The organism is Streptomyces sp. NPDC002773, assembly GCF_040295605.1.
GTDB lineage: Bacteria > Actinomycetota > Actinomycetes > Streptomycetales > Streptomycetaceae > Streptomyces.
Window position 1 is genome coordinate 288358 of sequence record NZ_JBEOVO010000004.1, and the last position, 57169, is coordinate 345526.

A 57169-nucleotide genomic window follows, 5' to 3' on the forward strand; every position below is an offset into this window, starting at 1 on the left:
CGACGGGCCGCTCCACGCCACCGCGGCGCAAGACGCCTTGAGGAGAGCCGCGGAGGTCGCGTGTCGACGTACGAGGATGTACTCGCCGGACTGGTGGCCCGCTCCCATCTGTTGTCCGGGCGGGAACTCGCGGGCCTCGTCCAGGACGCGGGCCGACGCATGGGGCTGCGGGGGACCGCCATGTACGTGGCCGACCTCCAGCAGATCCGGCTGGTCGCACTGCCCCAGCCCGATGCCGTGGGGCAGCCGACCCTCGACGTCGACACCTCTCTGGCGGGCCTGGCCTACCGTACGCAGCGGGTGCAGCGGTCGCGGGACGGCAGCACCGCCTGGCTGCCGATGATCGACGGGGTCGAACGCCTCGGCGTCCTGATGGTGACCGCGCCGGCCCTGGACGGCGTCGTGCTCGGGCGCGCCGGGGCGCTCGCCGGTGTGGCCGCCCTCCTCGTCGTGTCGAAGTCCTCCCACAGCGACCTGCTCGTCGAGGCGGAGCGCTCGCGGGCGATGACGGTGCAGGCGGAGCTGCTGTGGGCGTTCCTGCCGCCGCGGACCATCGGCACGGCGGACGTCACCTCGTCGGCGGTGCTGGAACCCGCGTACGACATCGGCGGCGACACCTTCGACCACACCCTGGACGACAGCGGCCTGCACCTCACCGTCATCGACTCCATGGGCCACGACCTCGCCTCGGGCGGAGCCAGCGCCGCCGGGCTCGCCGCCTGCCGCGCGACCCGCCGCTCCGGCGGTTCGCTGACCGACATCGTCACCTCGATCGACCGGATCCTGGACGAGTGGTTCACCGACCGCCTGATGACCGCCGTCGTCGCCCATCTGGACACCTCCGACGGACGCCTGACCTGGATCAACTGCGGGCATCCGCCGCCCCTGCTGATCCGCCGGGGCAGGGTGCTCCCGCAGACGCTGGCCCGGGAACCCGACCTGCCGCTCGGGTGGGGGTTCCTGGCCGGGACACCGCCGACCGAGCACAGCGAGCGGCTCCAGCCCGGGGACCGGATCCTCCTCTACAGCGACGGCGTCACCGAGGCCCGCTCGCCGGAGGGGGACCTGTACGGCGAGGAACGGCTCGCCGACACCGTCATCCGCGCCACCGCGGCGGGCGATCCCGCCCCCGAAGCCCTGCGGCGCCTGGTCCAGGGCCTGCGCCGGCACCAGGACCACAAGCTGCGCGACGACGCCACCATCCTGCTCACCGAGTGGCACCCGAGCGGCCTCGGCGCGGAGCCGGGCGGCCGGACCGCGGACGCGCGTGCCCGCGACGTATGCGGGTAGGCGTCGGTTCGACAGCGAGACCACGGCGAACGACCCGTCAGGAGGCTCCATGAGTACGCCCCCGAACGATCCCGTCCCTCCGAGCCCGACACCCGCGCCCGGCCCGGGGCCCGGCCCCACGCCGGGCCCGCTTCCCGGGCCGGTCCCCGGGCCCGGCGGTCCTGACCCCGTACCGCCTGCGCCGCCCCGGCCGGAGCCGGACCCGCCGACCCCGGGCCCGCCGCCGGAACCGTTCCCGCAGCCGGGCCCGCTGCCCCCGCCGGGACCCGGGCCGGAACCGGTGACCTGAGCGGCTTTTGAAGGGGCCCGGCTGAGGCACGACGGCTGAGGCACGACGGCTGAGGCGGGCGACGGCTCAGGCGAGCGACGGCACCCGTTCGGACGGCGGAGGCGGTCCGGGCGGTGTGCCGTCGCCGAACGGCCGGCCACCGAGCGCTTCCCGCCCGTGCGCGGTGAGCCAGTTCGCGGGGTCGGGGCCCCGGGGGACGATGCCGGTCGGGTTGAGGTCGCGGTGGACGACGTAGTAATGCGTCTTGATCTGCTCGAAGTCGATCGTGTCACCGAAGCCGGGCGTCTGGAACAGATCCCGCGCGTACCCCCACAGGGCGGGGAGTTCGGTGAGTTTCTGCCGGTTGCACTTGAAGTGGCCGTGGTAGACGGCGTCGAAACGCACGAGGGTCGTGAAGAGCCGGACGTCGGCCTCCGTGAGGGTGTCGCCGACCAGGTAGCGCCGGCCGGCGAGCCGCTCCTCCAGCAGGTCGAGCCGCTCCCAGAGCCTCCGGTACGCCTTGTCGTACGCCTTCTGGCCGCCGGCGAAACCGCACTGGTAGACGCCGTTGTTGACGTCCCGGTACACGGCTTCGGCCACGTCGTCGATCTCGTCGCGCCAACGCTCCGGGTAGAGGTCCGGTGCGCCGTCCCGCTGATGGGCCGCCCACTGGCTGCCCAGGTCGAGGGTGATCCGGGCGAAGTCGTTGGTCACCACCTCGCCGGTGGGGACGTCGACGATCGCCGGCACGGTGATCCCGCGCGCGTACCCGGGCTCGCGGCGGAAGAACGCCTCCTGGAGCCGCTCGATGCCGAGGACAGGGTCCCGGCCGCCCGGGTCCAGGTGGAACGACCAGCTGCGCTCGTCGTGCACCGGTCCGGCGATGCCCAGGGACAGTACGTCCTCCAGGCCCATGAGCCGCCGCACGATCGCGGCCCGGTTCGCCCAGGGACAGGCGCGGGCGATGACCAGCCGGTAGCGCCCGGGCTCCACCGGGTAGCCGTCCCGGCCGTCGGCCGTGATCCGCGTCGTGAGGTAGTTCCGGTCGCGTTCGTACTCACCGTCGCCGGCCATCGTCCCCCTCCCGGTCCTGCTCGTCCGTCTCCGGCCGGACACCCAGGGCGCGTACGTCCTCCTCGCTCCAGGAGCGGGTGTCGCGCGGCTCGACGTACGGCTCCTGGTCCGGCGGCATGCCCCCGGCGACCGCCCGCTGGCGCAGCGCCTCAGCGTCGAACTCCAGACCGAGGAGCACGGCCAGGTTGCTGATCCACAGCCAGATCAGGAACACGATGACACCGGCCATGGTGCCGTAGGTCTTGTTGTACGACGCGAACTCGGCCACGTACAGGGCGAATCCGGCGGAGGCGACCATCCAGATCAGCAGGGCGAGGGCGCTGCCCGGCGTGATCCACCGCCAGCCCCTGCCCTTGGCGTTCGGCGCCGCCCAGTACAGCAGCGCGATCATCATCGTCACGAGCACGAGGAGCACCGGCCACTTGGCGATCGACCACACGGTCAGCGCGGTGTCGCCGAGGCCGAGCACGTCCCCCGCCCGGCGCGCCACATCGCCGGTGAAGACGACGATCAGGGCGCTCGCCGCGGCCATGACCATGAGCGCCGCGGTCATTCCCAGCCGGATCGGCAGGACCTTCCACACCGGTCGGCCCTCGGGCATCTCGTAGATCCGGTTGGCGGCGCGCATGAACGCCCCGACGTAGCCGGAGGCCGACCACAGGGCGAGCACCAGGCCGACCACGACCATGACGGCGCCCGTGCCCGTGCCGCCCTGTACGTTCTCCACGGCCTTGCCGAGGACGTCGCGGGCCGGTCCGGGAGCCAGCTCGCGCAGGCTGTCCATCACCTTGTCCGTCGTGGACGGCCCGCTGACGCCGAGCAGCGAGACGAGCACGAGCAGCCCGGGGAAGAGGGCGAGCACGCCGTAGTACGTGAGGGCGGCGGCCCGGTCCGTCAGCTCGTCCGACACGAACTCCCGTATCGAGCCCTTGAGGACCGCGACCCAGGAGCGTCCCGGCAGCTCGGTCGGCGAGTCGGGCGCGCGCTCCTCGACCCCGGGACCGGGACCGACGTCCTCCGGCTCCGGAGCGGCGGCCTCCGCGGGGCGTTCATGGGGGGTGTTCCGATCAGCCATGTCCCGGCGGGTACCCCCGCCGGCCGGTCCTACGCACGACCGCCCGGCCCCCCCGCCCCGTCAGTCGGGGAGCGCGTCGGCGATCGCGGCGGCCATGGCGAGTGCTCCCGCGTCGTTGGGGTGGATGTGGTCGCCGCTGTCATGGGCGGGTGCGAGCGCGGTCGGAGCCGCCGGGTCGCGCAGGGCCCGGTCGAGGTCGGCGACCGCATCGAACTCGCCGCTGGTGCGGATCCACCGGATGACGCGCCGACGGAGTTCCTCGTTCTCGGGATTGTCGAACCCGGGGCTGATCGCTTCGGCGCCGCCGAACGGGGTGATGGTCGCGACGACCGTTGTCAGGCCGTGCTGCCGGGCGCGTTCGGCGAGGGCGGTGTATCCGTCGACGAGTTCGTCCACGGACGGCGGCCGGGCTCCCTGGGTCGAGGGGAGGCAGATGTCGTTGAGTCCGAGTTGGACGATCAGATGGGTCACCCCCGGCGCGGCGAGTACGTCACGGTCGAACCGGGCGGTTCCGCTTTCCCCGAAGACGTCGGTGAGCAGCCGGTTGCCGGCGATGCCCAGGTTGATCAGGGACAGGCCCGCCGAGGCGACGCGCCGCGCAAGCTGGTCGGTGTAGCGCAGGTGGGCTCCGGGCGTCGTGCCCACGCCGTCGGTCAGCGAGTCGCCGAAGGCGGCCACGACGCGGCGGCCGGGAGGGGTGCGGACGTCGACCCCGGTGAGGTGGAAGCGGGGTTCGACCTGTTCCGGGCGGGCTGTCCCGAGGTGGGAGGTGACGTCGCCGGCGGCGAGGTATCCGGTCTGCAGGGCGAAGGGGTGGTACGTGGCCGGTTCGCACGGCGTCGCGTAATAGGTGCTGATCACCAGGTCGGTCTCGGCGGTCGTGGGGAGGTCGACCGCGTCGCTGACGGCCTCCTGCCCGGCGTCGATGCGTATCTCGGGGGACCCGCCGAAGGTGACCGGGGTGTCGGTCCCGGGGACGATCGCGGATCCGGTGGCGTGGAGTGCGCACCGGATGCGGGCGAGGGCGAGCGGTTCCTTGCCGTACAGGTTGCTCAGCCGCACCCGCAGGCGGTCGCCGCCGCCGCGGACGCGGACGACCTGACGGAGGGTCTGGTCGCCGAAGCCGCGGGAGGGGTGGACGAGCGGTGTGGGCTCGTACGGGCTGACGGGGGCGGATCGGTAGGCGGCGGTCCATGTCTCGGTCATGGGTTCACAGCTCCCGGGAGCGCAGCAGGCGGCGGGTGAGGTCATCGAGGCGGGCGGCGTCGATGACGCGCCGGTTCTCGGCGACCAGGCTCAGGTCGGCGGGGATGAAACGGGCTTCGGGGAGGGCGGCCGCTTCGGCGGGGTCGCGGCCGACGATGACGACGGTGTCGCCGCGGTCGAGGTAGGTGCGGGCCAGGGCCCGGCCCCTCCCGTCGGTGCCACCGGTGATCACGGTCGTGGTCATGAGGATGCCTTTCCGAGCAGGGCGGGTTCTTCCCGGGCGGCCGGGGCCGCGGGGTGGTCGGGCAGCAGCCGGGTGGCGGCGAGCACGATCGCGAGCATCGCGGCGACCAGCCAGAACACGCCGTGGAGGCCGGAGACCGGGCCGCTGGACGTCTGCAGGACGAGGGTGACCAGGGCGATGCCCAGGGCCGCGCCGAGCTGGTTGAGGACGTAGAGCACCGAGCTGCCCTGCGCGACCAGGGGGCCGGGCAGGGTGCGGTACAGCGAGCCCATGGTGGGCGCGCTGAAACAGCCCATGCCCAGGCCGAGAGCCAGGGCCGCGAGGACCGGCACGGCCTCGGAGGTGCGGGCGTCGACGAAGGTGAAGGCAAGCGCGCTGAGCAGGGCCAGCAACGCACCGCCGGAGGCCAGAGCACGTGTGCCGAGCCGGTCCGACAGCCGTCCGGCCAGCGGCATGGCGACGGCGCCGCCGAGCCCGGCCGGAGCGATCAGGAGCCCGGCGGCCAGCACACCGTGCCCACGGGCCTGCTCGTAGTACAGCGGGAGCACGAACAGGGCGGCGAAGTTCGCCAGGCCGCCCAGGCCCATGACGGCCACGCCGGCGGTGAAGCCGCGGCCGGCGAACAGCCTCGTGTCGATCAGGGGCGGGACGCGGCGGGCGCGGCGGGCGTGGAGCCAGTACGCGGTGAGGAGTACGGCTCCCACGGCCAGCGGGGACAGCGCCTGCCAGGCGGTGAACGCGGTGTGTTCGGCCGTCTGCGACAGGGCCAGGACCAGGGCGGCGAAACCCGGGGCGAGCAGGGACAGGCCGAGGACATCGAGGCGCTGTCGGCGCGCCTGCGGATCGGCGGGGGGATCGGCCGGGATCACGCGCAGCGCGAGGAGGTAGGCGAGGGCGCCCAGCGGCACGCTGAGGAGGAACATCCAGCGCCAGGACAGGCCGTTCAGGACGGCGCCGCCGGCGATCGGGCCGAGGACGGGGCCCAGGGAGAGCACGACCCCCATCAGGCCCATGACGCGTCCGGCGCGCCGGGGACCGGCGGCGCGGGCCAGCAGGATCAGCACGAGCGGGTCGAGGATCCCGGCGCCGACGCCCTGGAGGGCGCGGAAGGCGATGAGACTGCCGACGTTCCACGCGGCCCCTGCCGCGAGCGCGCCTCCCGCGAACACCGCCAGGCCGATCAGCCACAGCCGCCTGCCGCCGAACCGGTCCACGGCCCAGGTGGTGAACGGGATGGTGGCGGTGACGGCGAGGAGGAACCCGGTGGAGGCCCACCCGACGGTGCTCAGCGAGGTGCGGAAGGCGGCGGCCAGTGTGCCGGTGGCGACCGCGGCCATCGAGCTGTTGAGGATGCCGAGCAACCCGCCGAGCAGCACCACGCCGATCGTCGCCCGTAACCGGTGGTCGAGGTGGTCATCGATTTTTGAACTCATGGGTTCAATCTATTGGTCCCGTTAGACCATGCGCAACCACCGGGTTCATGAACCTGAACCGGTGAGTACAATCGAGTCCATGACCATCACGCGCGGACAGGCCGACCGGCGGCAGGCGATCCTGGAGGGCGCGTTCACCGTGTTCGCCCGCCGCGGTTACGCCCAGGCATGCGTCAAGGAGGTCGCCGCCGAGGCGGGGGTGGCCAAGCCCACCGTCTACAACCACCTCAACGACAAGGCGACGCTGTTCCGGCAGGCCGTACGAGCCGCGGCCCAGGTCGAGCTGGACGAGCGGCTTGCCGCCCTCGAACCGCTCAAGGAACCCGGCGACCTGCGTGCCGCCCTGGAGGACGTCGGGCACAAGCTGCTGCGGCTGCACACCGACGACCGCTCATGCGCGCTGCGGCGGCTGCTCTACGCGGAGATCACCCAGTTCCCCGACCTCGTCGACATCGTCGCCGAGCACGGACCGCACCGCCTCGGCCAGGCCCTCGCCGACCGGCTGGCACGCCTCGCCCTCGCCGGCCGCCTGCGCGCCGACGACCCCGACCAGGCGGCCGAACAGTTCATCGCCCTGCTCACCGGCCCGCTGGAGGCACGCTCCCGGATGGGCACCCGTCAGCTCGACGACGCCGAACTGCGTCAGCTCGCCCGCGCCGCCGTCCGCACCTTCCTGGCGGCCTTCGGCACCGCAGGCGACTCCACGCGATAGGGAGTACGCGGTGCGGGACGGTCGGCGGTGCGCCCCCTAGCCCTTCCCGAAGGCGCGGCGGTAGGCGGCGGGCGAGATGCCGAACGCCGTCCTCATGTGGGCGCGCAGTGAGTTCCCCGAGCCGAGCCCGGCCCGGTGCGCCACCAGGTCGATCGTGAGATCGGTGCTCTCGAGCAGCTGCTTGGCGAGTTCGAGACGCTGCGCGGTGAGCCACTGCACCGGTGTCATGCCGACCTCGTCACGGAACCGGCGGGTGAAGGACCGCAGGCTCATCCGGGCGTGGTCGGCGAGCCGGGCGAGGGTGAGGGGCTCCCCGAGGTGCTCCAGGGCCCAGGCGCGGGTGGCGGTCGTACTGGCCAGAGTGGGCTCGGGGACCGGGCGGTCGATGAACTGGGCCTGACCGCCGTCCCGCCAGGGCGGTACGACGCAGATGCGGGCGGCGCGGTTCGCGACCGCGGCGCCGTGGTCGCGGCGGATCATGTGCAGGCACAGGTCGACACCCGCGGCCACGCCGGCCGAGGTCAGCACGTCGCCGTCGTCGACGAAGAGCACCTCCTCGTCGACCTTGACCCGGGGATAGGCCCGGCGGAACTCCGGCGCCAGATTCCAGTGGGTGGTGGCCGGCCGGCCGTCGAGCAGGCCGGCGGCGGCGAGCACGTACGACCCGGAGCAGATCGACACGAGCCGCGTGCCCGGCCGGATGCCGGCGACGGCGGCGCTGACCTCGGGCGGCAGCGGGCCGCCCCTGCCCAGCTCGGGCATGGCGTGCGTGGGCGGGAGGACCACCGTGTCGGCCTCGGCGAGCGCCTCGGGACCGGCGGCCGGCTGCACGGTGAAACCGGCGTCGCTGAGTACGGGGCCGCCGTCGGCGGTGCAGACGGTGACCTCGTACAGGGCGCGGCCCTCGGCGTCCATGGCGCTGCCGAACACCCGGGAGGGGATGCCGAGTTCGAAGGGCGGCACGCCGGGGAGGGCGAGCACGGCGATGCGGTGGAGCCGCGCCGGCTGCCCCGGGCGCTCGTTCCGTACGGCCGGCCCGCTGGGAGTACTCATGGCCAGATCCTGTCACATAGTGGCCTGACGGCCAATGCCGTCGCGGGGCGGGATGCCCGATCGTGAAGTGGTCGCCGCCGGTATGGGTCCGGCGGCGTGCGGCTGACGAGAGACGAAAGAGGCAGACGGTATGCGTGCGATGGTCGTGGAGCAGTGGGGCGGACCCGAGAACCTGGTCGAGCGCGAGGTGGAGCGCCCCGCGCCGGGTCTGAACGAGGTCCTCGTACGGGTCCACGCGGCCGGCGTGAACCCCGTGGACTGGAAGACCCGCGCGAGCGGCGCCCTCATCGACTGGGACGCCGTCCCGGTCGTCGGCTGGGACGTGTCCGGCACGGTCGAGGCCGTAGGACCCGGCGTGGGAAGCCTCCGCCCCGGTGACGAGGTCTTCGGGATGCCGCTGTTCCCGCGCCAGGCGGGCGCGTACGCCGAGTACGTGGTGGCACCGGCCCGCCACCTCGCACCGAAGCCGGCTTCCCTGACGCACGTGGAGGCGGCGGCGCTGCCGCTCGCCGCGCTGACCGCCTGGCAGGCCCTCGTCGACACGGCCGACGTCCGCCCCGGGGAGCGGGTCCTCGTGCACGCGGCGGCCGGAGGCGTGGGGCACCTCGCCGTGCAGATCGCCAAGGCCCGGGGGGCGTACGTCATCGGCACGGCGAGCGAGCCCAAGCACGAGCTGGTGCGCGGGCTCGGCGCGGACGAGGTGGTCGACTACCGTGCGGCCCGCTTCGAGGACGTCGTCTCCGGAGTGGACGTCGTCCTCGACGGCCTCGGAGGGGAGACGGCCGAGCGCTCCCTGAAGGTGCTCCGCGCCGGGGGCAGGCTGATCACCCTGCCGGGACCGGACGACGTCCCGGCGGCCGCCCAGGACGGTGTGCGGGCGGTCTGGGTGCTGGTCGAACCCGACCACCTCGGCCTGCGCGAGATCGCGGCGCTCGTGGAGCGCGGGGAGCTGAGGCCGGTGGTCGACACCGTGCTGCCGCTGGCCGAGGCGGGGAAGGCCCACGAGATCGGCGAGCGGGGCCGCACCACGGGCAAGATCGTCCTGACGGTCGGCTGAGGGGTCGGCAGGCGGGGCTGCAGGCAGGTCGACCGGTGGGTCTACAGACGGGTCGACCGGTGGGTCTACAGACGGGTCGACCGGTGGGTCTTCTGGCGGGTCGACCGGTGGGTTGAGCGGCCGGTCGACCGGCGGCCTCTCGGTGGTTGGCCGAAAGTCGCTCGGCGGGGGCCGTCGGGTCGTCCCGCTCCCGGGCCCGCCGGGACGCGGCGGCTCGCGGTTCAGTGGCCGTAGCGGCCGGTGTCTACCTCCCAGCGGTGGTAGCCGGCGATCCAGGCGGCGAGGCCGTCGACGTACCGGTGGGCGGCCTCGCGTGCGGCCGGGGTGAGGCCGAGCAGGTCGCAGATCTCGGGGACCTCGGAGGACAGCTCCACGAAGCGGTCGACCATCGCCTGCGCCTCGCGCATCACCTGGGCGGCCGCCTCCTCGGGCGTGCCGCCGCGCTCCTCGCGGACGATCATCACCAGGTTGGCGACATCGCCCCGCGCGATCTCCTGGGCGTAGGAGTGCACGTCGTTGGTGAACGACGGTATGTCGGCGGCCAGTTGACGCATCCGGCGGAACGCCGGGTGGTGCAGCACCTCTTGCGGCAGCTCGAACCGGTTGAGCCGCTCGACCATGTCGAAGAGGGTCTCCATGGCGGCCGTGCCCCGGCGCAGCGCCAGATAGCCCTCCCGGTCCGGAAGCCGGCCGGAGAGCCGGCCGGCCGCCTCGGCGGGGTGGCAGGCGAAGTACCACTCCCAGTTGTAGGCGGACCGGGCCCGCCACCGCGCGGACATGCCGCGCAGGCTGCGCTCCCAGAGGTCGGCGAAGGCCTCCTCGACAGGGGTACGGGCGCCGGGCGCGGGACCGCCCCCGTGCATGAGGGCCGTCAGGCGGGCGCAGACCTCCGCCACGCGCGCGGGGGCCCGGCCGAGGTCGGAGTCGAACCGGTCGTCGAAGAAGAAGTAGAAGCTGAGCAGGTCCGCGGCGAGGACGAGGTCGTCGGTGGCGCAGTCGGGGCTGGTGAAGGCGGCGAGACGCGGCACGTCCCAACGGGCGTACGCCGTACGGTCGATGACCCCGGCGAGCCCGTCGTGTCGGAGCAGCCAGTCGTGGTGGGAGGGTGCCACGGACCCCTGGCGGGGATTGCTGCGCGGCGGAAACGGCAGATCGAGCAACGCGGCGTTGAACACGGGAACCCCCAGGCGTCGACCGGGGTGATTCCCAAAGACACCCTGGCGCGATTGCAGCGTACTTGACTTGATCATCCACGGCCAGGGACGGCGGGGGAGTCCCCCCGCGCACTTCAGGGGCGTCGCCCGGAGCGGCCGCGAGCCGTCCGGGCGGACCTCCGTTGTCAGTGGGTCGCACTAGCTTGGGGAGTGTTCGAGAGCGGGCGCGAGAGCGTGCCGGAGGGGTGGATTCGTGGGTGGCGCAGGTGCGTTGAGGGTCGTTCTGGTGGACGTGAACGACGAGGTGGTGGCGGCCTGGCGGTCCGCGTTCGCGGACACGCCCGAGGTCGAGATCCGGCGGGGTTCCCTCCTCGATGTCGATGTGGACGCGTGGGTGTCCCCGACGAACGCGCGGGGGCGGATGGACGGTGGTGTCGACGCGGTCGTCAAGCGGTTCCTCGGCGCCGGGATCCAGGTGCGGGTCCAGCGGGCGATCCGTGACCGGTTCGCGGGGAGCCTGCCGGTGGGCAGCGCGGTGTGCGTCCCCTCCGGGGCGGCCGTGCCGCGGTTCCTGATCTCGACGCCGACCATGCGGGGGTCCTCGCAGAACGTCAGCGACACCATGAACGTGGCGCTGGCGTGCGCGGCCGCGTTCCAGGCGGTGCAGCTGCAGAACCGTGCGGAGCCCGGCAGCATCCGGTCGGTGGCGCTCGTGGGGATGGGCGCGCGGACGGGGCGGGTGCCCGCGCGGGTGTGCGCCAACCTGATGTGGACGGGCTACACGCTGTTCCGCGACCACGGGTTCGCGGACTACGACGAGTTGAGGGCCGCCGTACTGGGCCAGCTCGACGACATCGAGGGAGCCGCGCCCGAGCAGAGGGTCCGGATCAACGTGCCGCCGGCCCTCGCGAAGGACGCCTGCGTTCCCGCCGCGGCGGAGCAAGGCGCCCCGGCAGAGGACCCGTTGGGCCTGGCAGAGCTGTTCACCGGGGGCGGTGAGCCGTGGCTGCCGCTGCTGGCGCCGGTCATCGAGGCGCAGCCGGGGGCAGCCGCTGTCATCGGGACGAAGCGCAGCCCGGAGGTGGTTCCGGTGCGGGAGCTGACCTTCCAGGCGTTGAAGCCGCATCCGCCGCAGAAGTGGAAGGTGGTCGTCTTCGGACAGAACCCTTATCCGCGGGCGGAGAGCGCGACCGGCATCGCGATGTTCGACAACACCTTCAACGACTGGCAGGACAGCCAGTTCGGCCGGGTGGTCAGCATCCGCTGCCTCATCAAGGCCGCCGCGATGTGGAAGTACGGCATAGCGAAGAAGACGCCGATCGCCGACATCCGGGGCCTGTTGAAGAAGGAGGACACGGTGCCGCCGCCGGAGTGGTTCCAGGCGATGCTGACCCAGGGTGTCCTGCTGCTCAACGCGTCCCTCACGGCGAGCGCGGACGGGGCGATGGCGACGGAACGGCACACGTCGTTCTGGCGGCCGGTGGCCGAGCAGATCGTCGAGGAGATCCTGCGGGCGAAGCAGGACGCCGACGAGGAGGACCGCGGGGTGGTGTTCGCCTGGTGGGGCGCCCACGCCCGGAGCCTGAAGCGAGTCGTCCAACGACTGGAGAAGAAGTACCCGGGGGTGGAGGTCCGGCACCTCGACCACGCGAACCCGGCGGCGCAGGGCGACATCTTCTGCGAGGGGGACCACTTCTCCCATGTGAACGACGCCCTGGCGGCGGTGGGGGCCGAGCCCGTCGACTGGCTGCCGCGGAAGGGCTGGGACCGGGACGCGGCGGGGGCCGGCGGCCCCGGGAGCGGCGGTGGTGTCGCGGAGCGGATGGGGGCGTTCATCGCGTCGACGATGGAGCTGCACCAGCTGTATCTGGAGCGGCTCACCAGCGTCAAGGACGAGGGGCTCGTCCTGCCGCCGATCACCGGCGTGTTCGACACGCCGCTGATGGACTTCCAGAAGGCCGTCGAGCCGGTGTCGCGGGTCCTCGTGAACCTGGACCGGCACATCGAGCGGTCCAGCCGGTTCGGCGAGGCCAAGGCCGCGGCGGCGCAGGCCGCGGCCGACCTGGCCGGTGCGGCCGTGAACGGGTCGGCCGGAGCGGTGGCGGGCGTGGACGGCTTGTCCGCCGACGCGATCTCGGCGCTGTACCTCTACACCTGCGAGTCGGCGTTCTACCGCGAGATCAACTCCGTGCTGCGCTCCCCCGACCGGGAGCGGCTGCTGCCGTACCTGCCGTATCTGCGGCTGCTGTTCTCGGCGATGGAGGCGCTGCCGGTGCGGACGGAGCCCCTGTGGCGGGGTGTGGCGCTCGACCTCCGGTCCCAGTACCCGGTGGGACGCACGGTGACGTGGTGGGGCGTGTCGTCGTGCACGTCCGAGCTGGGTGTGGCCAGGTCGTTCCTCGGGAGCCGCGGCAAGCGGACGCTGTTCGAGGTGACGCCCGCGCGGGCCGTGGGGATCCGGCGGTTCTCCGCCTTCACGGGCGAGGAGGAGTACATCCTCGCGCCCGGCACGCAGCTGGAGGTGACGGAGGTGAAGGCCGCGCGCGGCGGCCTGTGCACCGTCCGGCTGGCCGAGCTGGAGGGGCCGGGGCCGGTGTCCTAGCCGCAGGCACGGGAGGGGCCCGGACTCATGGAGTCCGGGCCCCTCCCGTACGTCGTGCCAGGGGTGGCGTCTCAGATGAAACCGCCGGGGCGGTGGTAGTACGTGCCCAGCTGGTCGCGGTACTGGGCGTCGCCGAGGTGGGTCTCGCGGTGGAACTCGGGGGAGTCCTTCACCTGCTCCTTGGAGCAGTCGACGTAGATCTTCTGCTCCTGCGGGTCGACGCGGGAGACGAGGCCGGCCGGGAGGAGCACCTCCTTGCCGAAGATCCACACGCCGGTGTCGACCACCAGGTAGGCGTCACCGACCTCGTCCGAGTGCTTGTCGACCTTGCCGATGCTGCCGTCGGTCGCCTCGACCTTGTATCCGGTCAGGACCGTGCCGGCCAGATGGCCCGAGGTCGGACCGTAGCTCCACGCATGCTCAGTCACGCGAACAACAACTCCTCCGGTTGGTGGAGGACGACGAGGTGTTCCCTGTCGTCCTTCCCTTCTCCGTGTCGGTACGGACGGACGTCGTGTCCCGCCCAGGGCCCGCCTGCCCCGCTCCCGCGCTCCCATGCGTCCCGTGCGCTTGTAGATACAGCCAAAGGCCGTTGAACGGCGGAGGAAATCGCCCCGATGCGTGACGAGCATCGTCCGGTCGACGCGCAGGTGAACAACCGGCTGCTTGTACATACAAGGCCTTGACCGGGGGTGGCAGCGGCTGAAAACGTGCCGTTGCCGGACCGGAAAGGGCCACGAGCCCACCCCGCCGAGCCACTCCGCACCGCCCCTCCCGCGCGCCTCCCCCGTACCTCCCCCGTACGTTCCGCGTCTGCGCCGACCGTCGCCCCTCGGCCTCCTCCGCCCCGGCGCCCTCGGCCCCCACCACCACCCGGAGTCCACCATGTCCGTCCGCCGCCCCGCCCTCGCCGGCCTCCTCGTCGCCGCCCTCACGCTGACCGCCTGCGGCGGCGGCTCCGACGCGCCGCGCTCCGCCACCTGCCCCGACGGCAGGATCCGCTTCGGCGTCGAGCCCTTCGAGGACCCCGCCAAGCTCACCCCCGCCGCCAAGGTGCTCGCCGACGGCCTCAGCGAGGCCCTGGACTGCCCCGTCGAGCTCACGATCACCGAGGACTACTCCGCCGAGGTGCTCGCCATGGAGAACGGCAAGCTCGACATCGGCATCTTCGGCCCCCTCGGCTACGTCTTCGCCAGCAAGCGCGCCAAGGCCGAGGCCGTCGCCTCCTTCGGCGACACCGACGGCAAGCTGTCCAGCTACACCGCCGGCATATGGGTGCCCAAGGGCTCCGACGTGACCACGATCGAGCAGCTGCGCGGCCACTCCCTCGCCCTCGGCTCGGTCGGCTCCACCTCCGGCGACGCCCTGCCCCGCAAGGCCCTCCTCGACGCCGGCCTGAAGAAGGACGACGTCAAGGTCACCTACGCCGGCGGCCACCCCGAAGCCCTGCTCGCCCTGGTGAACGGCACCGTCGACGCCGCCGAGATCAACTCCCAGCAGCTCGGCAGCGCCACCGGCTCCGGCACCTTCGACCCGTCGAAGTTCCGCAAGGTCTGGACGTCGGAGCCGATCCCCAACGACCCGATCACCGTCCGCGGCGACCACGACGAGGCCTTCAAGAAGGCCGTCCGCGACGCGCTGCTCGGCCTCCCCGCCGACAAGGTCGGCAAGATCGGCGCCCTCCTCGACGTCGACCCGCCGGCGCCGCTCGTGCCCGTCGACAAGTCCACGTACAAGCCGCTCTTCGACCTCGCCGAGACGCTCAAGCTCACCGAGAAGGACGTCTGATGCTCGCCCTGACAGGAATCACCGTCCGTTACGGCGCACGCGAGGTGGTCCACGCCGTCGACGTCACCGTCGCCCCCGGTGAACTCCTCGCGGTCCTCGGCGCCAACGGCTCGGGCAAGTCGACCCTGCTGCGCGCCGCCGCCGGCCTCGCGCCGATGGCGGCGGGCGAGGTCACCCTCGACGGCAGGCGCTGCGACCCGCTCGACATCGCCATGGTCTTCCAGCACATCCACCTCGTCCGCCGCCGCACGGTCCTGGAGAACGTGTGCGCGGGCGCCCTCGGCCGGCTCCCGCTGCGCCGGTCGCTCGTCCCCGCGCTCTTCCCCCGGGAGCTGCGCGAGGAGGCCATGGCCTGCCTCGACCGCGTCGGCCTCGCCGACCGCGCCCACGACCGGGCCGGCAGCCTCTCCGGCGGGCAGCAGCAGCGGGTCGCCGTGGCCCGCGCGCTGTGCCAGCGGCCCCGCGTCCTGCTCGCCGACGAACCCGTCTCCGCGCTCGACCCCGCCGCCTCCGAGCAGGTGCTCGCCCTGCTCGCCGAACTCGCCCACGAGGAGCGGCTCGCCGTCCTCGCCGTCCTGCACCAGCCCTCCCTCGCGGCCCGGCACGCCGACCGGGTCGTGGGCCTGCGCGACGGACACGTCGTCCTCGACGGACCGCCGCGCCAGGACGTCGAGCTCCTCTACCAGCCCGCGATCGTGAAGGCCGTGTGATGACCCTGCTCAACGAGGTACGGAGACTCCCCGTACCGCCCAAGCCGCGCAGGCCGCGAGCCGCGCTCGCGGGATCCGTCGTCACCGCCGTGATCGTCGCCGCCCACGTGCTGGCCTGGGACGCCACCGAGATGTCCTTCGGCGCGCTCGCCGAGGGATGGCGGGGCATGGCCGACTTCCTCGCCGAGGCCATCCCACCCGACCTGAGCTGGGAGGTCCTCGAACCGAGCCTCGACGGCGCCCTGGTGACCCTCTGGATCGGCCTCCTCGGCACCACCCTGTCCGTGCCGTTCTCGCTCGCCCTCGCCCTGCTCGCCGCCCGCGGCACCGCTCCCTCCCGGGCCGTCTACCAGGCGGCACGCTCCCTGCTCTCGTTCCTGCGGGCCGTTCCCGACGTGGTCTTCGCCCTCGTCTTCGTCACGGCGGTGGGCCTCGGCCCCTTCCCGGGCGTCCTCGCCCTGGTGCTCCACAACATCGGCGTCATGGGCAAGCTGTGGGCGGAGGCCGTGGAGGACGCCGACCCGGGCCCCGCCCAGGTGCTCCGTTCGGCCGGCGCCGGCCGGGTGCAGATCGCCGCGCACGCCCTCCTGCCGACGGTGACGCCCCAGCTGATCGGTCTGCTCCTCTACCGGCTCGACGTCAACGTCCGCTCCTCGCTGGTGCTCGGCCTCGTCGGCGCGGGAGGCATCGGTTTCCTCATCAACCAGTCCATCAAGCTGTTCCAGTTCGACGAGATGCTGACCCACATCCTCGTCGTCCTCGTCCTGATCATGGCGGTCGACCGCCTCTCGGCAGCCGTCCGCAAGCGCCTGTCCTGATCCACGCGCCGGTCCCCGATCCGGAGGCCGACCTGCGAAGATCAAGGGATGTCACGAACATTCGAGGATCTGGTCACCGAGGCCGAATCGGTCTCGGTGGAAGGCTGGGACTTCTCCTGGCTGCGGGGACGCGCCGACGAGCAGCGCCCCTCGTGGGGCTACCAGCGCGCGATGGGCGAACGGATGGCACGGGCCACGGCCGCCCTCGACATCCAGACCGGCGGCGGAGAGGTCCTCGCCGGGGTGCCGACGCTGCCGCCCCTGGTCGCGGCCACGGAGTCCTGGCCCCCGAACGTGGTCAAGGCCACCCGCCTGCTGCACCCCCTGGGGGTGGTCGTCGTCGCCGACGAGGACGAGCCGCCGCTGCCGTTCGCCGACGAGGCCTTCGACCTCGTGGTCAGCCGGCACCCCGTCACCGTCTGGTGGGACGAGATCGCCCGGGTCCTCCGGCCGGGAGGCACGTACTTCTCCCAGCAGGTCGGCCCGGCCAGCGTCTTCGAGCTGGTCGAGTACTTCCTCGGCCCGCAGCCGCAGGAGGTGCGCCGCGCACGCCACCCCGACGAGGCCCGCCGGGCGGCCGAGGCGGCCGGCCTCCAGGTCGTGGACCTGCGCTCCGAGTCCCTGCGCACCGAGTTCCACGACATCGGCGCGGTCGTCTACTTCCTGCGCAAGGTGATCTGGATGGTGCCGGGCTTCACCGTGGACCAGTACCGCGACCGGCTGCGGGAACTGCACGAACGGATCGTGGCCGAGGGCCCGTTCGTCGCGCACACCACCCGCTTCCTCATCGAGGCCCGCAAGCCGGCCTGACCCGTACTCCGCGCACACCGGAAACATGGGGGACCGTCACCCATGCCGCGCGGGCGCCCTCCGTACCAGGATCGGGGCAGGCGCCGAGCGGTGGGCCGGGTGACGGAGGAGGGACGATGGCGGCGAGGACGGGACACGGGCGGGCGGAGACGTCGCTGTCGGCCGTCGAACGGTGGTGGGAGGCCGGACAGGTCTCCGGTGAAGGGGACGAACGGCGCCCGGACTGGGCCGCGTTCACCGAAGCGGTGACCGCCGCAGCGCCCGAGGAGGCCGTCGCGCCCGAGGGGGAGTATCCGGGGCTGAGCGGTTTCGCGTGGGTGCTGCGGCCGTTCACCGCCCGAGCGGGGGAGCGGCTGGAGCGCGGCCTGTCACCGCGGGCACGGAACCTCGTGGACATCACCGCCGTACGCGGCGACCTGGAGCGGCAGCTCAGCGGCAGGCTCGCACGGGCGGCGGCACGGACACTGGTCCTCGAACTGCACGAGGCGCGGACCGCCGAACGCCTCGACGGGGCCGACACAAGGGCCCGGTTCCGGGACTTCCTGGGACGTACGGCCTCCCGGCGCGGCCTCACGGCCCTGCTGGCCGGACGGCCGGTGCTCGCACGGATCCTGGGGCGGGCGGCGCTCGACACGGCGGACGCCGTCGCCGAAGCACTGGAGCGCCTCGCCGACGACCACGACCGGCTGACCACAGGACTCCTGCGGGCCTCCGGCGGGGGACCGGGCGCCCTCGTCGGCGTCGAGACCGGCGCGGGCGACGGACACCGGGGCGGCCGGAGCGTGCTGCTGCTGTGCTTCGCCGACGGAACCCGACTGGTCTACAAACCCCGCCCGCTCGCCGTACACCGCCACTTCAACGACCTCGTCACCTGGTTCAACGGACTGCCCGACGCCCCCGACCTGCGCACGCTGCGCCTGCTCGACCGGGGCGCCTACGGCTGGGTGGAGTTCGTCGCCGCACGCCCCTGCGCCACCGCCGCGGAGGTCGGGACGTTCTACCGGCGCCAGGGCGCGCTCCTCGCGCTGCTGCACCTGCTGGACGGGACCGACCTGCACCACGAGAATCTGATCGCCGTCGGCGCCCACCCGGTCCTCGTCGACGTGGAGACCCTGTTCCACCCGCCGCTGCCGGGCGCCGCCGCCACGGAGGACCCCGCGGCCCGCGCCCTCCACGACTCCGTGTACCGGGTCGGGCTGCTGCCCCAGCTCCTCGTCGGCGACCACAGCGCCCTCGACGTGTCCGCCGTCGGCGGCGGCCACGAGGCGGTGTCGCCCGTGCCCCGGGCCGACTGGGCCGACGCCGGCACCGACCGGATGCGCCTGGTCCGCAGGGCGGGAACCTTCGGCGAGTCCGCCAACCGGCCCCGCCTGGCGGACGGCGGCCCCGTCGAGCCGGCCGCCCACATCGAGGCGCTCTGCGCCGGATTCCGCGCCGGGTACACGGCGATCAGCACGGCCCGGGAAGAACTCCTCCACGGTACGGGCCTGTTGACGGCCTTCACCGAGGACGAGGTACGGGTGGTGGTGCGCCCCACCTGGATGTACTGCACGCTGCTCGACGAGTCGACGCACCCCGACCTCCTGAAGGACGCGGACGCGCGGCAGCGGGTCTTCGAGACCCTGCGGACCGACGCGTTCGGCACGGTCCTCGCGCCCGGCCTCGTCGACGAGGAGCTCGCCCAACTCTGGGACGGAGACGTGCCGTTGTTCACCGCCCGGCCGGGCCGTAACCCCCTGTGGGGCGCACCGGAGCGACCGCCGGCCGGCCGCACCGAACTCCCCGGGACCGACCGCGTCGCCGCGAAGCTCGCCGCCCTGGACACCGTCGACCGACAGGACCAGGAACGGATCGTGCGCTCCGCGATGGCGACGACCTCCCGCACACCCGCGCACCGGCCCGCCGAGGGCCGGCGCACCCGCACGGCGGACCGCGCCCCGGAGCCGGAGCGGCTGCTCTCGGCCGCCCGGTCCCTCGGCGACCAGCTGGTCTCCCTCGCGTACCGCGAAGGCCCCCGCAGCAACTGGATCGGCCTCGAACTCCTGGACAACCGCTACTGGCGCATCGGCCCGATGCCGGCGGACCTGGCCGGCGGCTACACCGGCCCCGCCCTGTTCCTCGCCCAGTTGGCGGCGCTCACCGGGGCCGCACACTACGCGGACGCGGCCCGAACGGCCCTGACCCCGGTGCCCCGCCTGCTCGACGTACTGCCCGCACGGCCCGAGGACCTCGGCGCCGTGGGATCGGGCGCCTTCTCCGGACTCGGCGGCATCGCGTACGCCCTCGGCGAGACGGCACGACTCCTCGACGACCCGGAGGTCGGCTCCTGGGCGTCCGCCGCACTCCGCCTCGCCGGGGAGGCGGCGCGGACCGAGCGGGAGTACGGGGTGGGCGCGGGCGTCGCCGGCGGGCTCGCCGCCCTCCTTGCGGCCCACGGGGCGGGCACCGGATCCGGGCATGGGGCACGGGAGACCTGGCGGGCCGCGCGGGCCTGCGCGGACCGGCTGCTCACCACCGGCCCCACGGCTGCCGGGCGGGGGTTCACGACGGGGGCGGCCGGGATCGGGTGGGCTCTGCTGCGGTTCGCGGAGGCCGCGGAGGCTGCCGGAGACGGCGACGGTGATGTGGGCGCCGGGGACGGAGGCGGCGACGGTGGCCGGTACCGGAACGCGGGCCTGACCGCCCTGCGGGCGGCCGTCGACGGGGGCCACGGGGGAGCCTCCGGCGGTACGCCGACCGGGGAAACAGGGGACGAGGCCCGGGCCTCCGCCTGGTGCCGAGGGCGCGCCGGAATCGCCCTCGCGGTGCTGGACGCGCCGGGCGCCCTGGACGACCCACAGCTGGCGGCCTGGGCCCGGGAGGCCGCCGAAGGGCTGGGCCGGGACCGGCCGGCTCCCGACGACAGCCTGTGCCACGGCGAGGCCGGACTGTGCGAACTGCTCGGCCACCACACGCTCCCGGAAGCACGCCCGCACTGGATCCGCCGGGCCGGGGCCCTCCTCGCCTCCGTCGAGGAGACCGGCGCCCGGAGCGGCGCGCCGGACGGCGTCGCACACCCCGGGCTGCTGACCGGCCTCGCCGGAATCGGACACGGACTCCTCCGGGCGGGCTTCCCGGAGCGCGTACCGTCCCTGCTCCTCCTGCGGATGTCCGCCGGCCCGGACCCGGGGCTCTAGCGCCACGGCCCTCGCCGCAACACCGCCCCCCAGAGCGCTCCACCGCACCACCCGGCACGACCACCACTCCTGCGAACACCAAGGACGAGTGAGGACCCATGCAGATCAGTGACTCGGTGATGTACGTCGACGGCGGCGCCGGCGCGGAGACCTCGGCCCACGAGCACCCCGTGGGAGAGGTGACGTTCGGAGCGAGCGGAGCCCTCGGACTGCGCAGCAGGCTGCTCGGCACGGGCCTCGACGCCGCCGCCTCCCTGGACATGCCCTACACCACCGGCACCATCCCGCTGTCCTAGGGACTTTCCGGGCGGCCGGCTCCGTACGCCGGTTCATCCCCTGCGGCCCGCACGACGCGGCAGCGGCTCGCAGGGGTCGGCCTCCCGGAATCCCGGAACACGCGGACCTGGAAAATGGGTGGACGGGCAAGCGAGCCCCCCTGTTAGGGTGCGCCGATGTCTACGATCAAGCAGTTCCAAGTCACCATCGACTGTGCGGATCCCGAGCGCCTCGCTCGCTTCTGGTGCGAGGTGATGGGGTACGTCATACCGCCGGTGCCGGAGGGCTTCGACACGTGGGACGACTACCATCGCTCGCTGCCGGCCGACCATGAGGTGCAGTGGTTCGCCTGCGTCGACCCCTCGGGTGTGGCCCCGCGCCTGCTCTTCCAGCGCGTGCCCGAAGGCAAGGTCGTCAAGAACCGGGTGCACATCTGCGTGCGGGCCGGCATCGGGCTCGTGGGCGAGGAGCGCCTCGCCACGCTCCAGGCCGAGTGCGCACGACTGGTCGCGCTCGGCGCGGTACACCAGCGCACGCTGCTCGCCGACGGCACCAACGAGTCGTGCATCGTGATGCAGGACATCGAGGGCAACGAGTTCTGTCTCGACTGAGCCGTGGCGCGCGGGGTGGAGCCGACGTCACGAAGGCTACGGGCGGGGCTCACGGGCCCCCCGAAGCGGCGAGAGGAGCAGGGGGAGTACGGCGAGGAGTTCCCTGAGGGCCCCGACCCACAGGGCCGTCCGGGCGCCGAAGTGCTGTCCCAGAAGGGCCCTCCAAGGAGCGGCGCCGCGCTGATCGGGCTGAGCGTGGGAGCGGTCTCGCAGCACCTCGCCGTGCTCCGCGACACGGGCCTGGTGACCAGCCACCGCTACCGGCGCGAGGTCCACTACACCGCGAGTGAGCTCGGCAACGCGCTGCTGGAACGGGTCTGAACGAGGCCGCCCGGCCCGGGCTCCCGCCCCCGGGCGGGAGGATTTCAGGCCGTCGCACGGCGAAGTGGCGTGGATGTCGTCTTGACGGAGCGTCTGGCGGCCGGGGTGGTCCCCGGCCCACTGCCGTGAGCGAAAAGGACCAAGTAGCCTGCGCCCATGCGAGCGACGTCGTCGGTCATCGTGGGGCGGGAAACCGAGATCGGGCTGCTTGACGATGCCCTGGAGGGAGTCCGAAGGGGCGCCGGGCGGGCGGTGTTCCTCGTCGGCGAGGCGGGGATCGGCAAGTCCCGGCTGGCCGGCGAGTGCGCCCTCCGCGCGTACGACCGGGACATGCCGGTGCTGCGCGGCCGTGCCACGTCCACCGGCCTCGTCGTGCCCTTCCGGCCGTTGATCGAGGCACTGTCCTCACGGTTCCGGGCGGCCGGGGCCCCCGACGACCCCGAACTCGTCCCGTACCGGCCCGCGCTGGCCGGACTCGTGCCGGAGTGGCGGGCCGGCGCGGTGGCTCCCGGATACGCGATCTCGCTGGTCGAGATGGCGGAGGCGCTGCTCAGACTCCTCGCGGTGCTCGGCCGCGAGCGGGGGTGCGTGATCCTCCTGGAGGACCTGCACGACTCCGACACCGAGACGATCGCCGTCGTCGAGTACGTCGTCGACAACGTGGCGGACCTGCCGGTGCTGCTGGTGGGGACGCTGCGGCCGGACCCCGGCCCGGCCCTCGACCTTGCGCTCGCCGCGGAGCTCCGCAACACCGCGTCGGTGCGGGAGCTGGAGCCGCTCGACGCCGCCGCCGTACGGGAGATGGTGGACGCGTGTCTGGACGCCGGACCGGGCGAGGTGCCGCAGGCCGCGCACCGGCACCTCGCCCGGCGGGCGGGCGGCAACCCGTACCTGGTGGAGGTCCTCCTCGCCGACCTCCTCGACACGGGCCGGCTGAGCAGGGCCGAAGGCTGGTGGCAGCTCGCCGATCAGGGCGAGGCGACGGTGCCGACGGGCGCGGTCCGCAGCTGGGCACGGAGGCTCGACCGGCTCGACGAACCCGTGCGCGACCTGCTGCTCATTGCGGCGACGCTGGGCGGCCGGTTCTCCGTCGGGGCGCTCAGGGCGGTCACCGGGCTCGACGACCGGGCCCTCTTCGCCCATCTCCGGTCGGCCTCCGAAGCGGGGATCATCGCCCCGGACGGCGCCGCCCACGACGACTACACCTTCCGCCACGTCCTGACGGCGGACGCGCTCAGGGCCTCCCTGCCGCCCGCCGAGCAGGCCGCGCTCGCCCGGCGGGCCGCCTCCGCCATCGAGGAGTCCGCCGGCGTACTGTCCGGCGAGGAGCGCCAGTTGGTGGCGACCCTCTGGCTGGCGGCGGGGGACAGGGTGACGGCCTCCCGGCAGTACGCCCAGGTCGGGCGGCAGATGCTGGACGCCGGAGCGTCGGGCTCGGCCGCCGTGCTGCTCGAACGCGCCCGGGGGCTCGCGGCCGAGGAGGAGCGGGACGCGATCACCGTACGGCTCGCGATCGCCCAGGCCGAGTCCGGGCAGCTCGACGCTGCCTCCACCCTGCTCGACGACCTGCCGCCCGCGCCCGCCGGTTCCCGCGCGGCGGAGGAACGGGCCCAGGCGCACACCCAGGTCGCGTGGGTCGCGACCATGGCGGAGCAGCAGGAGGAGGCACGCCGCCGCATCCGGGCGGCCCGCGCCCTCTTCGGGGGCGCACCCAGCCCGGAGCAGGCGGCGGCCCTCGTGGTGGTCGAGGGCCATCTCGCACTGCTGCCGGGCCGGGACGACGAGTACGACCGGGACGACGAGTACGACCGGGGTGGCGAGTACGACCCCGGCGGCCCGGGCGGCCGAGGCGGGCGGCGCGGCACCGGCGAAACGGGCGACGGTCGGCGTGGGCGGCTCGCTGAGGCGGAACGTTCCGCCCGCCTTGCCGCACTCACCGCGGAACAGGGCGACCAGCCCGTCGTGGCCTGTCGCGCATGGCAGCTCCTCGCCCTGCTCTCCCGCGAGCGGGGCTTCGACGAGGCCGACGCCTGCCTGGTGCGGATGCTCGAAGTCGCCGAGAAGCACCGGCTCGCGGTGTGCAGGGCCGAGGCCCTGGTACGGCTCGGCACCAACGCGTTCATGCGGACCGGGGAGGCGACCCAGCTGGAGACCGCCCGCGCGGCGGCCCATGAACTCGGCTCGCTCGCCCTGCTCCAGACCGTCGACGGGCTGCTCGCCATGCAGAGCGTCCTCACCGGGCGCTGGGACCGGGCCCGGGAGATCGTCGAGCGGTCCGTGGAGGCCAGCGCCCGCCTCCAGAACCTGTCGGCGCACCGCTATCTGCTCCTCGTCGACGCCATGCTCGCCGCCCACCGGGGGAAGGGCCGCGAACAGGAACGGGCCCTGCTCCGCTTCCGCCGCGCGGGCGGCGAGGAATCGATGCTCGTCCCCGTGCAGCGCGGCCTGTGCCAGGCCGTCGGTGCGCTGATGGCGGAGGACCGGCAACGGGCGGCCGCCGAACTCGACGCGGTGGCGCTCTGGGAACGGGAACACCCCAGCTTCTTCTACCTCAGCGGACGGTACGGGCTCCGCCCTCTGCTGCGGATCCTCGACGGCGACCCGCGCGGCCGCGAGGCGTACCGCGAGGCCCTCGCCTCGCCCGGCGGGCAGCTGGCCTGGAACCGGATGTTCCTCGGCATGGCGGACGCGGTGCTGCGCGGCCGCGACGGCGACGCGGACGGCGCGCGCCGCGCCGTGGAGGAGGCCGGCCGTGCGGCGGCGGTGTTCCCGCAGGCCTGGCATCTCGCCCTGCGGCTCGTCGCCGAGGCGGCCCTCCGCGACTCCTGGGGCGAGCCGGTCGCGTGGCTGCGGACAGCAGAGGAGTACTTCCACGAGGCGGGCGTCCAGCCGGTGGCCGGGGCCTGCCGGGCCGTGATGCGCCAGGCGGGTGTCAGCGTCCCGCAGCGCAGGGGCGGCCGGGAGCGGATCCCCGCGGAGCTGCGCACCGCGGGCGTCACACCGCGCGAGTACGAGGTGTTCGCCCTCCTCGGGGATCGGCCGGGCAACCAGCAGATCGCGCAGCGCCTGTGCATCTCGCCCCGGACCGTGGAGAAGCACATGGCGAGCCTGATGGCCAAGACCGGCTGTTCGGACCGCTCAGCCCTGTGCGCGCTGTCGGCGGAACGGGCGGAGGACCAGGAACCGCCGCCCGGCGCCGTCTTACGGGCGCGGCAGGCCTGACCGGGACAAGGGGGATGGGGGCGGCGGACCCGGCCCCTGGGGGCGGCGACCTCGCCCGCTGCCTCCCGGCTCGCTGGGGGCCGGCGGCCCCGGGATGGGGGACACCTCCGCCCGTATGGGGGTCCGGGCCCCCATGACACGGTCGACGGTCCCGCGACTCTGCGGGCCCCGCACCGATGCGCGCCGGATCCGGTCGGCGGATCATCGAGCGGACCGACCAACTCCCGTTCCCCTACGGAGGTTCGCTCGATGCCGCGTCCGTCCGCGAGACCCGCAGCCTTACCCGGCACTCTCCGGTTCTCCGTCCTCGGCCCGCTCGCCGTACACCGGGACGACCGGCCGCTTCCCCTCGGCCCGTTGAAACAGCGCGTCGTGCTCGCGACGCTCCTCGGATCCGCCAACAGCCCGGTCTCCGTCGACGCGTTGACCGACGCCGTCTGGCCGGAGGAACCCCCGCGCACCGCCCGCAAGAACCTCCAGGTGTACGTGAGCGCCCTGCGCGCGCTGCTCGGCGAGGACGACGGGGACGGGCCGCGGCTCACCCACACGTGCGGGGGCTATGCGCTGCGCGCGACGGAGGACGAGCTCGACCTCCTGCGGTTCCGTTCCCTGGTGCGGGCCGCCGAGGGGCAGCGGCCCGCCCCCGCCGCCCGGCTCCTCCGGCAGGCCCTCGGCCTGTGGCAGGGCCCGCCGCTCGGCGACGACCTGCGGCACTCGCCCCGGCTCGCCGAGGAGGCCGAGCGGCTCGAACTGCGCCATCTGACGGCGTACGAGAACTGGGCCGAGGCGGAGCTGGCACTCGGCGGCGCGCCGGCGGTGGCCGAGGGGCTGCGGGACCTGGTGGAACGACACCCGCTGCGGGAGCGCCTCAGGTCCGCCTGGATGTGCGCGCTCCACGGGTCCGGCCGGCAGGCCGAGGCACTCGCGGTGTACGACGACTACCGGCAGCTCCTCGCCAGGGAACTGGGCCTTGAGCCGAGCGGCGCCATGGCGGCCCGGTACCGGGCGATCCTCGCGGGTGACGGCCGCGCCGGGGCGGCGGGCGGCGCCGGCGGCCAGGTCGCCCCCGCCCCCGGCGCCCGCCGCCCGGCCCCGGTCGTCCTCCCTCCCGATCTCGTCGACCTCACCGGCCACGGCGAGGAACTCCGGTACCTCGTCCACGCGTTGGAGGACGACGGAGCCGGCGGGGTCGTACTGCTGTCAGGACCCGCCGGGGCGGGGAAGACGACGCTCGCGGTCCGCGCCGCCCACCTGCTCGGTGACCGGTTCGCCGACGGACGGCTCTGCGTGTCCCTGCGGGCGGCGGACGGCCGCCCCCGCCCGCAGGCCTCCGTGCTCGCGGAACTCGGCGAACGGACGGGGCAACCCGGGCTGTCCGACCCCGGGGCGTGGCGCGAGTGGCTCGCGGAGCACCGCGTCCTGGTGATCCTGGACGACGTGCCCGAGGAGCGCGCCGTACGGCCCCTCCTCCCGTGCGGAGGCCGGGGCAGGGTGCTGCTCACCGCACGCGGACAGCTGGGCGGCCTCGCCCCCGTACACCGGGTGCCCGTCCCGCCGCTCGGCACCGCGGAGGCGCTCCAGCTGCTCACCGGGCTCGTCGGCGGGAGCCGGGTGCGGGCCGACCGGGAGGCCGCGCTGCGCATCGTCCGCGCCTGCGGCGGGTCGCCGCTCGCGGTCCGGGTCAGCGGCATGCGGCTCGCGGTGCTCCGCCACGTACCGCTGCGGGAGTTCGCGGACCGGCTCACCGACCCCGTCGGGGCCCTCGACGAGCTGACCTCGGGGGACGTGTCCGTGCGGCGGTGGCTCGCCGACGGCTGGGAGGCGCTGCCGGCGGAGTGCGGCCGGGACGCGGGTCGCCTCGCGGCGGGCACGGGGGACGGTCCGTTCGGCCTGAGCGAGGCGGCCGAGGCCCTCGGGTGCGACGAGCGGCACGCCGTACGGGTGGTGGAGGCGCTGATCGACGCCGGAATGGTCACCTCACCCGGCGGCGAGGTCACCGCCCACGCGGCCCAGTACGAACTGCCGTACCTGATAAGGCTGTACGCCCGCGGCACCGGTACTGGAACGCCGGTGCTGACCCCGGGCTGAGGGACCGGCGCCGCGTGGATGTCCGGTGCGGGCCCCGGACTGAGCGGAGCCCGCACCGGAACAGCGACACCCGCCCCTCCGGTGGCCGCCCCTCAGGTCCCCGCCCCCGCCCCCCGCTCCGGGGCCGGGAGTCCCACCTGACCCGCGAGGAACGCCAGGCACTCCGCCTGCAGCGCCACCGCCCGGGACGCGGCGCGGTCGCCGTGGCCGACGCCGCGCTCGAGCCGCAGCAGAATCGGTCCGGCGCCCGACGAGGCGTGCTGGAGCGCCGCGCACATCTTGCGGGCGTGCAGCGGATCGGTCCTGGTGTCGCCGTCCGCGGCCGTGAGCAGCACCGCCGGGTACGCGGTCCCCGGGGCCACGCGGTGGTACGGCGAGTAGCCGAGCAGCGTCGGCAGTTGCTCCGGGTCCCGCGCACTGCCGTACTCGGGCGTCCAGCTGGGCCCGAGGCCGGACAGCTCGTACCGCACCATGTCCAGGAGCGGGGCCATGCACACCACGGCCGCGTACCTTCCCGGCTGCTGGGTGAGGGCGGCGCCGACGAGCAGTCCCCCGTTGGAGCCGCCCATGATCGCGAGTCGGCCCGGTTCCGTCCAGCCCTCCGCGACCAGCCGGTCGGCGGCGGCGGCGAAGTCGTCGAAGGTGTTCTGCTTGTGCGGCCCACTGCCGGCCCGGTGCCACGCCTCGCCCTCCTCGCCGCCCCCGCGCAGCCCCGCCCAGGCGAACACCCCGCCCGCCCTGACCCAGGCGAGGACCTGGGCGCGGTAGCGGGGCGACATCGTGCGGCCGAAGCCGCCGTACCCGGTGAGCAGCGTCGGACGCGGCACGTCCGGGCTTCCGGTGGGGGAGATCACGAACATGCGGACCGTCGTCCCGTCGCTCGACGGGAAGGCGACCTGCCGGGTCACCGCGCCGCCGACCGCCGGGCCGTCCGGGGCGTCGCGCTCCCAGCGCGTCACCCGGCACGTGCGCGCGTCGAAGCGGAGCACCCGCGGCGGCGTGACGAAGTCGGTGTACGCGAACCAGGCCTCGTGACTGCCGGGCGGCCCGGCCGAGAAGTCGCCGACGGCGCCGGTACCGGGCAGCGGGACCGTGGCCACCTGACGGCCCTCCACCAGGTCGTGCACGGTCACCTCGGCGACCGTGTCCCGGGTCCAGGCGGCGAGGCCGAGCGGACGGTCGAGCTCGGGCCCGGACAGCACGACGAGATGGGTCAGTACCGCGTCGGGCCGCTCCGGGACGACCTCGTGCCAGGCGTCGGGGCCCAGGTGGAGCGCGTCGGGCCGGCAGGCGACGACACGGCCTCGGGCGGCGTCGCGGTCCGTGCGCAGCCACACCCGGTCCTGGGGGCCGGTGCCGGGCACGGCGTGTAGCCGGGTGGCGGCCTCCCTGCCCTCCTGGACCGGCCGCAGCGGCGGACGTTCGAGCGGTCCCGCGGTCAGGTCGGCGAGGTACAGGTCGGTGCCCCGGCCGGTGCCGAGCGTGGCCGTGACGCCGAGCCACCGGCCGTCCGCCGTCACGGAGACGCTGTAGAACTGGGTGGCGTCCCGCCCTTCACCGAACACGACGGCGTCCGCGTCGGCCGCCGTCCCGACCCGGTGCAGGCAGACCCGGCGGTGGTAGCGCTCCTCGCCGGGGTTGAGCCGGGGGTCCAGGCGTCTGACGTAGTAGAACGCCCCGCCCCCGGGCAGCCAGCCGACCGACGACTTCCGCACCCGGTCCACCGGCCCGTCGACGACCTTCCCGGTGGCGACGTCCATCACGTGGAGCAGCGAGTCCTCCGTGCCGTCCCGCGACACCTGAAAGGCCAGCAGATCACCCTCCACGGAGGGTTCCCAGGCGTCGAGCACGGTCCGCCCGGACGGGTCGAGGACACCGGGGTCGAGCAGCACCTGCTCCACCGCGTCCGGGCCGGTCTCCGCGACCACGAGCACCGGATGCTCCTGACCGGCGCCCTGCCGCAGCCAGAACACCCGGTCGCCGCGGACCTTGGGCGACCTGACGCGGTCGACCGCGTCGAGCGCCGCGACCTCCGCCTCCCACCGCTCCAGGCCGGGCAGGGCCCCGCGCTCCGCCTCGTACAGGGCTTCCTGCTCCGCGCTCCAGCGAAGCGTCGAGGGGGCGTCGGCGTCCTCCAGCCAGCGGTACGGGTCGGGGATCCGCAGCCCGTGGAGTTCCTCGACGATGTCCTGCCGCTCCGCACGGGGGTAGGCGCGTGGGGTCGGGAGCCGTCTCGATCGGGCGTCGTCGGGGGTCACTCGCTGCTCCCTCTCTCGGGGCGGGGCGGACGGGGGGCGGGTGCCGCGGCCGTACCGGCACCAGCACCGGCCTTCTCGACGGCGTCCGCGTCGTCCCCGGCGTCCCCGGCGTCCTCGGCCGCGCTCTGCGTGCTCTCCGCGTTCTCCGCGCTCTCCGTGCCGGGCAGGGACAGCCAGGCGTAGACGCCGGACACCACGACGATCAGCCCGGACACCGCGAAGATCGTGTCGATCGGGCCGAACCGGATGCCACCGACCGAGCCCGCGAAGCCGTGGAGCACGGAACCGGCGAGCCAGCCGGACAGGACCGCCGAGAGCATCGACGCCAGCTTCGTCACCGGGTAGAACACGGCCATCACCCGCCCCCGGTACTCCGGCGGCGCCGCCGCGAGCAGCAGCGGAGCCATCGCGGTGTTCAGGACGGTGAGCGGCACGGTGAAGACGAACAGCACGGCGACACCGGCGAGGAAGCCGCTCTGACGGGAGTACGCGACGAGCAGCACACCGCTCACGAGCAGGCTGATCCAGGTGCTCCGCCGGGCGCCGAACCACTGCACCACCCGGCCCGCGCACAGCGCGCCCGTGATGCCGCCGACGCCCATGGCCATGCCGACGTACCCGTAGAGATGGGCCTCCGCGTGGAGGTTGTCGGTGGTGAAGAAGACGTTGAGGGTGCTCAGCGCGCCGATGCCGAACTGGCCGATGACGGCGAGCAGGAGCAGCGCGACCAGGAACCTGCTGCGGGCGAAGAAGCGCAGGCCGTCCGTGAACTCCCGCCGCAGACCGCCCTTCGGGCGCTCGGCCGGCTTCCGCCCGGCCCCCTGCCCGGCCGGGCCCGAGGCCGCCGGTCCCGCTCCGATGGAACGGATGGCGACGTACGACACCCCGTACGACAGCGCGTTGAAGAGCAGGGCCCACTGGATTCCGGCGGTGAAGAGCAGCGGCGCGGCGAGGGGTGGCCCGATGATCCACGCCGTCTCGCCGGTCGCCTGCGCGATGCCGGCCGCTCGGGCGCGGTCGGCGTCCCCGGTGACGAGGTCCGCGAGGATCGCGAAGCGCGCAGGCGAGAAGAACTGCCCGGCCGCGTGCAGCAGGAGCACCGTCACGTACACGAGGGCGAGCCAGACGCCCGCCGGGAGGGCGTCGGTCGGCAGGAAGGAGACGACGGTCAGCAGGGCCACGAGCGCGCCGCGGACCGCCTCGCTGAGCAGCATCGTGGCGCGCTTGTCCCAGCGGTCGACGAAGACGCCCGCGAGCGGACCGATGACGAGGACGGCGGCGCTCGACGCCATCAGGACACCGCTGACCGCCATCGGCGCCCAGGTCTCGTCCTTGGCCAGGACGGTCGCCACCCACAGCACCAGGGTGGTGCTGAAGACGGCGTCGCCGACGGACGAGACGGCCTGGCCGAACCACAGCCGGGTGTAGTCGCGGTTGATCAGCGTCAGCGTGAGCCGGGGCCGCGGACGCGGACGCGTTGTCACGACGGCCCCGGCGACGCGACGGCGAGCGCCATGAGGGCGGTGACCAGGGTCGTGTGGTACGCCTTCCGGAAGAACTCCCCTGCGGGGGCGGAGGGCGGCGCCGTGAGCGCCGTCGAGCGGCCCGGGATGGCGCCGTCGGGCCGCTGGGCCCGCGCCAGGCACTCCACGGCGGCGGCTCCCGAGGGCGTGCGCAGCGGATCGCTCCCCAGGATGGACTGGGTGAGGACGAGTTCCGCGGCCAGGTCCCACCGGTCGTACGCGACGCAGTGCCGCAGCATCCGGTCGACCAGGTCCTCCGCGTGCGCCCGTTCACGCCCGGAGAGACCGGGCGCGGTCCGGCCGAAGTCCCCGAGATAGAACGCGGTGTGCGTCAGTGCGTACGCCTCCGGGGTGGTGAGCGGCGCCGCCCCGTCCCGAGAGCCCGCCTCCCCGGGGCCGGCGGCGCGGAGGGCGACCAGCGGGCTCCGCGGGACGAGTTCGGCGTACGGCTCGATGGTGTGGCGGACACCGGCCTTGTCCGCGTAGTGGCGGAGCTCGATGCGCCGGTACGGAGACCTCCCCGGCACCGAGAGGAACCCCGGGTCCAGCCGGGCGAGCGTGTCCCGGCACAGGGTGTCGTCGATCCCGTCGGGCGCCAGGGCGGCGAAGATCAGCCCGTACGTGGAGGAGTACGCGGGGTCCTCGTCGAACAGGGGCGGAAAGTCCGGATGCTGCCAGAGCTTCCGGACGAGGGCCGTCGCCCCGTCGAGCGCGCCGTCGAGCGCCTCGGGGGCGCCGCCCGGGCGGGCCGCGCAGTGGCAGAGCAGCGCCAGCTCCAGCGCGGCCTTCGCCTGGCCGGCCTTCGTCCTGTCGGGCGTCGAAGGCCCGGCGCTCGCCGAGAACGGGTCGAAGTGGTCCAGGTTCCCTCCCAGCCAGTCGAGCGCGCCGGCCGCGAGCTGCTCCAGAGGTGAGGCCATGGCTACAGGCGCCCCGTCTCCTGCAGATGGTCGAGCAGGGCCGTGTCCACGACGTCACGGAACCGCGCGAGCGTCCGCGCGTTCTCGTCGTAGCGGTACAGGTCCTGGCAGGCGATCCAGCGGTCGCGGGTCTCCGCACCGGGCAGATAGCCGTCGGCGACCGTTCCGACCTCCCAGTCGGGCTTTCCCGCGGTCTCCCAGCAGCTGGCCAAAGTGCCGTCGGCGCTCACCACCGCCCCGTAACGCCCGTCGGCGTGACCGCAGGTGACGCAGGTCTTCCGGGCGCCGGGGCGGCTCACGGTGAAGCCGAGGTCGAGCGCCCTGCGCTGCCACCGGGTGAAGGCGGCGGACAGTTCACCGGTGTGCAGCAGGCTGTTGGCGTACCCGACGCCCACGTCCCCGACCCGGGCGAAGTACAGGGTGCACCGCGCCGGGTCGACGGCGCCCACGAGCCGGTCGATGAGCGCGTCGACGCCGTGGAAGGTCTCCTGGGATACGTTCACCCGCAGGGTCCACTGGAGCGGGGTCGCCTCGGAGGCCTTCACGATGTTGCGGACGATCTTGTCGAAGGTCCCGCTGCCGTCCGCCCTGCCGATCCGGATCCGGTCGTGATCGGCGCGGTCGCCGTCGAAGGTGACCTGGACGGAGGTCAGGCCGCGGTCGGAGAGCCGCCGCGCGAGCGACGGGGTGAGCAGCGTCGCGTTGGAGATCATCCAGGCCGACGTCGGCGCGATGTCCGCAGCCCGCTCCAGGAGTTCCAGACAACCGCGCGGATTGAGCAGCGGCTCCCCGCCGAAGAGGAGGATCCTGAGCTTCTCCAGGCCTACGGCGGCCATCTGCCGCTCGGTGAAGCCGAGGATCGAGGTGATCGTCTCGGAGGAGAGACGGGTCCTGGCGATCCGGGGCGGCCGGCTGCCGCCCGCCGCGTCCTGCGCGGTGTTCTGGAAGCAGTAGCCGCAGCCGAGGTTGCAGTGGGTGCTGGTGAGGACGGTGAGGGCGTACGCCCGTACGCGGGCGGGAGTGAACATGCCGCTGTCGCGCAGCCGGTCAGCGGCCTCGGGGCGCAGGGTCCCGTCGTCGGTGACGTGCCGGCCACCGAGCTTGGCCACCCCGCCGGGCCCGAGGAACCACCAGTTCCGCTCGCCCCGGAGGAGACGGGCGCTGGAGGGGACGGGGCTGGTGGCCGGGGTCGGCGCGGTCGGGGCCCGCTCAGTCGTCAGGGTCCGCTCAGTCGTCAGGATCCGCTCGGTGGTCAGGGCCGAGACCGGGGTCGTCGCCTGGTCCGTGGTCATCGTGTCTCCTCCCGTGCTGTCGAGGCTCCCGCCGTGGCGAGTCCGCCTGCCCCATGTCCGCCGCTCGTGGCGATCAGCGTGGCGAGCGCCGTGACGAGGGTCGCCTGGTAGGACTTCCGGAAGAAGTCCACCGGCGTCGCGTCCGCCGGCGCCCGCCGGGCGACGGACCGTCCGGGGATCGCGCCGCCGGGGGTCTGGACCTCGGCGAGCATCCGGAACCCGGTCGCCCCCGACGGGGTGCTCAGCGGCTCCGCGCCCAGGCAGAACTGGGTGAGCAGCAGCTTGCCCACCAGGTCCCATTCGCCGAGCCCCACGCAGTGCTCCGTGAGCCGCTCCACGACACCGAGCAGCTGCCCCCGGGCCTCCTCGGTCAGGCCGGGGTCCCGCAGGCCGAAGTCACTGAGGTAGAAGACGGTGTGGGTGACCACGCACACGTCGAGGTCGGCCGAGGGCAGCGTGGCGGCCCTGGCCGGCAGGCTGGACGCGTACAGCTCCCGGTACGGGGCGAACCGGTGCTCGGCGCCCGCGAGATCGGCGTAGTACCTGGCCTCCAGATGCAGGTACGGCGACTTCCGTAGCGGTGCCAGATAGCCGTCGGCCGTCAGGCGGGCCAGTACGGCGCGCGGCGCGTCGGTGTCGGCCCCGGACGGTGTGAGCCCCGCGTACATCAGCTCGAACTGCCGCGCGTACCGGCGGTCGAGGGTGAGGAGCTGCGGGAACTCCGTTCGTTCCCAGGCGTGTTGGACCACGCCGGCAACCCCGGCGAGCGCCGGGTCGTCGGGTACCGCGTGTCCCCAGTGGCGGCGGAGCAGCGCGAGCTGGAGGAGGGCCTTGACGCGCGGGGTCGCGGGCAACTCGGCGCGCCCGGCGGGGGAGTCGAGGTATCCCGCGTGCTGCCCGATCCAGTGCCGCACACCCGCGGACAGACTCGTCACGGCCTCATCGAGGCCGGCTGATCGCGTACTCATGGTCCTCCTTCGGGGTTGCGGATGCCTGGGCGACGCGCTCGACGACGTCGGCCGCGCGCGCCGCGCCGTCCGGTGCGGCCAGCCTGCCGCCGAGCGCACGGGCGCGACCCCGCAGACCGTCGTCGTGCCACGCCCGCGCGAGGAGCGCCGACGGATCGTCGGCGGACGTGCTGTTCGGTACGCACACGGCCACGCCGGCCCGTACGCAGGCGCCGGTGAGCAGCGGCTGCTCGGAGCCGTTGGGCGAGAGCGCGAGGGGCCGGCCGCGCAGGAGGGCGGCCAGGACCGGAGCGGAGGTGCCGTTGGCCAGCACCATCCCGGCCAGGTCGACGAGCGGGCCCATCCACGGCTTGCGGACCAGCAGGATGTCGGCGTCCGGCGCGGGCCGCGGCTCGGTGGAGCGGCCCTGCTCGACCACGGCCTGGAACGGGCCGCCGGTGAACGCCTCGTTGAGCCGGGGCCACAGGCTGTTCCCCCCGAAGAAGCGGCCCAGGTGGACGTAGACGACGGGTTTCCCGGACCGTGCCACGTGGTCCGCGACCGCCTCGACCTCCGCCGGATCGGGCTTCGGTTCCCACGCCAACGGGCCCACGTGCCGTACGCGCTCGGGGAGTTCCGCGCCCGGATACTCGAGCGCCGGGTCCCCGCGGAGCAGCAGTGCGTCACCGGGCAGCGGATCGTCCCACCGGGGCGCGCGCCCGGCCAGGCCGACCTCCTCGCGCGTGGCGGTGTGGATCGCCCGGCTGTCGAGGGTCCGGCTCGCCCGGGTCCTGCCCAGGTGCGGTTCGTCGTCGCCGCCCGTGCGGTAGTCCCAGAGATGGACCGAGAGCCCGATCACGACCACCGGAACGTCCAGGGCCTCGGCGGCGAGCAGGGCGCCGTTGCACAGCACGGAGGTGACCAGCACGTCGGCGCCCGCGTCGCGGGCGGCGCGCAGGGTCGCCCGGTACTGCGCCGGGCCGGTCTTCCCCCACCACGTGGCGGAGAAGGCCTGGCGTCCGCCGTAGTCCTCCGCGGCCGCGAACGGGAGTCCGGCCTCCGCCACGAAGGGCGCGGCGGTGGCCCGGCCGAGGACGCCGACCTGGTGGCCACGGCGCCGTAGTTCACGCCCGGCCGCGATCGCCGGGTAGAGGTAGCCGCCGTCGCTGAGCGGGCAGAGCAGGATCTTCACGACGAACGTGCTCCCTCGGGCGGTGGCGGGCGGGTAGGGGGAAAGGGGCCCGGGTGGGCCGCGGGCCCCCCGGCTCCTGGCACGATCTGCCGAGAACCGGGTGGCCCGCGCGGTGCTTCAGAACTCGGCGATCTCGGTCAGGAGAGGTCGCTGGAGTTGTTGACGACGCAGCCGGCCTCGGCCTCCTCGTCCTCGCTGTGGGCGACGACCTCGATGTCCTCGTCCTCGGGCTTCGGGTTCGTGTTCTCGGGCATGTTCGTCCTCCTTGGTCGGCGGCGTCGCTGCGCCGGCTGGGAATGAACGTACGGACGCTCGGTATGGGAACGCCTGGTCGTCGGTTCGAGGCTGGTATACGGCGACGACGCGGGCGCGGAACGTCTTCCGGGGAGCCGGCCGCGCCCGCCGAGGTACGACACACTCGGTCCCGCGCACCCGCCCCGACCTGCGAATTAACCGATGACCAGGCGTTCCCGAACCAGAAGTCTGGCGCCCCGCGCCACGATCCGTGCGACGCCCTGCGCGACGACGAGCGACGTACGAGCGAAGCCGCGCGCAGGGCACTAGCGGCGCCCCGCGCGGCGAACGAGCAGCGTGCAAGCGCAGAGGCGCACGGAGGAGGCGACATGGACCTGGCGGAGCTGATCGGCCTGCGGCCGGTGCCCTGCGGCGGCCTCCTCGTGGCGCTCACCCGCCGCTGCCCCCTGAGCTGCGCGCACTGCTCCACCGACTCCTCCCTGTCGGTGTCCGAACGGCCCGACCCCGAGCAACTCCTGCGCTTCGTCGGATCGTTCGGTACGGACGACCGCCCCGAGGTGGTCATGCTCACCGGCGGCGAACCCCTGCTGCTGCCGGAGCTGGTCGTCCGTCTGGCGGCACGCGCGCGTGCAGCGGGTTCCCGGGTGGCGCTGCTCAGCGGGATGTTCTTCGCCCGTGAAGGGCGCGTCCCGGACCGGATCATACGGGCGATCACGGCCCTCGACCACTTCTCGGCGAGCCTGGACGTCCACCACGAGCGCGAGGTCCCGCGCGCCGACGTGCTGCGCGTCCTGCGGTCCGTCCTCGACGCCGGAACCCCCGTCAGCGTCCACCTCACCGGATCCGGCCCCGACGACCCGTATCTCGCGGAAGCGGTCGCGGACATCGGCCGCGTCTTCGCCGGCCGGGTGCCGCTCCTCGTCAACGAGGTCCGGCCGCTCGGCCGCGCCGCGGGCCTCGTCCGCGGCACACCGCCCGGACCCGGAGGCTCCCTGACGGCGCCGTGCGCCCTCGCCGCCTGGCCGGTGGTCGCCTTCGACGGGACGGTGGCGGCCTGCTGCAACCAGTGGACGGTGGACCGGCGCCCCGTTCCCCCGCACCTGCGGCTCGGCCACATCGCGGAGGACGACTGGCCGGCCGTCCGCGCCCGCTCCCTCGGCTCCCCGGTACTGCGGATGCTGCGGGCCGTCGGCCCCCAGCGGCTGCACGCCCGTTACGCGACCTCGCCCGCCCCGGCCGGCTACTGCCGCAGCTGCCACGCACTCGCCGACCGCCCCGAGGTCCTCGCGGGCGCGGCCCGTGACGCCGGCGGCCGGGTCGGCGAACTGCTCGACCGGCTCAGCGCCCAGGAGCAGCTGGCCGCAGGACCCGCCGCCCTGGTACGCCGCCTGGGCTGCGCCCGCTACGCGCACCTGGTCGAGTCGCCTCCCGCAGAGGAGCGGAGCAGCCGATGAACACGTGGAGCCGCCGATGAACACCACCGCGTCCCTCACCCTCAGGACCACGCTGACACCCACCGCGCCCGTTCTCCGGGCCGCGATCGCGTCCCTCTGGCGACCGGACGGCCTGCGGCAGCGCTACCCGCGCTACCTCGCCGCCATGTATCCGCTCGTACGGGCCTCGGTGCCGCTCCTCCAACGGGCCGCCGCGCGGTGCGCCGAGCTGGGCGACCCGGCCGCGCGGCTCCTGGCGGCGTACTGCCTCCGCCACGCCGAGGAGGAGCGCGGCCACGACCTCTGGCTGCTCGACGACCTGGCCGCCACCGGCGCCGGTCCTGACGCCGTGCCGCACCCCGTCGCCGTCGAACTCGCCGGCGCGCAGTACTACCGGATCGAGTACGAGCACCCCGTCACCCTGCTCGGCTACATCGCGGTCCTGGAGGGCAACGCGCCCGGGCCGCGGCTCGCCGACCGCCTCGCCGCGGGCACCGGGTTCCCCGACGGCGCGTTCCGCACCCTCAGGGAACACGCGGAGCTCGACGGAGGCCACCTCGACGACCTGTACCGCGTACTCGACGCACTCGCGCCGACCCCCGCCCAGCGGACCGCCGTCTCGGTCAGCGCGCTGCACACGACCCATCTGCTCACCCGGCTCTTCCTCTCCCTCGCCACGGCCCCAGGAGGACACCCGTGACCGACGACACCGCTCCGCCCTCCCTGGAGGCGCTCGCCGCCGCGGGCTTCGACGTCGACGCCCTCAGCGACGAGCAGCACGAGGTCCTGCGCGCGCTCACCCGCGAGGAACTGGCCCTGCTCGTCGACATCAGAGGGCGGCTCGACGCGGCGGCCCCCGAGGTACAGGCCCATGCCGACGTCGCGGGCGGCGCCCTCTTCTGAACCCCGGCCGCCCGCCGTCCCGTGTCCACCGGAGGAACCCATGTCCTGCGCCTCGTGCCGGAGCGAGCTGCCGCCCGGCGCCCGGTTCTGCCCTTCGTGCGGCAGCCCGAGCACCCCCGGGCCGGTCATGGCCAGACCGACCGGCCGCAAGGTGGTGACCGTCCTCTTCTGCGACCTGGTGGGCTCCACGGCGCTCTCAGGAGCGCTGGACGCGGAGACCCTGCGCTCGGTGACGCTCCGCTGGTTCGACCTGATGCGGCTGCGGATCGAGGACCAGGGCGGCACCGTGGAGAAGTTCATCGGCGACGCCGTGATGGCCGTCTTCGGCGTGCCGGCCGTACGGGAGGACGACGCCCGCCGGGCACTCGCGGCAGCCCTCGCCATGCGCGAGGCGCTCGCCGGGCTCAACGCCCGTCTCGAACCGGCCGTCGGCGTACGCCTCCAGATGCGCATCGGTGTCAACACCGGGCAGGTGGTGGCGGGTTCGGCGAACCTGCGCCAGGCGATGGTCTCCGGCGAACCGGTCAACGTCGCCGCACGCCTGGAACAGAACGCCGCCGCGGGGGAGATCCTCATCGGCCCCGACACCCTGGCCGCAGCCGGGCCGGGCATCCGCACGACGGAGACCGGCCCGCTGCTGCTCAAGGGCAAGAGCGACCGTGTCCCCGCGTACCGCCTCCTCGGCCTGGACGAGGAGGACGGCCCGGAGGCACTGCGCCGCTTCGACCTCGGCTTCGTCGGCAGATCTCGTGAACTCACGCTGCTGAAGGGGGCGTTGGAGCGCGTGGTACGGACCCGCCGGGCGGGTCGGCTGGTGGTCGGAGGGGAGGCGGGGCAGGGCAAGACGAGGCTGGTACGGGAGTGGATGCACCGGGCGACGAGGACGACGCCGGTGACGACCACGACGGCGCTGGTGACGACCGCGACGGCGCCTACGACCCCGCAGGAGGCCACGAGGGCCACGGGGGCCACGACCATGCCGGGTCCCGGCCGTCCGCACCACGGAGTCGGGCGCTGTCGGGCCCGTGGCGAACAGCCCAGCCTCGGACCGCTCGCCGACGCCGTGGCCGACCTCCTCAAGACCGGCGGCAGGCCCACCCCGTCGCCCGAACTCGACCTGCTTGACGGGGGTCTGCTCCTGGACGGGACGCCCAACCCCTCGCCGGCGGACACCTGCGCGGCGCTGGCCAAGGTCCTCGCGGAGCTGTCGGCGACGCGCCCCGTCGTGCTGGTGATCGACGACTGCCACTGGGCGGCGCGGCCGCTCTTCGAGGCGCTCGACCGGCTGCTGCGCGCACTGACGGACGCCGCCGTCCTGATCGTTCTCCTCACCCGCCCCCAACTGTTCGACACCCGGCCCGAACTGGCCGAGGGCGCGGTGCCGCTCGGCGGGCTCTCCGACGCCGAGGCCCAGCTGCTCGCGGCCGAGCTGACCGGGGGACCGGCGAGCGGCGAGCCGCTCGACCCCCGGGTCCTGGCACGGGTGGGCGGGAATCCGCTGCACCTGGAGCAGTTGCTGGTCGCGGGTGACCCGGTCGACGCGGAGAGCGTCCCGCTCCAGCTCCAGGCCCTGATCGGTGCCCGGATCGACGCGCTCGACCCGCCGGAACACCGGGCGCTCGGCCTGGCGTCCGTCCTGGGCGGCGACTTCACCGCGGAGGAACTGGTCGCGCTCGCCGGCCCTCCGGCGGAGGCGTGGACCGGTTCCGAACTCCGTGCCACGCTGCACCGACTGGTCCTGCACCGGCTGATCAGGCCGGACGGCGAGGCGTTCCGCTTCGCCGGAGGGCTGATCCAGGAGGTCGTGTACGCCAGCCAGTCCAAGATGGACCGGGCCGACCGGCACGAACGGGCGGCACGACTCGACTCGGTCCGCGACCGGGGCAGCGCCGCGGTCGGCGCCCACCTGGAACACGCGTACCGCTACCGGGTCGAGCTGGGCGCGCAGGACCCGCACACCGACGGGCTGCGCCGACGCGCCGCGAACGCGCTCGCCGAGGCCGGCCGGCTGGCGCTGGCCCACGCCGACCCCGTATGGGCCGCCGACCTCCTGTCGAGGGCCACGGCCCGGTACGCACCGGGCGAACCGGGCAGCACGGCGGCCCGTCGGCGCCTGGGCCAGACACTCCTGGACCTGGGACGCGGCCCGGAAGGCAAAACCCTCCTCGAAGAGGTCCTGACGGAGGCGGCCCCCCCACCCGACACCGCACGCAACGGCGCGACGGGCGTCCTGCCCGGTGATACGACGGGCGTCCCGCTCCGTGGCGCGTCGGCCGGCACCCCCGCCGACGCCGCCTCTGGTCCCCCGCCCGGCGCCACTTCCGACGCCCCGTTCGGCGCCGCATCCGGCGACCCGTCCGCCGGCTCACTCGGTGCCCCCGGCGACCCGTCCGGTCTCTCACCGCTCCGTGCCACCGGCACCCCCGTCACGGAAGTCGTCGTCGAGGCCGCACACGCCCGGCTCGCCCTGGCCTCCGTCGGGCCCTCCGCAGGGAGGGGCGAGTCGGCCGCCGAAGCCGCCGGCGCCACCCTTCCGGTCTTCGCCGCCGCCGGCGACGACCTCGGCCAGGCCAAGGCCTGCCTCCGGCTCGCCCAGCGCGCCCAGGAACAGGGCCGGCACCGAGCGGCGGAGCGGCTGCTCGCCCGTGCGCTCGACCACGCGGTACGCGCGGACGCGGAGCCGGAGCGGGCCGCGGCCCTCGGCGCGACAGGGGTCTCGCTGTGGCGGGGCCCCCAACCCGTCGCGGACGCCATCGCCCGCTGCCGTGGACTCCTCGCCGACCAAGGGGTCGGGCGCCGAGCCGTCCGGCTCACGCTCAACTGCCCCCTGGCGGTGCTCCTCGCCCTCCACGACGACCGTGACGGCGCCCTGGCCTGCCTCGCCGAGGCGGACCAACTCGCGAAGCGGCTCGGGTACGCCGAGGCCGACGCGTTCCTGCCGATCTTCGCCGCGACCGTGGCCGACCTGGCCGGCCGCCCGGACGAGGCCCTCCTGAGCCTGGAGCGGGCCGCCGCTTCCGCGCGGGAACTCGGCGCCACAGGCCTGCTGCACGGTGCACTGCTCGACGCCGCCCGCATCCGGCTGGACCTCGGCGACTGGCGTACCGCCCACAGCACCCTCGCCGAACTGGAGGGGGAGGAGCGGGACGAACCGGCGCGGCCACGCGCCGAGTCGGCCGACCTCGACGGCCTGCGCGCCCGGATCGCCGCGGCGCGGGGGCAGTCGACGGCCGCCACCCGGCTGGCCGCGCGGGCGCTCGCCACCGCCGGCAGCACCGACTCGCCGATCGTCCAGGGCCTCGCCGCCCTGGACCTCGCCCGCACGGCCCTCGCGCTCGGCCGCCCGGCCGACGCGGCAGAAGCGGCGACACGCGCACGCACTTTCTTCGCGGCCAAGGGCCATCTCCCCGCCGCACGCCAGGCGGAGGCCGTAGCCGAGATGTCCGGCGTACGAGAAATCGAAGCGCCCCGCGTGCGCGTCATCGATGCGTCCGGCGCACGCGACCCCAAGGCAGCCCCCGTACGTGAGGCCGACGCATCGGGCGCCCGGGACCGGCCCCCGAGGCGTACGCCGGGTACGGCGGGAGCCCACCGGCCCGAGCCCGCCGCCGACCCCCACCCCCGCCACGCCGTCGAACGGCCCACCGACGCCGGAGAGGAGGCACCACGATGACGACCCTGCGGCCACCGACGACGCCCGGACTCACCTGGGGACTGCGCGGGCGCGGCCCCGCCGACGTACCCGTGGAGGCCGACGGGCCCCCGGACGCGCCCGAGGACGGCCTCGGCCTCCTCGGCGGTACGGGCCGCGGCATCCGCGTCTGCGTCGTCGACTCGGGTGTCGAGCGGGACCACCCCATGGTCGGCCCGGTCGACGGGTCGTGGCGCGTCTTCAAGGACGACGAAGGGGTCCATGTCGAGGAGACGGACGAGGGTGACGCCTGCGGTCACGGCACCGCCTGCGCCGGGATCATCCGGCGCACCGCGCCGGACTGCGAGCTGACCAGCGTCCGGGTCCTCGGTGAACGTTTCTCCGGCAGCGGCGACGTCCTGCTCGAAGGCATCCGGTGGGCCGTACGGCAGCGGTTCGACGTGGTGAACCTGAGCCTGTCCACCAGCAGCGACCGTTTCGTGGAGGAGCTGCGCCGACTCGCCGACGAGGCGTACTTCCAGCAGACCGTGATCGTCGCCTCCGCGCACAACACCCACGTGGAAAGCTTTCCCTGGCGGTTCTCCTCGGTGATCTCGGTGGGCAGCCACCAGGAGGACGACCCGGACCTCCACCTCTACAACCCCGATCCGCCGGTGGAGTTCTTCGCCCCGGGCCAGCGGGTCCAGGTGGCGTGGCTCGGCGGCACGTCGATCCGCAGCTCCGGCAACAGCTTCGCCACGCCGTTCATCGCGGGGCTCTGCGCGCGGATCCTGTCGAGCCACCCCCGGCTGACGCCGTTCCAGTTGAAGAACGCCCTGTACCTGTCCGCAGCCAACGTCCGTGTCCACGGGCGCCGGTAACGACCGGCGCCGGAAGGGAACCCCCATGGCCCAGACGATCACCCCCGTCGCGTCCGCGGCACGCCAACCCGATCCGGCCATGCAGGAGCTGCTGCAGTCGGTGGTGGACACCGCGCGCGCCCTCTTCGGCGCCCAGGCGAGTTCCATCATGCTCCTGGAGGCCGCGGCGGACGAGCTCGTCTTCGAGGCCGTGTCCGGGCAGGGCCAGGGCTTCCTGGTCGGCCGGCGGTTCCCGGCCGGACGGGGGATCGCCGGCTGGGTGGCCGCGTCGGGGGAGCCGATGGTGGTCGACGACCTGCACGACAGCGCGCCCTTCGACCGGGACATCGCCGAGTCCACCGGGTACGTCCCGAACGCGCTGATGGCCGCCCCCCTCATCCACGGGAACCGCGTCCTCGGCGTCCTCGAGGTACTCGACCCGTCCCCGCAGGCCCGGTCCAGCCTGACGGAACTCGACCTGCTGTGCCTCTTCGCCCGTCAGGCCGCCGTCGCCCTGAACGTCCTCGTCACCCACACACGGCGCCTGCAAGCCCCGGAAGCCCCCGACGACCCCTCCCGCACCGAACTCCTCCGCCTCCTCTCGGAGGCCCGCCGCCTCCTCGGCGACTGACCGACCCTGACCGCGGCTGTCCCCGACGGGCGTCCTCACTCCACCCGGATCGCAAGCACACACGCGTCGTCCCCCTGGCCCGCGATCTCCGGATCCGCCAGCAGGGTGTCGATCACCTGCTGGGGGGCCGCGGTCGACGACGCCTCCACCGCGCGGGCGAGCCGGTCGATGCCCACGGTCACGTCCTCGTCCCGGCGCTCGACCATGCCGTCGGTGTAGAGCACCAGCAGATCGCCCGGCAGGAGCGGGGTCGACGAGGTCTCGTACGCGTACCCCGGCAGCGCGCCGAGGAGCGGGCCGCGCTGCTCCGTCGCCAGCGGCTCGGCGCGCCCGTCGCGCAGCAGCAGCGGCGCGGGGTGGCCCGCGTCGGCCCAGTGCAGGACCTTGTCGTCGTCGAGGTGGCCGGCCACCATCGTGGCCGTCTGCCCCGCGGGATCGCTGCACACCAGGTCGTTCATCCAGGTCGTGATCTCCCCGGCGGACGAACCCGTCTGCGCGAGGCCCGCCAGCGCGTGCCGCTGCTGCGCCATCCGCGCGACGGCGTCCAGACCGTGCCCCGACGCGTCGCCGATCGCCACGAGCACCCGGCCGTCCGAGAGCAGCCGGCACTTGTACCAGTCGCCGCCCACCGCCGCGTCGGGCTCGGCCGGCCGGTAGGAGGCGGCCACGGTGAGGCCGACCGCCGCCAGCGCCTCCGAGTGCGTGGGAAGGATCGCCTCGCGCAGCGCGTCGGCGACCCTCCGTTCCGCTTCGGTCTGCCGGCGCAGCCGGTCCGACTCCCGCTCCGTCTCGGCGAGCCGTCGCCGACTGCGGATCTGCGGGGTGAGGTCGCGGGCCACCAGGTTGACGGCCCACGTCCTGCCGTCCGTACCGGTGACGGGCCGCCCGAGGAGGTCGAGCGTACGAAGCTCGCCCAGGACCACGAAACGGATCCGGGTCCAGGCGGGCTCCTCGCCCGCGAGGACCGACGTGAGGAACTCGGAGAACGCCGTCAGGTCGTCCGGCAGCAGCGCGTCGCACAACTGGTCCAGGGTCCACGGCATGCGCACATCGGCGTGGAAGATCCGGCTCAGCCCCTCCGACCAGGTCACCTTCCCGGAGAGCAGGTCCCAGTTCCCCCAGCCCATCGACGCCAGGAACTGGGCGTCGATCGTCAGCAGCTCCGCCTGGCTCTGCACGGGCCGCCACGTCGCGAGGACCTGTTCGCCGCAGCGGGCCGCGGAGTACAGCAGCGGAGCGCGGTGGATCCGGCCGAGCCGCTGCTCCGTGTAGTCGACGACGAGCCCGTCGAGGGGTTTGCCGGAGTCCACGACGTCCGCGAGGGCGGCGAGCAGACCCGAGTTCGCCGCGCCCGGCCGGGCCTCCAGGAACCGCTGGCCGACCTGGTGGTCCGGCGCCTCCAGCCAGTCCGCCGACCGGACCCGGTTGCCGGCCACGATCCGGAAGTCCAGGACGGAGCCCGACGCGTCCCCCACCGGTTCGAGCAGCACGGCGGAGACCGGGATCGCGGCGAGCACCGAGCAGATCCCGCTGCCGCCCGGCTCGTGGGTGCTGCACAGGCACCGCGTCGCCCCGTCCATCTCCGCGGAGGGCGGAAGCACCGCAAGGGACTGCAACGGCGACGCCATCTCGGCGCCGGTCGTTCCGCCCAGGGGCCGTTCCGTGTTCCGGCGTACCGTCGCGCGCAGGGCGGTGACCTCACGGCCGATCATGCCCTTCAGGGCGTGCACGCTGTCGGGCAGGGGAAAGCTCATCGATCGCCTCCGAGTACCACGTGACGTACCGCTTGCCTCCGAGCACCGGCGGCACATCGCTCGGTTCCGCTGACCACTCGACCGGCGGCGGCGGCTGTACGGGCGCCAGGGCGCCGACCGCCAGGGGGCGGCTGCCCGCCGCCGACCGCTTCATGCGCGGCGGGCGCCGGGCATACGGGTGACGGCCACCCAGCGTGCCGAGCCATACTGAAGGTGTGCCTCGGTCACCGTCGTGCGTCGGCGCCTTGCGGGAGCGAGCCGGTGAGTCCCTGCTCCACCGGGTCGCGGGCCCCGAGGCGCACCGGAAACGGGCGCGCATCCACGGCACCCCCGGCCCGCGCTGGTTCGGCCCCGACCGTCCCATCCGGGTCGTGCACGGGGACGCGTCCATGTACATCGGCGGCCTCGCCGCCCTCCTGCTCCAGTCCCTGCACCCGACCGCGATGGCGGCGGTCGCGGCCCACTCCGGCTTCCAGGGGGACCCGTGGGGGCGTCTCCAGCGGACCAGCACGTTCCTGGCCGTCACGACGTTCGGGACCAGCGACGACGCGGAAGCCGCCGTGGCACGGGTACGGGAGGTGCACGGCCGCATCCACGGAACGACGCCCGAGGGCGTGCCGTACCACGCCTCGGACCCCCACCTCCTCGGCTGGGTGCACGTCGCCGAGACGGCCTGCTTCCTCCGCGCCCACCAACGGTACGGACGGGCTCCGCTCGGCCCGGTCGCGGCGGACGGGTACGTGGCCGACATGGCCCAGGTGGCGCGGCGCCTGGGGGTGGAGCGCCCGCCCGGGACCCTCGCCGCACTCACGGCTCGCCTGACCGAGTACCGGCCCGAGCTGCGGGCCACGCCCGCGTCCCGGGCGGCGGCCCGTTTCCTGCTGTCGGAACCACCGCTGCCGGCGCTCGCCAGGTTCCCCTACCGCTTCCTGGCGGCCGCGGCGGTCGAGCTGCTGCCCGCCTGGGCGCGGGCGGCCCTGGACCCGCCGGCCACCACCCGGCTGATGCTGCCGCTGGCCCGGCCGGGAGGCCGGGCGATCACCGGCGCCCTCCGCTGGGTGATCATGGCCCCTCCGCCCCCACGGGCGTGACCGGCGCACGACGGCGGGTTCCGTACGGCCGGTAGAGTTGCCGCGGGTGAGAGTGGCGCGCCGCCGCCTCCCCGATGACGTGTCGGGGCCGATGGGGCCCCCGGCGTCTCCGCGTCCCGCACGCCCCGGCCCGCCGAGGCGCCCCGCACAACCCCCGGCCCGCCGACCGGGGGGTGTGCCCGAGCCCGACAGGTTTCCGTTCTTTGTCCTCTGCCGCTTCCGCCGTGTCCCCGGCCGCGTACCTGCGTGGTCTGAAGCCCGACTGGCTGCGTGATCCGAAGGTCTGGCGCACCGAGGTGCTGGCCGGCCTGGTGGTCGGGCTCGCGCTGATCCCCGAGGCGATCTCGTTCTCGATCATCGCCGGTGTCGATCCGGCGGTCGGGCTGTTCTCCTCGTTCACGATGGCCGCCGTCCTCTCCGTCGTCGGAGGCCGCCGCGCGATGATCTCCGCGGCCACCGGCGCCGTCGCCCTGGTGATCGCCCCGCTGAACCGTGAGCACGGTCTCGGCTACCTGGTCGCCGCGGTCGTCCTCGCCGGTGTCCTCCAGGTCGTGCTCGGCGCGCTCGGGGTGGCGAGGCTGGTGCGGTTCATCCCCCGCTCGGTGATGGTCGGCTTCGTCAACTCGCTCGCGATCCTGATGTTCATGGCCCAGGTCCCCGAGGTGCGGAACGTGCCGTGGGCCGTGTACCCGCTGGTCGTGGGCGGTCTCGCGCTCATGGTGTTCTTCCCGAGGATCACGAGCGTCGTCCCGGCGCCGCTCGTCTCGATCGTCATCCTCACGGCGATCACCGTCGCGGCCGGGATCGCCGTACCGACCGTCGGCGACAAGGGCGCCCTGCCCTCCTCCCTGCCGGTACCGGGCCTGCCCGACGTGCCGTTCACCCTGGACACCCTGACCACCATCGCCCCGTACGCCTTCGCCATGGCGCTCGTCGGCCTGATGGAATCGCTGATGACCGCCAAGCTCGTCGACGACCTCACCGACACCCCCTCCGACAAGACCCGCGAGTCCGTCGGCCAGGGCATCGCGAACATCGTCACGGGCTTCTTCGGCGGCATGGGCGGCTGCGCCATGATCGGGCAGACGATGATCAACGTGAAGGTCTCCGGCGCCCGTACCCGTCTGTCGACGTTCCTCGCCGGCGCGTTCCTGATGGTGCTGTGCGTCGTGTTCGGGCCGGTCGTCTCCGACATCCCGATGGCCGCCCTGGTCGCCGTCATGATCATGGTGACGTTCGCGACCTTCGACTGGCACTCCGTCGCCCCGAAGACGCTCCGGCGGATGCCCGCCGGGGAGATCGCCGTCATGGTGATCACCGTCGTCTGCGTCGTGACCACCCACAACCTCGCCGTCGGCGTCGTCGTCGGCTCGATCACCGCCATGGTCATCTTCGCCAAGCGTGTCGCCCACGTCGCCGAGGTCACCCCCGTGACCGCCCCCGACGGCGCCACCGCCGTCTACCGGGTCACCGGCGAACTGTTCTTCGCCTCCTCCAACGACATCGTCGGGCGGTTCGACTACGCGGGCGACCCGGACAAGATCGTGATCGACCTCTCCGCCGCCCACATCTGGGACGCCTCCTCCGTCGCCGCCCTCGACGCCATCGAGATCAAGTACGCCCAGCGCGGCAAGACCGTCGAGATCACGGGCCTCAACCACTCCAGCGCCGACCTCCACGGCAGGCTCACCGGCGAACTCGCGGGCCACTGACCGGCAGGACGGCCCCTTCTGCCGCCCGAGTGGTCCAGCCGTCAGGGAGGGAGGACGCTGGAACGAAGGGCGTCCGGGTGTCGAGGGCGTACCCGAACGGCGCGCCTGCCCGGTCGCGAAAGGCCGCGCCATGCGCATGCTGCTGAAAGTTCAGATGGACACCATGGCCTCCAACGAGGCCATCAGGCAGGGCACCCTGCAGAAGCTGATGGAGAGCGCGTTGAGCGAGCTCCGTCCCGAAGCCGCCTACTTCGGCGCCGAGAACGGCTGCCGGACGGCGTACCTCTTCTTCGACCTGGCCGATCCCTCCCGGATGCCGAAGATCTCCGAGCCCTTCTTCATGGAACTCGGCGCCAAGATCTCGTACACGCCGGTCATGGACCGGGAGGACCTGAGCAAGGGCCTCGGCGCGCTCGCGGCCGGCCGGTGACGGCGTCCGCCCGTAGCGCCGCCGGTGCTCACCCCGTGGGGTGACCCGCGCTGTCCGTACGTCCCGCCTGGCTGGAGAACGCGTTCAGGAAGACGTCGTACCGGCCGTCGGGGCGCTGGGTGAGCGTGGCTCCGTCCTGCCAGATCCCGTTCTCCGCCCACCACTGGGAGCCGGCCGGATCGCCCTGGTTCTGGTGGATGTTGTGCATGCCGAGGTCTCCCTCGGGATCGTCGTCGAACGGTTCGCCGAAGACGAGGATCCGCCGGCCCGGCACCAGCATCGGTTCCAGCGCGTCGGAGGCGTCGACGTTGGAGCCCGCGTGCCAGGGCCGCGAGCCGAGCAGATCGAGGAGGTCCCGCAGCCAGGACGGTGGGCGGCGCTGGAACAGGACGCCGGCGCGGTCCACCAGCTCCGGGTGGCGCAGATAGTCGAGCGCCCCGGAGCCGGGCGTGGAGGCGAGGTCGTGGTAGCCCGGTGCGAGGGCCGCGGCCGGGCCGATCAGCCCCGCTTCCAGGGTGAAGGTCTTCCACCGCACGCCCACGTTGGACTTGTGGCTGTCGACGTCGATGGCGCAGTGGTAGCGCCCGTCGGGCGCGTCCACCTCCAGATTGACGTGGAACCAGCGGCCCTGGCTGTCCGGCTGGTCGCGGAAGTGGCGGTAGAGGGTTCCCGCGAGCACGCCGTAGCTGTCGAAAGGCATACCGCGAGTGAAGCATCCACGGACACGGTGGGCATGTCGGCGGTCACGCACCGTACACGGGTCGTCGGCACGCCTCTCCACCGCGCTGACCACGGGAAACGCAGATGAATCGCACGCCTGACCCCTGATATATTCATCTCCGTCGCCCCCGCGGATGATCACCCAGGGGGACGACGCACACCTTGTCCAAGTGGCGGAATGGCAGACGCGCTAGCTTGAGGTGCTAGTGCCCTTTATCGGGCGTGGGGGTTCAAGTCCCCCCTTGGACACGACGTTTCACCCTCGCAGTGGTGATCGGGAGAGATCCCGGCCACCACTGCGGCGTTTCCGGCCGCCGCGCCCCGGCGTCACATGAGCAGCGCGCCGGGGTCCCGGACCAGCGGGGCCGTGCCCACCGAGTTGCTCACGTTGAACGTGACGCTGCCCGCCCGGTAGCGGTCCTCGGTCCACTCGATGGGGCGGCCGTCCGGGTTGCTGGTGAGGTGCCGCTGGCGCAGCAGGGGACTTCCCCGGCGGACCCGCAGGAGCCGGGCGTCGTCGCTCCCGGCGGGTACCGCGTCGATCAGGTGCTCACCGTAGTGGGCGACGATCCCGGCCCGCTCCGCCATGCTGTCCATGATCGAGGCGCAGTCGAGCGGGAGGGCCTCCACGGTGGGGGCGACCCAGGCCGCGTACGCGGTGCGCTCCACCATGACCGGTTCGCCGTCCAGGAGCCGCAGCCGCAGGACGTCCAGGACGGCGGCCCCCTCGGGTACGGCGAGCCGGCCCGCCTCCTCGGGCGTGGCCCTGCGGCGTACGCGGTGGAGGAAGCGGCTCGTCGCCTGATAGCCCATGGCCCGGGCCCACTGGGCGAAGCTGTGGAGCTCGGCGAAACTGTGCCGCCGCTCCCGGCGGAGCACGATGCGGCGGGCGCCCTGGCGCGAGCCGATCAGGCCTTCCGAGGTGAGCAGGGCAACGGCCTGCCGGACCGTGCCACGCGACGCCGACCAGCGGACGGCGAGGTCGCTCTCGGAGGGCAGGCGGGCGCCGACGGCGTACTCGCCGCTGAGGATCGATCGGCGGATCCCCTCCGCGATCTCCACGTAGAGCGCCGACACGGCATCCCCATTCTCGCGCGTGGCTGCGCACACCGGTCACGCCGTGTGCTGTTCCGGCGCCCACCCTAACCCGGCGGACGGTGGGGGAGTGCCCTGAAGGTACGGCCTCAAGTACGCCCGCCTGACCTGGCGTTCGCTGCCCCCGGCTCTTCCGGGAGCCGTGCGCGATCCGTCATGTCCCGTTCATGTGGTGGACAGGATGTACGGGCGAACTAAGGGCGGCTTGTTCAGACAAGTGCCCTCACTCGCCTCTGGGAGAACCCGTGCGCAGAACCCCCGTCCGCGGTGCCGCCGTCCTGTTCGGCGCCGCCGTCCTCACCACCGTCACCGCCTGCGGTGCCGCACCCGAGGGCGCGACCGGCGCCAAGGGCGGTGGCGCGAAGGCGGCCACCGCCGCGTCGGCCAAGGACTTCGGCGGCATGGACGCCCTCGTCAAGGCCGCGAAGCAGGAGGGCGCCCTCCACGTCATCGCGCTGCCGCCGGACTGGGCCAACTACGGCGAACTGATCAAGACGTTCGAGACGAAGTACGGCATCAAGATCGAGAGCGAGAACCCGGACGCCGCGAGCGCCGACGAGATCGCCGCCGTCAAGTCCCGCAAGGGCCAGAAGCGTGCCCCCGACGTCCTCGACCTCGGCATCGCCTTCGCCCGCAGCGGCGCCGAGGAAGGCCTCTTCGCCCCGTACAAGGTCGAGGCCTGGGACAAGATCCCGGCAGGCCAGAAGGACGAGGCCGGCCGCTGGTACAACGACTACGGCGGCTACGTCTCCATCGGCTGCGACGCCAAGCGCGTCCCGAACTGCCCGAAGACCTTCGCCGACCTCCTGAAGCCCGAGTACAAGGGCAAGGTCGCCCTCAACGGCAACCCCACCAAGTCCGGTTCGGCCTTCGGCGGCGTGTACGCGGCGGCCCTCGCCAACAAGGGCTCCTTCGCCGACATCCAGCCCGGCATCGACTTCTTCGGCAAGCTCAGGAAGAGCGGGAACTACATCCCCGTCGAGTCCACCCCGGCCACGGTCGAGAAGGGCGAGACGCCCATCAGCATCGACTGGGACTACCTCAACGCCGGTTACGCCGACCAGTTCAAGGGCAAGGGCGTCGACTGGCAGGTCACCGTCCCGGCCGACGGCGTGTACGCCCAGTTCTACTCCCAGGCCATCAACAAGGACGCCCCGCACCCCGCGGCCGCCCGCCTGTGGATGGAGTACCTCTACAGCGCCGAGGGCCAGAACCTCTGGCTCAAGGGCTACGCCCGCCCCGTGCTGCTCCCGGCCATGACCGCCGACGGCACCGCCGACAAGACCTTCGTCGCCAAGCTGCCCGCCGTCGTCGGCACCCCCGCCTTCCCGGCCTCCGCCGAGCTCGACCAGGCCAAGGCCACCCTCGCCGAGAAGTGGGACAAGGCCGTCTCCTGATGCCCACCGCCTCCTCCACCCCCACCACGGGAGCCACCCCCACCGAGGGCGCCACCCCCACCGAGGGCGCCACCCTCTCGGGACCCGCCGGCGGCACCCGCCGCCGGCGGCGCGGCCCGCGCACCTGGCTCGCCGCGCTCCCGCTGATCGCCTTCACCGGGCTCTGCTTCGGACTGCCCCTCGGCGCCCTGCTCCACGGCGCCGTGACCCGCACCGACCCCGCCACCGGCGCCGCCACCCTCACCGGCGAGCACCTGAGCCGCTCGCTCCAAGGGCCCTACCTGGGCTCCCTCGTCGGCAGCGTGCAGCTCTCCGCGCTCACCGCCCTCATCGGCTCCGTCCTCGGCGTCCTCATCGCCCAGGCCGTCGTCACCTCCCGTTCCCGGGCCCTGCGCGAAGCCGTACAGACCGCATCCGGGGTCCTCGCCAACTTCGGCGGCGTCCCGCTCGCCTTCGCGTTCATCGCGACGCTCGGCATCTCGGGGGTCGTCACCCAGCTCGCCGACCTCGGCGGCCTCGGCTGGAACCTGTACTCGTTCACCGGCCTCGCCGTCGTCTACCTGTACTTCCTCGTCCCCCTCATGGTCCTGGTGATCCTCCCCGCCCTCGACGGCCTGCGGCCCCAGTGGCGGGAGGCCGCGCAGAACGCGGGCGCCGGCGGATGGCAGTACTGGCGCCACGTCGGCATCCCGGTCCTCGCACCGTCCCTGCTCGGCGGGTTCGTGCTGCTCTTCGGCAGCGCGTTCGCCGCGCACGCCACCGCGGCGGCGCTCGTCGGCGGCTCCGTCCCCCTGGTCACCCTCAAGATCGCGGACGCGCTCTCCGGGAACGTCCTCGTCGGCCAGGAGAACGTCGCCCTCGCCCTCGGCCTCGACATGATCCTGATCGCGGGCCTGGTCATGGCCGTCCACCTCCCCCTCCAGCGCAGGAGCGCCCGATGGCTGCGATGACCCCCACCGTCCAGGAGGCCGCCCCGAAGCCCGCCACGGACACGGCACCGACGGCGCCGCGGGCACGACCCGTGCGGAAACGGCGGCACCGGCCCCGCCTGTGGCGAGGCGCCGTCCTCGGCCTCGGCGGCGCCTACTTCCTGATCCCGCTGATCGCCTCGTTCGTGTTCACCGTGCACACCCCCGGCCAGGGGATCTCCTTCACGGCCTACACCGAGCTCCTCGCCGCCGACGGATTCACCGAGAGCCTGCTGCTCTCCCTCGGCCTGGCCGCCGCGACCATCGTCCTCGCCCTGCTGCTCGCCGTGCCCGCCCTGGTGGCCGTACGGCTCGGCGCGCCCCGGCTGCGGCCGGTCGTCGAGGTGATGTGCATGCTGCCGCTCGTGGTGCCCCCGATCGCGCTGGTCACCGGAATCAGCACCGTACTGCGCTGGGGACCCGACCACCTCTCGCGCACCCCGCTCTACCAGACGTTCCTCGCCGTCCAGAACGAGGACTTCCCCGTCGTCCTCGTCCTCGCCTACACGGTCATGGCCCTGCCGTTCGTGTACCGCTCCCTCGAGGCCGGACTGCGCGCCGTCGACGTCCCCACCCTCGTCGAGGCCGCCCGCAACTGCGGGGCGAGCTGGCCGTACGTGATGGTCCGCGTCATCCTGCCCAACCTGCGCGCCTCGCTCGCCGGCGCCGCGTTCCTCACCCTCGCCCTGGTCCTCGGCGAGTTCACCATCGCCTCACTGCTCGGCTTCCAGCCGTTCGCGGTGTGGATCGTCTCCATCTCCGGAGCGCACGCCCGGATGTCCGTGGCCGTCTCCCTCCTCAGCCTGGTCATCACCTGGCTCCTGCTGCTCACCCTCTCCCGGGCCGGGACAGCACCGACCAGCACGCCCGGCGCCCCCCGTTCCTCCCGCAAGGAGTCCTGACCCATGTCCACAGCTACAGCGGAACGGACCGGGCCCGTCGCGGTCGGCGGGGCGCGCGTCGAATTCCGGGGCCTGCGCCGTACGTTCGGCGCCACCACCGCACTCGACGGACTCGACCTGACCGTCGAGCCGGGTGAACTCCTCGCCCTCCTCGGCCCGTCGGGCTGCGGCAAGACCACCGCGCTCCGGGTCCTCGCCGGCTTCGAACGGCCCGACGCCGGAGAGGTCCTCGTCGACGGCGCCGACATCACCCACGTCCCGGCGAACCGGCGCGACGCCGGCATGGTCTTCCAGTCGTACAGCCTCTTCCCCCACCTCACCGCCGCCGACAACGTCGCCTTCGGCCTGCGCGTACGGAAGGTCAAGGCGGCCGAGCGGCGCGAGCGGGCCGCCGAACTCCTCGACCTCGTCGGCCTTCCCCAGCACGCCGACCGCTACCCGCACCAGATGTCCGGCGGCCAGCAGCAGCGGGTGGCGCTGGCCCGCGCCCTCGCGCTGCGGCCCCGCGTCCTGCTCCTCGACGAACCGCTGTCCGCGCTCGACGCCAAGGTCCGCCTCAGCCTGCGGGAGGAGATCCGGCGCCTCCAGCTCTCCCTCGGCATCACCACGGTCTTCGTCACCCACGACCAGGAGGAGGCGCTGTCCATGGCGGACCGCGTCGCCGTCCTCAACGCCGGCCGGCTCGAGCAGTGCGCCGCCCCCGCCGAGCTCTACCGGCGGCCCGCGACCGCCTTCGTCGCCGAGTTCGTCGGCACCATGAACCGGCTCCCGGGCCGCCTGACCGACTCCGGCCTCGTCGAGGTCGCCGGCGCCCGGCTGCCCGTCGACGGCGACGCCCCGACCACCCCCGAGGTCGACGTCCTCGTCCGCCCCGAGAACGTCACCGTAACCGAGACCCCCGACGGCGACGCGACGGTGGCCGCCACCTCGTTCCTCGGCTCCGTGACCCGCGTCCACGTCGACCACGCCGGTACGCGGGTCACGGCGGACCTGCCCTCCCGGGAAGCGGCCACCCTCGCCCCCGGTGCCCGCGTCACCCTCGGCCTCGTCCCCCACCCCGTGCTCGTCGCGCCGAGGGCGGAGCGGTGAGCGAACTCGCCGCCGTCCTCTTCGACATGGACGGCACCCTCGTCGACACCGAGGTCCTGTGGTGGGACGCCACGGAGGAGATCGCCGCCCGGCTCGGCCACCGCCTGACGGACGCCGACGCACCCGAGGTCGTCGGCCGCGCCGTCGAGGACACCGCCGCCCACCTCGTACGCGCCACCAGGGCACCGGCCGCCGCCGACACATGCGCCACCGGTGCACCGGACGCGCCCGGCGCGGCCGGGGTCGCGGCGGAGCTGACCGCCGCCTTCCAGGAGCGCGTGGACCGGGGCGCGCCGCTGCGCCCCGGAGCGGCGCGGCTCCTCGCCGAACTGGAGCGGGCAGGCGTGCCGTTCGCCCTGGTGAGCGCGTCGCCGCGGTCGGTGGTCGACTCGGTGACCGGCGGCGCGCTCGCGCAGGTCCCCTTCGCCTTCACGCTCTCCGCCGACGACACCGTACGCACGAAGCCGCACCCCGACCCGTACCGCGAGGCCGCCCAGCGCCTCGGGGTACCGGGCGCGGCCTGTGTGGCCGTCGAGGACTCACCCGACGGGGCGGCCTCCGCCTCCGCCGCGGGCTGCGCCGTCCTGGTCGTCCCGTCCCTGCTGCCCGTGCCTCCGGGCCCGGGACGGGTCTTCGCGGACAGCCTGGACGTGGTGTCCCTCGCGTCCCTGCGCCGGTACGTCGCCGGTGGGGCGGCCGCCGACGGCCCCGTGTGAGACGGCGACGGCCGCCGCGAAGGAAGGTCCCACCGGTACGTCGGTGAGGGCCCAGCCCGGCACGGCGGCCGGCTCGGGACCCGTGCCCACGTACGTCCGCTCCAGCCCGCCGGCGAGCCCTTCCCCCGTGCCCTTGAGGTACGCCTCCTTGCGCACCCAGCACCGGGTGAACGCGGCCGGCCGGAGGTCCGCGGGCAGCCGGCCGAACTCCTCCCGCTCCCTCGGGTGCAGGCTGCCCGCGACCAGGTCCGAGGCCTCGGCATCCGGATATGCCTCGACGTCCACGCCGACGGGCCTCGCGGCGACACCGACGAGCACCAGGTCCCCACTGTGCGAGAGGGAGAAGTGGATCCCGCCGCCCCGCACGGCCGGCCGCCCGTGCGGTCCACCGCAGAGCGGGCAGTCCTCCCTGGCGAACACGACCTCGCCCGCCGGCACGTCCAGGTAACCCCCGAGCAGCCGCCGCAACCCCCCGTGCGCGGCGAGGTACCGCGCCCGGTCCCCGGCCCGTACCAGCGCCTTCCACCGCCGCCGCTCCTCGGCGTCGAGGAGGCCGTGCGCCCCGGGGTCCTCCGCCACCCGCAGCAGCCAGAGCGCCACCGTGCCGACGGCGAGGGGCGGCAGGCCCGGTTCCGGTCCGACGCCGGCGCGCAACACCCGCACGGGGGTGGTCTCCACGGTCATGGCGTCATTCTGCACCGGGCCGCCCGGCCGGTCGGGAGGGGGACGGAGGCCGAACCCCTCGCGTGTTACCGGTTGGTAGGGCATTGTTGCGGGCAACCATCCACACGGCCGGGGGCTGAGGCAGCGGTGACGACTTTCGAGGAACGGGCGACGGTGCACGCCTTCCGGGACGACGCGCTGGGCGAGCACGACGCCGTCGGGCTCGCCCAGGCGATCCGGCGGGGTGAGGTCGGCGCCGCCGAGGCCGCCCGGGACGCGGCCGACCGGGTACGGACGGTCGAGGAGCGGCTGCGCGCGGTCCAGGTGCACCTCGACCCTCCCGCACGGGCGGTCGGCGGGGGCGGGGGAGCATTCGCCGGGGTGCCGACGTTCGTCAAGGACAACACCGACTACCTGGGCCTGCCCACAGGCCACGGCAGCGCCGCCTTCACCCCGAGGGTCGCGCGGCGGCACGCGCCCTTCACCCGGCAGTTCCTCAGCAGCGGCGTCACCGTCCTCGGCAAGACCCGGCTGCCCGAGTTCGGATTCAGCCCCGCCACGGAGTACGAGGGCGCCGAGCCGGTGCGCAACCCGTGGAACACGGACTACTCGGCGGGTGGTTCGTCCGGCGGCAGCGCGGCGCTCGTCGCCGCCGGGGCGGTGCCGATCGCCCACGCCAACGACGGCGGCGGCTCCATCCGCATCCCGGCCGCCTGCTGCGGACTCGTCGGCCTCAAGCCGACCCGCGGCCGGGTCGTCACGAACGCCCAGAGCCGTCAACTCCCCCTCGACATCGTCTCCGACGGCGTCGTGAGCCGTTCCGTACGGGACACCGCCGCGTTCCTCGCCGCCGCCGAGACGCACTGGCGCAACCCGAAGCTGCCGCCCCTCGGCCTGGTCGAGGGCCCCTCGGACCGACGGCTGCGCATCGGGTTCCTGCTCGACTCACCGAACGGTGTCCCCGCCGACACCGCCACCCGGGCGGCCGTCACGGAGACGGCGGCCACGCTGGAACGGCTCGGGCACACCGTGGAACCGGTGGAACTGACCCTCGACCCCCGCTTCACCGAGGACTTCCTCACCTACTGGGGGATGCTGTCGTTCCTCCTCGGCGCCACCGGCCGGTCCTTCGGCGCGGACTTCGACCGGCGCCGGATGGACGGCCTCAGCCGGGGGCTGCGCGAGGAATACCTGCGGAGCTGGCGGCGCACTCCGGGCGTGCTGCGGCGGCTGAGGCGTACGAGGGAGGCGTACGCGGCGGCGTTCCGCGGGCTCGACCTGGTCCTCACGCCCGTACTGGCCCACACCACGCCCGAGATCGGCCACCTCAGCCCGACCGTCCCCTACCGGGACCTGATCGAACGGATCCTCGCGTACGTCGCCTTCACCCCCGTGAACAACGTCGTCGGCACGCCGTCGGTCTCGGTACCCGCCGCGCGTGCGACGGAGGCGGGGCTGCCCATCGGCGTCATGTTCTCCGGCCGGCCCGGCAGCGAACGGACCCTCCTGGAGGTCGCGTTCGCGCTGGAGGCGGACCGCCCGTTCCGGCGCGTCCAGGATCTCTGAACCGCGCCCGGGAGCGTCCGCCTCCAGCGATGGGCCGTTTCAAGGGCCGTGCCGCTTCACCCGTCGGGCCACCTCAGCTGTCGCCGCCGAGGGCGCGCTCGAGGTCCGCCTTGTTCATCTTCGAGCGGCCGTCGATGTTGCGGCGCTTGGCCTCTTCGTAGAGCTGGTCGTACGTGCGCCCCTGGGCGCCGCTGTGCGAGCGCCGGCCTCCGCGCTCACCGGACGACATGTCCTCC

Annotated in this window: 47 protein-coding genes, 1 tRNA gene and 2 pseudogenes (1 of these 50 cut by a window edge); 31 read left to right on the forward strand and 19 right to left on the reverse strand. The window is 73.8% G+C overall.

The genetic code is table 11. The features are described from left to right. Positions 1-60 precede the first annotated feature (60 nt). Positions 61-1290, forward strand: a complete 1230-nt coding sequence (locus ABT034_RS08185) for a PP2C family protein-serine/threonine phosphatase (RefSeq protein WP_351212527.1) — start codon at positions 61-63, stop codon at positions 1288-1290. 355 nt (positions 1291-1645) lie between these two features. Here the strand turns inward: ABT034_RS08185 and ABT034_RS08190 are convergent, their stop codons facing one another. The 5 genes from ABT034_RS08190 to ABT034_RS08210 are packed head-to-tail and all read right to left on the reverse strand — an operon-like array spanning position 1646 to position 6590. Beyond that, positions 1646-2632, reverse strand: a complete 987-nt coding sequence (locus ABT034_RS08190) for a glutathione S-transferase family protein (RefSeq protein WP_351212529.1) — start codon at positions 2630-2632, stop codon at positions 1646-1648. Further along, positions 2616-3707, reverse strand: a complete 1092-nt coding sequence (locus ABT034_RS08195) for a YihY/virulence factor BrkB family protein (RefSeq protein WP_351212531.1) — start codon at positions 3705-3707, stop codon at positions 2616-2618. The genes ABT034_RS08190 and ABT034_RS08195 overlap by 17 nt, the downstream gene beginning before the upstream one ends. Before the next feature lie 60 nt (positions 3708-3767). Continuing rightward, positions 3768-4913: a GDSL-type esterase/lipase family protein gene (locus tag ABT034_RS08200; protein WP_351212533.1), complete on the reverse strand. Its 1146-nt coding sequence runs from the start codon at positions 4911-4913 to the stop codon at positions 3768-3770. A 4-nt stretch (positions 4914-4917) separates the two neighbouring features. Then, positions 4918-5157 (reverse strand): SDR family oxidoreductase, encoded by a 240-nt coding sequence (locus ABT034_RS08205; protein ID WP_351212535.1) that lies wholly within the window; start codon positions 5155-5157, stop codon positions 4918-4920. Then, a complete protein-coding gene (locus ABT034_RS08210) occupies positions 5154-6590 on the reverse strand; it encodes a DHA2 family efflux MFS transporter permease subunit (RefSeq protein ID WP_351212537.1) in 1437 nt (478 codons plus the stop codon). The genes ABT034_RS08205 and ABT034_RS08210 overlap by 4 nt, the downstream gene beginning before the upstream one ends. Positions 6591-6669: 79 nt before the next feature. Between ABT034_RS08210 and ABT034_RS08215 the strand changes: the two genes are divergently transcribed. After that, positions 6670-7302 (forward strand): TetR/AcrR family transcriptional regulator, encoded by a 633-nt coding sequence (locus ABT034_RS08215; protein ID WP_351212539.1) that lies wholly within the window; start codon positions 6670-6672, stop codon positions 7300-7302. Between the two features lie 36 nt (positions 7303-7338). On the opposite strand, the gene ABT034_RS08220 is transcribed toward ABT034_RS08215, so the two are convergent. Further along, positions 7339-8355 carry a GlxA family transcriptional regulator gene (locus tag ABT034_RS08220; RefSeq protein WP_351212541.1) on the reverse strand — a complete coding sequence of 339 codons (1017 nt, stop codon included), beginning with the start codon at positions 8353-8355 and terminating at the stop codon, positions 7339-7341. Between the two features lie 130 nt (positions 8356-8485). Here ABT034_RS08220 and ABT034_RS08225 point away from each other — a divergent pair, with 130 nt between their 5' ends. Continuing rightward, on the forward strand, positions 8486-9412 hold the full coding sequence (locus ABT034_RS08225; RefSeq protein WP_351212543.1) for an NADP-dependent oxidoreductase: 927 nt from the start codon (positions 8486-8488) through the stop codon (positions 9410-9412). Positions 9413-9633: 221 nt separating this feature from the next. On the opposite strand, the gene ABT034_RS08230 is transcribed toward ABT034_RS08225, so the two are convergent. After that, positions 9634-10524, reverse strand: coding sequence for a terpene synthase family protein (locus ABT034_RS08230; protein ID WP_351212545.1), 891 nt, complete (start codon positions 10522-10524; stop codon positions 9634-9636). 436 nt (positions 10525-10960) lie between these two features. On the opposite strand from ABT034_RS08230, the pseudogene ABT034_RS35315 reads away from it, so the two are divergent. Next, positions 10961-11323 (forward strand): annotated as a pseudogene (locus ABT034_RS35315) (macro domain-containing protein); the annotation flags it as partial. 207 nt (positions 11324-11530) lie between these two features. Then, on the forward strand, positions 11531-13168 hold the full coding sequence (locus ABT034_RS08235; protein WP_502972844.1) for an ADP-ribosyltransferase domain-containing protein: 1638 nt from the start codon (positions 11531-11533) through the stop codon (positions 13166-13168). Between the two features lie 71 nt (positions 13169-13239). Here the strand turns inward: ABT034_RS08235 and ABT034_RS08240 are convergent, their stop codons facing one another. Continuing rightward, entirely contained in the window at positions 13240-13596 is a 357-nt protein-coding gene (locus ABT034_RS08240; RefSeq protein WP_351212549.1) for a PRC-barrel domain-containing protein, read from the reverse strand. A 457-nt stretch (positions 13597-14053) separates the two neighbouring features. Between ABT034_RS08240 and ABT034_RS08245 the strand changes: the two genes are divergently transcribed. From ABT034_RS08245 to ABT034_RS08290, 10 genes are all read left to right on the forward strand, one after another. Further along, positions 14054-14956 carry a phosphate/phosphite/phosphonate ABC transporter substrate-binding protein gene (locus ABT034_RS08245; protein WP_351212551.1) on the forward strand — a complete coding sequence of 301 codons (903 nt, stop codon included), beginning with the start codon at positions 14054-14056 and terminating at the stop codon, positions 14954-14956. Further along, complete coding sequence (locus ABT034_RS08250; RefSeq protein WP_351212553.1) at positions 14956-15666, forward strand: phosphonate ABC transporter ATP-binding protein; 711 nt, start codon at positions 14956-14958, stop codon at positions 15664-15666. The genes ABT034_RS08245 and ABT034_RS08250 overlap by 1 nt, the downstream gene beginning before the upstream one ends. Then, the gene (gene phnE, locus ABT034_RS08255; protein WP_351212555.1) at positions 15666-16484 is read left to right on the forward strand and encodes a phosphonate ABC transporter, permease protein PhnE; all 819 of its coding nucleotides are present in this window, start codon (positions 15666-15668) and stop codon (positions 16482-16484) included. The genes ABT034_RS08250 and phnE overlap by 1 nt, the downstream gene beginning before the upstream one ends. A gap of 48 nt (positions 16485-16532) precedes the next feature. Continuing rightward, entirely contained in the window at positions 16533-17294 is a 762-nt protein-coding gene (locus ABT034_RS08260) for a class I SAM-dependent methyltransferase (RefSeq protein ID WP_351212557.1), read from the forward strand. A 116-nt stretch (positions 17295-17410) separates the two neighbouring features. Then, a complete protein-coding gene (locus tag ABT034_RS08265) occupies positions 17411-20470 on the forward strand; it encodes a type 2 lanthipeptide synthetase LanM family protein (RefSeq protein ID WP_351212559.1) in 3060 nt (1019 codons plus the stop codon). Between the two features lie 98 nt (positions 20471-20568). Then, positions 20569-20766, forward strand: a complete 198-nt coding sequence (locus ABT034_RS08270; RefSeq protein WP_351212561.1) for a hypothetical protein — start codon at positions 20569-20571, stop codon at positions 20764-20766. Between the two features lie 156 nt (positions 20767-20922). Next, a complete protein-coding gene (locus tag ABT034_RS08275) occupies positions 20923-21357 on the forward strand; it encodes a VOC family protein (RefSeq protein WP_351212563.1) in 435 nt (144 codons plus the stop codon). A 141-nt stretch (positions 21358-21498) separates the two neighbouring features. Next, entirely contained in the window at positions 21499-21678 is a 180-nt protein-coding gene (locus ABT034_RS08280) for an ArsR/SmtB family transcription factor (protein ID WP_351212565.1), read from the forward strand. 156 nt (positions 21679-21834) lie between these two features. Beyond that, positions 21835-24900, forward strand: coding sequence for a helix-turn-helix transcriptional regulator (locus ABT034_RS08285; RefSeq protein ID WP_351212567.1), 3066 nt, complete (start codon positions 21835-21837; stop codon positions 24898-24900). A 249-nt stretch (positions 24901-25149) separates the two neighbouring features. Continuing rightward, a complete protein-coding gene (locus ABT034_RS08290; protein ID WP_351212569.1) occupies positions 25150-26988 on the forward strand; it encodes an AfsR/SARP family transcriptional regulator in 1839 nt (612 codons plus the stop codon). Positions 26989-27080: 92 nt separating this feature from the next. Here the strand turns inward: ABT034_RS08290 and ABT034_RS08295 are convergent, their stop codons facing one another. The 6 genes from ABT034_RS08295 to ABT034_RS08320 are packed head-to-tail and all read right to left on the reverse strand — an operon-like array spanning position 27081 to position 35117. Further along, entirely contained in the window at positions 27081-29246 is a 2166-nt protein-coding gene (locus tag ABT034_RS08295; protein ID WP_351212571.1) for a prolyl oligopeptidase family serine peptidase, read from the reverse strand. Beyond that, on the reverse strand, positions 29243-30730 hold the full coding sequence (locus ABT034_RS08300; protein ID WP_351212573.1) for an MFS transporter: 1488 nt from the start codon (positions 30728-30730) through the stop codon (positions 29243-29245). The genes ABT034_RS08295 and ABT034_RS08300 overlap by 4 nt, the downstream gene beginning before the upstream one ends. Beyond that, positions 30727-31686, reverse strand: a complete 960-nt coding sequence (locus tag ABT034_RS08305; protein WP_351212575.1) for a DUF6895 family protein — start codon at positions 31684-31686, stop codon at positions 30727-30729. Before ABT034_RS08305 ends, ABT034_RS08300 begins: the two co-directional genes overlap by 4 nt. A gap of 2 nt (positions 31687-31688) precedes the next feature. Then, complete coding sequence (locus ABT034_RS08310) at positions 31689-32978, reverse strand: radical SAM protein (RefSeq protein ID WP_351212577.1); 1290 nt, start codon at positions 32976-32978, stop codon at positions 31689-31691. Next, positions 32975-33946, reverse strand: coding sequence for a DUF6895 family protein (locus ABT034_RS08315; RefSeq protein WP_351212579.1), 972 nt, complete (start codon positions 33944-33946; stop codon positions 32975-32977). The genes ABT034_RS08310 and ABT034_RS08315 overlap by 4 nt, the downstream gene beginning before the upstream one ends. Beyond that, on the reverse strand, positions 33918-35117 hold the full coding sequence (locus tag ABT034_RS08320; protein WP_351212581.1) for a glycosyltransferase: 1200 nt from the start codon (positions 35115-35117) through the stop codon (positions 33918-33920). The genes ABT034_RS08315 and ABT034_RS08320 overlap by 29 nt, the downstream gene beginning before the upstream one ends. A gap of 623 nt (positions 35118-35740) precedes the next feature. Here ABT034_RS08320 and ABT034_RS08325 point away from each other — a divergent pair. From ABT034_RS08325 to ABT034_RS08350, 6 genes are read left to right on the forward strand one after another with little or no spacing between them, the layout of a single operon-like run. Next, positions 35741-36826 (forward strand): radical SAM protein, encoded by a 1086-nt coding sequence (locus tag ABT034_RS08325; RefSeq protein ID WP_351212583.1) that lies wholly within the window; start codon positions 35741-35743, stop codon positions 36824-36826. A gap of 16 nt (positions 36827-36842) precedes the next feature. Next, on the forward strand, positions 36843-37505 hold the full coding sequence (locus ABT034_RS08330; protein WP_351212585.1) for an iron-containing redox enzyme family protein: 663 nt from the start codon (positions 36843-36845) through the stop codon (positions 37503-37505). Beyond that, the gene (locus tag ABT034_RS08335; protein ID WP_351212587.1) at positions 37502-37708 is read left to right on the forward strand and encodes an aroma-sacti cluster domain-containing protein; all 207 of its coding nucleotides are present in this window, start codon (positions 37502-37504) and stop codon (positions 37706-37708) included. Before ABT034_RS08330 ends, ABT034_RS08335 begins: the two co-directional genes overlap by 4 nt. Before the next feature lie 40 nt (positions 37709-37748). Further along, positions 37749-41381 (forward strand): adenylate/guanylate cyclase domain-containing protein, encoded by a 3633-nt coding sequence (locus ABT034_RS08340; RefSeq protein WP_502972838.1) that lies wholly within the window; start codon positions 37749-37751, stop codon positions 41379-41381. Then, positions 41378-42220, forward strand: a complete 843-nt coding sequence (locus ABT034_RS08345; protein ID WP_351212591.1) for a S8 family peptidase — start codon at positions 41378-41380, stop codon at positions 42218-42220. Before ABT034_RS08340 ends, ABT034_RS08345 begins: the two co-directional genes overlap by 4 nt. 25 nt (positions 42221-42245) lie before the next feature. Next, the gene (locus tag ABT034_RS08350; RefSeq protein ID WP_351212593.1) at positions 42246-42830 is read left to right on the forward strand and encodes a GAF domain-containing protein; all 585 of its coding nucleotides are present in this window, start codon (positions 42246-42248) and stop codon (positions 42828-42830) included. A gap of 35 nt (positions 42831-42865) precedes the next feature. On the opposite strand, the gene ABT034_RS08355 is transcribed toward ABT034_RS08350, so the two are convergent. Further along, a complete protein-coding gene (locus ABT034_RS08355; RefSeq protein ID WP_351212595.1) occupies positions 42866-44584 on the reverse strand; it encodes a PP2C family protein-serine/threonine phosphatase in 1719 nt (572 codons plus the stop codon). A gap of 215 nt (positions 44585-44799) precedes the next feature. Between ABT034_RS08355 and ABT034_RS08360 the strand changes: the two genes are divergently transcribed. The 3 genes from ABT034_RS08360 to ABT034_RS08370 all read left to right on the forward strand — a co-directional run bounded on the left by ABT034_RS08360 (position 44800) and on the right by ABT034_RS08370 (position 47817). Beyond that, positions 44800-45675 carry an oxygenase MpaB family protein gene (locus tag ABT034_RS08360; protein ID WP_351212597.1) on the forward strand — a complete coding sequence of 292 codons (876 nt, stop codon included), beginning with the start codon at positions 44800-44802 and terminating at the stop codon, positions 45673-45675. 224 nt (positions 45676-45899) lie between these two features. Further along, positions 45900-47387, forward strand: a complete 1488-nt coding sequence (locus tag ABT034_RS08365) for a SulP family inorganic anion transporter (protein ID WP_351212653.1) — start codon at positions 45900-45902, stop codon at positions 47385-47387. A 130-nt stretch (positions 47388-47517) separates the two neighbouring features. Then, positions 47518-47817, forward strand: a complete 300-nt coding sequence (locus ABT034_RS08370; protein ID WP_351212599.1) for a hypothetical protein — start codon at positions 47518-47520, stop codon at positions 47815-47817. 28 nt (positions 47818-47845) lie between these two features. Here the strand turns inward: ABT034_RS08370 and ABT034_RS08375 are convergent, their stop codons facing one another. Continuing rightward, the gene (locus ABT034_RS08375) at positions 47846-48517 is read right to left on the reverse strand and encodes a DUF2278 family protein (protein ID WP_351212601.1); all 672 of its coding nucleotides are present in this window, start codon (positions 48515-48517) and stop codon (positions 47846-47848) included. A 184-nt stretch (positions 48518-48701) separates the two neighbouring features. Here ABT034_RS08375 and ABT034_RS08380 point away from each other — a divergent pair. Next, a tRNA-Leu gene (locus ABT034_RS08380) sits at positions 48702-48786 on the forward strand. Positions 48787-48864: 78 nt separating this feature from the next. On the opposite strand, the gene ABT034_RS08385 is transcribed toward ABT034_RS08380, so the two are convergent. Next, positions 48865-49614 (reverse strand): GntR family transcriptional regulator, encoded by a 750-nt coding sequence (locus ABT034_RS08385; protein WP_351212603.1) that lies wholly within the window; start codon positions 49612-49614, stop codon positions 48865-48867. 296 nt (positions 49615-49910) lie between these two features. Here ABT034_RS08385 and ABT034_RS08390 point away from each other — a divergent pair, with 296 nt between their 5' ends. The 5 genes from ABT034_RS08390 to ABT034_RS08410 are packed head-to-tail and all read left to right on the forward strand — an operon-like array spanning position 49911 to position 54704. After that, a complete protein-coding gene (locus ABT034_RS08390; protein WP_351212655.1) occupies positions 49911-51029 on the forward strand; it encodes an ABC transporter substrate-binding protein in 1119 nt (372 codons plus the stop codon). Then, the gene (locus ABT034_RS08395) at positions 51029-51979 is read left to right on the forward strand and encodes an ABC transporter permease (protein ID WP_351212605.1); all 951 of its coding nucleotides are present in this window, start codon (positions 51029-51031) and stop codon (positions 51977-51979) included. The genes ABT034_RS08390 and ABT034_RS08395 overlap by 1 nt, the downstream gene beginning before the upstream one ends. Beyond that, a complete protein-coding gene (locus ABT034_RS08400) occupies positions 51967-52899 on the forward strand; it encodes an ABC transporter permease (RefSeq protein ID WP_502972839.1) in 933 nt (310 codons plus the stop codon). Before ABT034_RS08395 ends, ABT034_RS08400 begins: the two co-directional genes overlap by 13 nt. A 3-nt stretch (positions 52900-52902) precedes the next feature. After that, positions 52903-53988 carry an ABC transporter ATP-binding protein gene (locus tag ABT034_RS08405; RefSeq protein ID WP_351212607.1) on the forward strand — a complete coding sequence of 362 codons (1086 nt, stop codon included), beginning with the start codon at positions 52903-52905 and terminating at the stop codon, positions 53986-53988. A gap of 26 nt (positions 53989-54014) precedes the next feature. Beyond that, positions 54015-54704, forward strand: coding sequence for an HAD family hydrolase (locus ABT034_RS08410; protein WP_351212659.1), 690 nt, complete (start codon positions 54015-54017; stop codon positions 54702-54704). Between the two features lie 108 nt (positions 54705-54812). Here ABT034_RS08410 and ABT034_RS08415 read toward each other — a convergent pair. Further along, positions 54813-55472, reverse strand: a pseudogene (locus ABT034_RS08415) (4'-phosphopantetheinyl transferase family protein); the annotation flags it as partial. A 42-nt stretch (positions 55473-55514) separates the two neighbouring features. Between ABT034_RS08415 and ABT034_RS08420 the strand changes: the two are divergent. Then, positions 55515-56933: an amidase gene (locus ABT034_RS08420; protein WP_351212609.1), complete on the forward strand. Its 1419-nt coding sequence runs from the start codon at positions 55515-55517 to the stop codon at positions 56931-56933. A gap of 73 nt (positions 56934-57006) precedes the next feature. On the opposite strand, the gene ABT034_RS08425 is transcribed toward ABT034_RS08420, so the two are convergent. Beyond that, positions 57007-57169: the end of a plasmid stabilization protein gene (locus tag ABT034_RS08425; protein WP_351212611.1), read on the reverse strand. 167 nt of this gene lie beyond the right edge of the window; only the last 163 of its 330 coding nucleotides appear in the window; the start codon falls outside the window, past its right edge; its stop codon occupies positions 57007-57009.

Bases quoted from the DNA above. Each gene is read 5' to 3' on its own strand.
- ABT034_RS08250 (WP_351212553.1), top strand. From the start codon at position 14,956: ATGCTCGCCCTGACAGGAATCACCGTCCGTTACGGCGCACGCGAGGTG.
- ABT034_RS08270 (WP_351212561.1), top strand. From the start codon at position 20,569: ATGCAGATCAGTGACTCGGTGATGTACGTCGACGGCGGCGCCGGCGCG.
- ABT034_RS08355 (WP_351212595.1), bottom strand. From the start codon at position 44,584: ATGAGCTTTCCCCTGCCCGACAGCGTGCACGCCCTGAAGGGCATGATC.
- ABT034_RS08330 (WP_351212585.1), top strand. From the start codon at position 36,843: ATGAACACCACCGCGTCCCTCACCCTCAGGACCACGCTGACACCCACC.
- ABT034_RS08195 (WP_351212531.1), bottom strand. From the start codon at position 3,707: ATGGCTGATCGGAACACCCCCCATGAACGCCCCGCGGAGGCCGCCGCT.
- ABT034_RS08220 (WP_351212541.1), bottom strand. From the start codon at position 8,355: ATGAGTACTCCCAGCGGGCCGGCCGTACGGAACGAGCGCCCGGGGCAG.
- ABT034_RS08210 (WP_351212537.1), bottom strand. From the start codon at position 6,590: ATGAGTTCAAAAATCGATGACCACCTCGACCACCGGTTACGGGCGACG.
- ABT034_RS08205 (WP_351212535.1), bottom strand. From the start codon at position 5,157: ATGACCACGACCGTGATCACCGGTGGCACCGACGGGAGGGGCCGGGCC.
- ABT034_RS08245 (WP_351212551.1), top strand. From the start codon at position 14,054: ATGTCCGTCCGCCGCCCCGCCCTCGCCGGCCTCCTCGTCGCCGCCCTC.
- ABT034_RS08265 (WP_351212559.1), top strand. From the start codon at position 17,411: ATGGCGGCGAGGACGGGACACGGGCGGGCGGAGACGTCGCTGTCGGCC.
- ABT034_RS08290 (WP_351212569.1), top strand. From the start codon at position 25,150: ATGCCGCGTCCGTCCGCGAGACCCGCAGCCTTACCCGGCACTCTCCGG.
- ABT034_RS08200 (WP_351212533.1), bottom strand. From the start codon at position 4,913: ATGACCGAGACATGGACCGCCGCCTACCGATCCGCCCCCGTCAGCCCG.
- ABT034_RS08325 (WP_351212583.1), top strand. From the start codon at position 35,741: ATGGACCTGGCGGAGCTGATCGGCCTGCGGCCGGTGCCCTGCGGCGGC.
- ABT034_RS08315 (WP_351212579.1), bottom strand. From the start codon at position 33,946: ATGAGTACGCGATCAGCCGGCCTCGATGAGGCCGTGACGAGTCTGTCC.
- ABT034_RS08410 (WP_351212659.1), top strand. From the start codon at position 54,015: ATGGACGGCACCCTCGTCGACACCGAGGTCCTGTGGTGGGACGCCACG.
- ABT034_RS08215 (WP_351212539.1), top strand. From the start codon at position 6,670: ATGACCATCACGCGCGGACAGGCCGACCGGCGGCAGGCGATCCTGGAG.
- ABT034_RS08310 (WP_351212577.1), bottom strand. From the start codon at position 32,978: ATGACCACGGACCAGGCGACGACCCCGGTCTCGGCCCTGACCACCGAG.
- ABT034_RS08260 (WP_351212557.1), top strand. From the start codon at position 16,533: ATGTCACGAACATTCGAGGATCTGGTCACCGAGGCCGAATCGGTCTCG.
- ABT034_RS08340 (WP_502972838.1), top strand. From the start codon at position 37,749: ATGTCCTGCGCCTCGTGCCGGAGCGAGCTGCCGCCCGGCGCCCGGTTC.
- ABT034_RS08305 (WP_351212575.1), bottom strand. From the start codon at position 31,686: ATGGCCTCACCTCTGGAGCAGCTCGCGGCCGGCGCGCTCGACTGGCTG.
- phnE (WP_351212555.1), top strand. From the start codon at position 15,666: ATGACCCTGCTCAACGAGGTACGGAGACTCCCCGTACCGCCCAAGCCG.
- ABT034_RS08375 (WP_351212601.1), bottom strand. From the start codon at position 48,517: ATGCCTTTCGACAGCTACGGCGTGCTCGCGGGAACCCTCTACCGCCAC.
- ABT034_RS08345 (WP_351212591.1), top strand. From the start codon at position 41,378: ATGACGACCCTGCGGCCACCGACGACGCCCGGACTCACCTGGGGACTG.
- ABT034_RS08285 (WP_351212567.1), top strand. From the start codon at position 21,835: ATGCGAGCGACGTCGTCGGTCATCGTGGGGCGGGAAACCGAGATCGGG.
- ABT034_RS08395 (WP_351212605.1), top strand. From the start codon at position 51,029: ATGCCCACCGCCTCCTCCACCCCCACCACGGGAGCCACCCCCACCGAG.
- ABT034_RS08350 (WP_351212593.1), top strand. From the start codon at position 42,246: ATGGCCCAGACGATCACCCCCGTCGCGTCCGCGGCACGCCAACCCGAT.
- ABT034_RS08275 (WP_351212563.1), top strand. From the start codon at position 20,923: ATGTCTACGATCAAGCAGTTCCAAGTCACCATCGACTGTGCGGATCCC.
- ABT034_RS08400 (WP_502972839.1), top strand. From the start codon at position 51,967: ATGGCTGCGATGACCCCCACCGTCCAGGAGGCCGCCCCGAAGCCCGCC.
- ABT034_RS08225 (WP_351212543.1), top strand. From the start codon at position 8,486: ATGCGTGCGATGGTCGTGGAGCAGTGGGGCGGACCCGAGAACCTGGTC.
- ABT034_RS08405 (WP_351212607.1), top strand. From the start codon at position 52,903: ATGTCCACAGCTACAGCGGAACGGACCGGGCCCGTCGCGGTCGGCGGG.
- ABT034_RS08370 (WP_351212599.1), top strand. From the start codon at position 47,518: ATGCGCATGCTGCTGAAAGTTCAGATGGACACCATGGCCTCCAACGAG.
- ABT034_RS08190 (WP_351212529.1), bottom strand. From the start codon at position 2,632: ATGGCCGGCGACGGTGAGTACGAACGCGACCGGAACTACCTCACGACG.